We start from the raw sequence: 57,061 nt of genomic DNA, 5'->3' as shown, positions 1-57,061 counted from the left end.
AAGGCGCGCGAGCAGACCCGGCGCAAGGGCCTGCTCGAGGGCGGCGGCATGCCCGGAAAGCTGTCGGACTGCTCGAGCAAGGATCCATCGCGGTCCGAGATCTTCCTCGTGGAGGGAGACTCCGCGGGCGGGTCGGCGAAGACCGGCCGCAACCCCGAGACTCAGGCGATCCTGCCCCTCCGCGGCAAGATCCTGAACGTCGAGAAGGCGCGGCTCGACCGCGCGCTCGCCAACGCCGAGATCCAGGCGATGATCACTGCTTTCGGCACCGGTGTCGGCGAGGACTTCGACGGCGAGAAGGCCAGGTATCACAAGATCGTGCTCATGGCCGATGCCGATGTCGACGGCCAGCACATCACGACGCTGCTGCTCACCCTCCTCTTCCGGTACATGCGACCGCTCATCGAGATGGGATACGTCTACCTCGCGCAGCCGCCGCTCTACCGGATCAAGTGGACCAACGCGGATCACGAGTACGTCTACTCCGATCGCGAGCGCGACGCGATGCTCGAGGCGGGCCTCGCCGCGGGCCGCCGCCTGCAGAAGGAGAACGGCGTCCAGCGCTACAAGGGTCTCGGCGAGATGAACCACCAGGAGCTCTGGGACACCACCATGAACCCCGAGACCCGCACCCTTCGCCAGGTCACCCTCGACGACGCGGCCATCGCCGACGGCATCTTCGCCACGCTCATGGGCGACGACGTCGAAGCACGTCGCCACTTCATCCAGACGAACGCCAAAGACGTTCGCTTCCTGGACATCTAAGGACACCCGATGACGGACACCACGAACACGGACGTGCCCCCCGCCGGCGACCGCATCGAGCAGGTTGACCTGCAGCTGGAGATGCAGCGCAGCTACCTCGACTACGCGATGAGCGTCATCGTCGGGCGCGCGCTGCCCGACGTGCGCGACGGCCTGAAGCCCGTGCACCGCCGCGTGATCTACACGATGTACGACGGCGGATACCGACCCGACCGGGCATTCTCGAAGTGCACCCGCGTGATCGGCGACGTGATGGGGCAGTTCCACCCCCACGGCGACAGCTCGGTGTACGACGCGCTCGTGCGACTCGTCCAGCCGTGGTCGCTGCGCTACCCGCTCGCCCTCGGGCAGGGCAACTTCGGCTCCCCCGGCAACGACGGCGCCGCCGCCCACCGGTACACCGAGACCAAGATGGCGCCGCTCGCCATGGAGATGGTCCGCGACATCGACGAGAACACCGTCGACATGCAGGACAACTACGACGGGCGCACCGAGGAGCCGGTCGTGCTGCCGGCACGGTTCCCCAACCTGCTGGTCAACGGATCCGTCGGTATCGCGGTCGGCATGGCCACCAACATCCCGCCGCACAACCTGCGCGAGGTCGCGGATGCTGCGCTCTGGGCGCTCGAGCACCCCGACGCCACGCGCGAGGAGCTGCTCGACGCGATTCTCGCTCGCGTGAAGGGCCCCGACTTCCCCACGGGCGCGCAGATCCTCGGAGTGAAGGGCATCCAGGACGCCTACCGCACGGGTCGCGGTGCGATCACGATGCGCGCCGTCGTCAATGTCGAGGAGCTGCAGGGCCGCACCTGCCTCGTCGTGACCGAGCTGCCCTACCAGGTCAACCCCGACAACCTCGCCGAGAAGATCGCGCTCCTCATCAAGGAGGGCAAGCTCCAGGGCATTGCGGACATCCGCGACGAGACCTCGGGTCGTACCGGACAACGACTCGTGATCATCCTCAAGCGTGACGCGGTCGCGCGCGTGGTGCTCAACAATCTGTACAAGCACACGCAATTGCAGGAGAACTTCGGAGCGAACATGCTGGCGATCGTCGACGGAGTGCCGCGCACGCTGTCGATCGACGCGTTCATCACCTACTGGATCCTGCACCAGATCGAGGTGATCGTCCGGCGCACGCAGTTCCGCCTCGACAAGGCGGAGGCCGACGCCCACATCCAGCGCGGATACGTGAAGGCGCTCGACGCGCTCGACGAGGTCATCGCCCTCATCCGTCGCTCTCCCGATGTCGACGAGGCGCGGCAGGGACTCATCAAGCTCCTCTCGATCGACGAGCTCCAGGCCGACGCGATCCTCGCCCTCCAGCTCCGCCGACTCGCGGCACTCGAACGGAAGAAGATCCAGGATCGTCTCGCCGAGCTCGAGCGTGAGATCGCGGAGTACAAGGAGATCCTCGCGAGCGAGGTGCTGCAGCGCGGCATCGTGACCGAAGAGCTCACCGAGATCTCCGCGAAGTACGGAGACGACCGGCGCACCGAGATCCTGTACGGATTCGACGGCGACATGTCGGTCGAAGACCTCATCCCCGAGGAGGAGATGGTGGTCACGGTCACGCGCGGCGGGTACATCAAGCGCACCCGCAGCGACAACTACCGCAGTCAGCACCGCGGCGGCCGCGGGGTGCGCGGAGCCCAGCTGCGTGCGGATGACGTGGTCGAGCACTTCTTCGTGACCACCACACACCACTGGCTGCTGTTCTTCACCAACGCGGGCCGGGTGTATCGCGCGAAGGCGTACGAGCTGCAGGAGGCCGGCCGCGACGCGAAGGGTCAGCACATCGCGAACCTGCTCGCCCTCCAGCCGGACGAGCAGGTGGCGCAGATCCTCGACATCCGCGACTACGGGGTGGCCCCGTATCTGGCGCTCGCCACCCGCGGCGGATACATCAAGAAGACGGCGCTCACCGAGTACGACACCAACCGCACGGGTGGCATCATCGCCATCAACCTCAACGAGGGCGACGAGGTGGTCTCTGCCCTGCTCGTCGACGAGTCGAGCGACGTGCTGCTCGTCTCGCGCCACGGGCAGTCGCTTCGCTTCACCGCTGACGACAGCTCGCTTCGTCCGATGGGGCGCTCGACGGCCGGTGTGCACGGTATGAAGTTCCGCGACGCGGACACGCTCCTCTCGGCGTCGGTCGTCGCCCGCGGATCCGAGACGGAGCCGGACGACGTCGACCCCGACGCCGAAGTGAACGACGGACCCTTCGTGTTCGTCGTCACGGAAGGCGGATACGCGAAGCGCACGGCGGTGTCGCAGTACCGGGTTCAGGGGCGCAACGGATTCGGCATCCTCGTCGCCAAGATCACCGAATCGCGAGGCGACCTGGCGGGCGCGATGATCGTCGATCGGGACGACGAAGTGCTCGCAGTTCTTGCCAGCGGCAAGGTGATAAGGTCTGCCGTGGCCGAGGTCCCGCCGAAGGGCCGGAACACGATGGGGGTCAAGTTCGTCAATCTCGACGGCGACGACCGGATCATCGCGATCGCTCGCAACAGCGAGCGGAACCTGGCTGTACAGGACTCCGACGCGTCCGACGAGACCGCGGACACCACCCCGGCATCTGACACCGAGAAGGACGAGAACGCATGAGCAGTGTCGCCGAGAAGCTCCAGCGCAAAGAGAGCCGCAGCACCACCGCCAAGCAGGTTCGGCTGAAGCTCGTCTACATCGACTTCTGGTCGGTCGTGAAGTTCAGCTTCCTGGTGTGGCTGTGCCTCGGTGTCGTGCTCGTCGTCGCCTCGACGCTCGTGTGGATCGTGCTGAACTCCACCGGAATCTTCGGGAACATCGACGAGCTGCTGCGCGACATGCTGGGCGACGATCAGTTCACCATCACCGACTCGTTCGGACTCAGCCAGGTGCTGCTGTTCTCGTTCGTGGTGGCGGTGCTCAACACGGTGATCGGCACCATCCTCGGCGCGATCGCAGCACTGCTGTACAACCTCAGCGTTCGGTTCACGGGCGGCATCCTCGTCGGATTCCAGAACAACTGAGCGCTTTTGCCCCACGCTGACGCGTGAGGTACTGTAAGCGAGGCCGTTCTGAGGAACGGCATCTCTCGGGGCTATAGCTCAGGCGGTTAGAGCGCTTCGCTGATAACGAAGAGGTCCCAGGTTCAAGTCCTGGTAGCCCCACGGTGTTTGTCTTGCGCCGCGGCCGTCCGCGGCGCTCGCTCTGCTGGCCACGCGCGAGCGCCCGGCTTCGCGGCGATTGTGGACCGGTCGGCGTAGTCGCAATGCGCTGTCAGGGGAGCAGGATGATCTTGCCGCGGATGGAGTTCGACTCGATCAGTCGGTGAGCCTCGGCCGCCTGATCCATCGGCAGGGTGCGCGCGATCTCGACATCGAAGCGGCCCTCGGCCGCGCGTTCCGCGGCGAGCCGGATCCCCTCCGCGCGCAACTCCCTGAGCTCGGGCGAGAACGGCACGGGGCTGCCCCCGCCCCACGCGAGGATCCCCCACCGCGGCGCGTCGGCTCCCCGTACGATCGTGCCGACGTGCTGCGGGTCGCCTGTCAGCTCGAGCGACGCCTCGATCGCCTCGTCGGTGCCGGCGCCGTCGAAGGCGCGGTCGACGCCCTCGGGGGCGATGTCGCGCACCCGCTCGACGAGACCGGTCCCGTAGACGACGGGGATCGCGCCGAGCTGCCGGAGACGGTCGTGGTTGGCTTCGGACGCCGTGCCGATCACGCGGGCTCCGAGCTCGCGCGCGAACTGCACCGCCGCCTGGCCCACGGAACCGGATGCCGCGTGGATGAGTACCGTCATGCCTGGCTCGACGCCGAGCGAACGAAGGCCCTGGTAGGCGGTTCCTGCTGGAACGCCCAGCCCGGCGGCCTGCGCCCAGCTGAGCGCGGCGGGTTTGCGTGTGAGTCCGGATGCGGGAACGAGGGTGTGGCTCGCGTAGCTGCCGCGTGCTCCGGTGACGATCACCTCGTCGCCGACCGCCCAGCCCTCGACGCCGGTGCCGATCGCCGCGATGACTCCCGCCGCATCCGACCCGACGCCTCGGGGTTCCGTGATGGGCGCGCTCGCCCGCGCACCGGCCCGCAGCTTCGCGTCGATCGGATTGACCCCGGCCGCCTTCACCTCGACGAGAACTTCCCCGTCGCCGGCCTCCGGCACCGGACCATCGACAACCCGAAGCACCTCCGGCCCGCCCAGCTCCTCATAAAGAACCCGCACCACCACCTCCGAATCTCGGCCATAGACATGTCTGTGGCGCGGAAGACACCCGCGCGGCGGTGTCCAACGGCCCCGAGACATGTCTATCGCGAGAGACGGTAGGCTGTCACACCGGAAGGGGCCTTAGCTCAATTGGTAGAGCGCCTGCTTTGCAAGCAGGAGGTCAGGGGTTCGATTCCCCTAGGCTCCACCAGACCAGTTGCCTCACTCGAGCGGACGGAAGAGGTCCGCGCGGAAGCGGTAGGCGTCGCCGCGGTAGGTGTTCACACCGAGCAGCACCGGCTGCCCCTCGAGGGTGTACGCCACCTCGGTGCCGACGAGCACGGGAGCGCCCGCGGCGATCCGCAGAAGCCCGGCGGTGTCGTCATCCGCCGCGACGGCCTGAACGCTGTACGCGGAACGGTGGATGCGGATCCCGCACAGCGTCTCGAGACGCTCGTAAATCGACTGGTCGGTGAGGTCGGTCTCCGCGATCTCGGGTGCCTTGTCGTACGCCACCACCGAGAGGTCGACACAGACCGGGTGGCCATCCATCGCGCGCACCCGCTGGACCTCGATGACAGCCGAGGCGGGTGCGATTCTCAGCCTCTCGGCCTCATCGAGCGTCGCGGTGCGCACCACCTGCATGAGGATCTGCGCGGTCGGCTCGACCCCCCGCGCGCGGGCCATCTCGGTGAACGACAAGAGCGTGCTCGGCGCCTCGCCCAGCACACCGGGAAGCACGAACCATCCGCGCTGCGGCGAGCGTTCCAACACCCCCGTCTCCTCGAGCGCCGTGAGGGCTCGACGGACGGTCACCCGGCTGACCCCGTAGCGGGTCGCCAGCTCGCGTTCGCCCGGCAAGCGGGCGCCCGGAGAGAACACTCCCTGCGCGATCTCGGCTTCGAGCGCGCGGTGAGTGCGGGTGGTGATGGACGTCACGCTCGGATGATACCAGTTGCCCAAAGGACGGGTTCTGGTTCTTTCTTGCCCACAACTGGACTGTCTGGTACTTTTTCGATCAGCCTTAGTCGTCACCCTCGACGACACCGGGAGGCTCCCCTCGATGAAGACCCAAGGAGCAACATGACACAGCAGTCGACCGCACCGCGCACCACCCGGAGGATGATCACCGTCCTGGCGGGCTCTCTCGTCGCCGCATCCGCGCTCGCCGCGTGCGCCCCGGGATCCAGCTCCACCACGAACACCCACACGGGCGAGATCTCCACCGATGTCGCCGCCGCCGGCGACGTGACCATCAAGGTCTCGGACTTCTGGGGCGGCACCGAAGGCGAGTGGATGGATGACCTGATCGCCCGCTTCGAAGACACCTACCCCAACGTCACGATCGAGCGCACCCAGGAGGACTGGGGGCAGCTGACCTCGACGCTGAACCTGCAGCTCGCCGAGAACGACGGCCCCGACATCGCGACGGCCAACAACGGCTGGAGCTCGCTCGGCACGCTCGCCAAGGGCGGTCTCGTCCTGAACCTCGACCCGTACGCTGACGCCTACGGCTGGGACGACGTCATCCCCAGCACCATCGCGCGGCAGAACGAGTTCACGACCGACTTCAGCACCATCGGATCCGGCTCGCTCTTCTCGACCCCGGTCTCGCGGGTGTCGCTGATCGGCATCTACTACAACACCGCGAAGCTCGACGAGCTCGGAATCGACCCGCCCACGACGCTCGACGAGCTGGAGGCCGCGGCCGCGAAGGCCAAGTCGGCTGGCGAGATCCCCTTCGCCTACGGGAGCCAGGACTCGCCGACGGCGCTGCTGCTCGCGCTGCAGGCCCTCTACGGAACGGCCGACGAGATCAACGACTTCACCTACGGCGACACCTCGGTCTCGGCGGATGACATCGGTCTGCTCGAGGCGGCGGAGAAGGCCGAGGAGTGGAACGAGAAGGGCTGGCTGACCCCGGACCACGAGGGCATCGACTACCAGACCGCCGTGGCGAACTTCCTCGACGGCAAGGGCCTCTTCCGCTTCGAGTACACCGGATCGCTCGGCCTCACCGACGAGCAGCAGGGTGACTTCGGTTACATCCAGCTGCCGCAGGTGAGCGGCGACGGGACCGTCGGTGTCGGCGCGGCGCCCGCGGCAATGGTGATCTCCTCGAAGTCGGAGAACCCTGACGTCGCTGCCGCGTTCCTCGACTTCCTGATGTCCGAGGATGCGGCACAGGCCTCCGCCGACCACGGCCTCATCCCGCTGCTCGCCGACGCCGACATCCCGGCCGACGCGGCGACCCTCCAGAGCGAGGCTGCGGGTGCTGCCGCGCTTGGCGAGTCCGACGGGTTCGTGCCGTACTTCGACTGGACGAGCGCCACGATGCTCGACACCCTGACCCAGCAGCTGCAGATGCTGTACGCGGGCCAGACCTCGCCGCAGGATCTCGTCGACGCAGTGCAGGCCGATCGGGACGCGTTCCTCGCGGACCTCGCGCAGTGACGACGGGACGTCGATGACCATGGGAATCCGTCCCGGCGCGGGGGTGACCGGTACTCCGGCCCCCCGCGCCGGGCGGCGACCCGCGACCCGCCGCCGACGCGTGCGGTGGATCGGGCTCGCCTTCGTGGCTCTGCCGCTCGCCGTCTATGCGGTGGTCGTGCTCCTTCCGCTCGCGCAGTCGCTGCAGTACTCGTTCTATGACTGGGACGGCGTCTCGGCCGCGACCTGGGTGGGCCTCGACAATTACATCGAGTTCTTCACCGACCCGGTGCTGCGCTCGACGCTCGGCCATGTGGCCGTGCTCATCTTCTTCTTCGCGCTGCTCCCGATCGTGCTCGGGCTGGTCAGCGCGGCGCTCATCACGCGCGGACGGCAGCGCGGCATGGCGGTCTACCGCTTCATCTTCTTCCTCCCGCAGGTGCTGACGAGCGTCGTGGTCGCGCTCGTGTTCAAGCGCATCTACGGACCGGAGGGCACGCTCAACACCCTGCTGCGCGCCGTCGGACTGGGGGACTTCACACGCAGTTGGCTGGGCGACTTCGACTGGGCACTGCCCTCGCTCGGCCTCATCGGCACCTGGACCACCTTCGGCTTCTGCATGGTGCTGTTCATCGCCGGGGCGTCGTCGATTCCGACCGAGCTGTACGAGGCGGCGCGGATGGACGGCGCCGGCCCGCTCCGGGAGTTCCTCTCGGTGACGCTGCCGGGTCTCCGCGGCCAGGTCGCCATCGCGCTCACCCTCACGGTGACGAGTGCGCTGCGCACCTTCGATCTCGTCTGGGTGACCACGCGCGGCGGTCCAGGAACCGCCACCCTCACCCCGGCGGTGGCCCTCTATCGCGCGGCCTTCCAGAATCCGGACGTCGGGCGAGCGGCCGCGATCGGCATCACGATGGCCGTGATGTGTCTCGTGATCGCCCTGGTGATCTCGCGCGTCTCGGAGCGTGACTCGTGATCGGACGCGCGGAGCGGATCGTTAACTACGCGGTGCTCACGATCCTCGCGATCATCGTGCTCACGCCGGTCGCCACGTTCGTGGCCGCGGCGCTCAGCCCCGACCGGTCGGGCCAGCCGCAGGGCGAACTCGCCTGGGAGAACTTCGTCACCGCATGGACGCAGGCCGGGTTCGGTCAGGCGATGAGCGTCACCCTCACCATCGCGGTGCTCGCGGTCGCGGGCCAGGTGGTGCTCGGGGTGCTCGCGGGCTTCGGCTTCGGAGTGCTTGGGGTCCCCGGCAACCGGTTCCTGTTCCCGCTCGTGCTGCTCGGACTGATGATTTCGACTGAGGCGATCATCGTCCCGCTGTACTACCAGCTGCGGGACTGGGGCCTGACGAACAACATCTTCGGCGTGGTGCTGATCCACATCGGGATGGGGGTTCCGTTCGCCGCGTTCTGGATGCGCGCGGCCTTCCGCACCCAGCCGAAGTCGCTCTTCGAGGCGATGGAACTCGACGGGGCGGGCGCGCTGCGCACGCTGTGGTACCTCGGCATCCCGTTGGCGCGACCCGCGATCGTGACGCTGATGCTGCTCGGCTTCATGTGGACGTGGAACGACTACTTCATCTCGCTGGTGTTCCTGCACGGCGAGAACGTCACGGCGACCGTTGCCCTGGGCGTGTTCCAGGGGAGGTTCGTCACCCAGTTCAACCTGATGGCGGCCGGAGGCCTCATCGTGGCGGCGCCGGTGCTGATCCTCTACGTCATCTTCCAACGCCGATTCATCGCGGGCATGCTCGCCGGCGCCGTGCGCGACTGAACGTCACGCGCGCGACCGCCACCGCCACACAGAAACGAGGTATCTCCATGGCATCAACTCCGCCGATCGTGCTCCCCGACCGCGAGGCGGTCGGCCGTGCCGTCGCCGAGCGCATCGCCGACGGCATCGAGCACGCGATCACGGAGGGGCGTCGCTATCTCTTGGGGTGCCCGACCGGCCGCACGCCGGATCCGGTCTACACCGAGCTGGAGCGCCTGGTGCGGGAGCGGGGCCTCGACCTGAGCGGCGTCGCGATCGTGCTGATGGACGAGTACGTCGTGCCCGATGGTGACGGCCTGGCGCTCGTGGATGCCGACCTCCCGCACAGCTGCGTCGGCTACGCCGAGCGCCGCATCCTCGGACCCCTGACGGCAGCGGCCGAGGCAGGGGGACACCGAGGCCCGCAGCTCTGGCACGCCGACCCCGCCGATCCGGCCGCCTACGACGAGCGCATCCGCGAGGCAGGCGGCGTGGATCTGTTCATCCTCGCCGCCGGCTCCGGCGACGGCCACCTCGCCTTCAACCCGCCGGGCTCGGCGCGCGATTCGATCACGCGGATCGTCGACCTCGCCGAGCAGACGCGGCGCGACAACCTGCTCACCTTCCCGAGCTTCGACTCGCTCGACGACGTGCCGCACCAGGGGATCAGCGTGGGCATCGCCACCATCATCGAACTGTCGAGCGAGGTGGTCATGATCCTCACCGGGGACGAGAAGCGACGTTCGTTCGCGCGCATCCTCGCCGCGGACGCCTACGAACCCGACTGGCCCGCGACCGCGTACGCGGAGGCCGCGCACGGCACACTCATTGCGGATACCGCCGCCGCGGCCGGCTGACCCGAGGCTCGTCCGCACCCCCAGACACCCAGACCACACGAACGGAGACATGACACATGGCTGGCATCAAGATGGTGTACATCGGCGGAGGATCCTCGCGCGGCGCGGGGACCGTCGCCTCATTCCTCGAGCGCGGCGCCGAGTTCGACGGCTCGGAGATCGTGCTCGTCGACCTCGACCCCGATCACCTCGAGATCGTCCGCAGCATCGGGCAGCGCATCGCCGATGCGAAGGGACTCGACGTCACCATCTCGGCGACGACCGACCGGCGGGCGGCGCTGACGGATGCCGACGCCGTGCTGACGAGCTTCCGCCCGGGCGGGTTCGCGGCGCGGGCGCTCGACGAGCGCATCCCGCTCAAGCACGGGGTGATCGGTCAGGAGACCCAGGGGCCGGGCGGCTTCTTCATGGCGCTGCGCTCACTCAACACGATCGCCGACATCACCCAGGAGATCTCCGAGGTGGCGCCCCGCGCGATCATCTTCAACTACACGAACCCGGTCAACATCGTCTCGCAGGCGGTCACCCGATTCACCGACGTCCCGATCTACTCCATGTGCGAGGGACCGATCGTGTTCCCGGCGACCACGCTGCGTGCCGCGGGACTCGACCCCGAGCGCGCGCAGATCACGATGGCCGGCGTGAACCACAACTGCTGGTCGTTCGAGCACCTCTACGACGGCGAGGACGTCATGCCCCTGCTCGAGCGGGCGTGGGAAGAGCGCAAGGACGACCCGACGCTGAGCGTCTTCGAGAAGCGCATGCTGCGCCTCGCGGTGACGATGCAGTCGATCCCGGCCGACTACTTCCAGTACTACTACTACACGGAGGAGATCTTCCGGGAGTTGCAGGGCGCCCCGCGTACGCGGTCCGAGCACATCATGTCGGAGCTGCCGATGTACTGGCAGCACTACACCGAGCAGTCGACGGCACAGGTGCCCGAGCTCGACCCGGCGCGCTCGCGCGGCGGCATCCACGAGCTGGAGCTCGCGATCGACGTGATGAGCGCCTACTACAACGACGCCCCCGCGCGGCTTCCTGTCAACCTGCCGAACACGGGCGGCGCGCTGCCCGGCTTCGATGAGGATGTCGTCGTGGAGATGTGGTGCACGGTGGACGGCACCGGCGTGCACCCGGAGCCGCAGAAGGCGCTCCCGCACTCGGTGCGCGGACTCACCCAGGCGCTCGCGGAGTACCAGTACCTCGCGGCCGAGGCGGCGTGGACCGGCGGTCGCCGCGAGGCGATCGTGGCGCTCGCGGCGAACCCGCTCGTGCCGACGCTCAGCGTCGCGGAGGAGCTCTTCGACGAGATGTCCGCCGCGCACGCCGCGTACCTTCCGGAGCGCCTGGTGCGATGACCGACCTGTTTCTCGCCCTCGACGCCGGCAACAGCAAGACCGTCGCCGTCGTCACCGACGAGCGGGGAGCGGTGCGCGGCCTCGGCCGGGGAGGCCGCGGCGACATCTACAACGCGGCTTCCCCGGATGACGCCGTTGCAGCGGTCTTCGGCGCGGCCGATGCCGCACTCGCGGAGGCGGACGCATCCGGCGCCCGCGTGGTGTGGGCCGCATTCCGGGTCGCGGGCGTGGACTGGCCGGAGGACGAGCGATGGTGGGCGGAACGGATCGCCCAGCGCTACCCGGGGCTCGGCGGATTCAGCGTCAAGAACGACGGCTTCGCGTCGCTGCGCCTCGGATCCCCGGACGGCACGGGCGTCGGGATCACGGTCGGAACCGGACCGGCGATCGCCGCGCGCGCCGCCGACGGCGCGGAGGCCTGCACCGGATGGTGGGTTTTCGACGATCTCGGCGGATTCGGGATCGCCAACCGGGCCTTCGAAGCGGTGTCGCGCGCGTGGATGGGGCTCGGGCCGCAGACCGCCCTCACCGCCGAGCTGCTCGGGCTGTTCGAGGAGGGTGAGGTCTACGACCTCCACCACTCCTTCACCCGGCGGTTCGGGGCGCGCGAGTGGGCGGAGCGCCTGCGCGCGACGCGGAGCGTGCTGCGGCTCGCGGCGGACGGCGATTCGGTCGCGCTTCGGATCGTCGTGGATCAGGCCGACGCGCTCGTCGGATACGCCGAGTGGGTGGCCCGACAGGTGTCGGCCGAGCCGGGAGAGGCCGTGCCGATCGTGCTCAACGGTTCGATCGTCACCTCCGAGACGCCCGTGCTCCGCCTCGCCCTGACCGAGCGCCTCGAGCAACGCTTTCCCGGCTGCCCGATCCGGGTCGCCGCGGCTTCGCCCCTCACCGGGTGCGTGCTCGACGCGCTCGCGGAGGGCGGAGTGCTTCTCTCGGAGGCCGAACGGGATGCGGTCATCGCGACCCGCTATCCGGACGGCTTCCTGGCGACCTGAGCACCTCCGTCGCCCCATCTCGCCCGACTGCTGCCGTCGGGCTCCGATTCACGATTCCCCCGAAAGGCCCCCGCATGACCCCGGACCCCTACATCGATCGCGCCGCCCTGCGCACGCTGCCCCTCGAGGAGAAGGCGGCGCTCGTGTCGGGGGTCGGGCCGTACCACACACACGCGATCCCGGCGATCGGCCTGCCCGCCGCAGAGGTGGGTGACGGCCCGCACGGACTCCGCACCGAGACCGGGGTCGAAATGGTGTGGATCCCGTCGACCGGCTTCCCGACCGGATCGGCGCTCGGCGCCACCTGGGATCGCGGCCTCGTGGGCGAGGTCGCGGCCGCGATCGGCGAGGAGGCCCGCGCGATCGGCGTACAGGTGCTGCTCGGCCCGGGCGTGAACATGAAGCGCACCCCGCTCTGCGGCCGCAACTTCGAGTACTTCTCCGAGGACCCTCTGCTCGCGGGCGAGCTCGCGGGCTCCTACATCTCGGGTGTCCAGTCGACCGGGGTGGGGGCCTGCCTCAAGCACTTCGCCGCCAACAACCAAGAGACCTGGCGCACCGAGGTCTCCGTCGAGGCCGACGAGCGCACGCTCCGCGAGATCTACCTGGAGGCGTTCCGCCGGGCCATCGAGGCGGCGGACCCGTGGAGCGTCATGTGCTCCTACAACCGGATCGGCGGGGTCCACGCGTCGCAGAACTCGTGGCTTCTCACGGAGGTGCTGCGCGAGGACTGGGGCTACCTCGGCGCCGTCGTCTCGGACTGGGACGCGGTGCACGATCCGGTTGCCGCGGTGCGTGCGGGTCTGGACCTCGAGATGCCCGGCACCGACGGACGCAGCGCGGGACTGATCGCCGACGCGGTCCGTGCGGGTGAGCTCGACGAGACCGTATTGGACCGGGCGGCCGAGCGCGTCGTGCGCCTAGTGGAGCGCACGCTCCCGGGCGGGCGGAGCGTGGAGGGCCCCGTGCGCGCCGAGGGCATCGTGCCGGGCGCCGAGCTGACCGACTCGCAGGCGGCGGCGCTCGGGGCGAGTCGGCACCACGAGCTCGCCCGCCGCGCGAGCGTCGCGGCGCACACCCTGCTGAGGAACGAGGGCGGCGCGCTCCCCCTCGATCCCGCATCCGGTCGGCGGCTCGCCGTGATCGGCGGGTTCGCCGAGACGCCGCGGATCCAGGGCGGTGGCTCCTCCGGCGTGCAGCCGATCCAGGTGGACACCCCGCTCAGCGCGATCCGCCGGATCGCCGGAGACGACGTCGCGTTCGCACCCGGATACGCCGTGCCGTCGACCACCTTCTACACCGAAGAGGCGTGGCCGACCGATCTCGACGAGCGGCGGCGGTTGATCGCCGAAGCCGTCGAGGTGGCGCGGGCGGCCGAGACGATGATCGTGTTCGTCGGCCTGCCGCTGTCGGACGAGGTCGAGGCGCTCGATCGCACGACGCTCGCCCTCCCCGAGGTGCAGCTCGAACTGCTCGCGGCGCTCGCCGAGGTCGGAACGCCGATGATCGTGGTCCTCGCCGCCGGCTCGGCGGTCACCATGGATCCGTGGCACGACGCGGCGGATGCGATCCTGCTGACCTGGCTCGGCGGCGAGGCGATGGGCGCAGCAACAGCGGAGGTGCTGTTCGGGATCGCCGAACCGGAGGGGCGTCTCGGCGAGACCTTCCCTCTACGGCTCGCGGACACGCCCGCGTACGGGCGTTTCCCCGGCAAGGACCGGCTGGTGCACTACTCCGAGGGCGTGCTGATCGGCTACCGCTGGTACGACGCGAAGAGGATCGACGTGCGCTATCCGTTCGGGCATGGTCTCTCGTACACGAGCTTCGAGTACTCCGACCCGAGGGTGCGGGCTGCTGCCGACCCGCAGGGCGGGTTCGAGGTCGAGCTGACCATGCGGAACAGCGGATCCCGCCCCGGCTCCGAGGTCGTGCAGCTGTACGTCGGCGAGCTGGAGCCGACAGTCGTCCGGGCACCCCGCGAGCTGCGCGGATTCGAGAAGGTGCGTCTCGCACCGGGAGCGGAGACGCGGGTGGCGATGCGGGTCACGGCGCGCGATCTCGCCTACTTTGACGAGGCGCGGAGCCGATGGACGACCCCGGCGGGCGCGTACCGGATCGACGTCGGGGCGTCGTCGCGCGACCTCCGTGTCTCGGTGTCGGTGTCGCTCGGTGACGAGGGCATCCCGGAGGCGCTCCGCCGTCCGTAGAAGACCCGCCCGCTCACCCCTTCCGCTGCGCGCGGTACTCGGACGGGCTCATCCCGTGGATGCGGCGGAACACCCGCGAGAAGTAGAGCGGATCGTCGTAGCCGAGTCGCCGCGCGACTTCCGCGATCGGGAAGGGACCCGCGTCGAGCAGTTGTCGGGCTCGCGCCATGCGGAGGGCCGTGTGGTGGGCGAGCACTCCCCCGCCCGTCGCTTCGCGCACGAGGGTCGCGAGGCGCGACTCCGACATCCCGACCAACCGCGCGAGGTCGGCCACCTTCACCGAGCTGTCGACGCGCTCGGCGAGGTAGTCGAGCGCCCGCTGCAGCGGGTCGTCGCGCGCGGCGCTCAGGCGATCGGAGGCGATCTGCGTCATGAGCTTGAAGGCGGCGCCGGTCGCGGCGACGAGCCGCACGGGCGACTGGTCGCGGGTGAGTCCCGACAGGATCTCGTCGATGAGCGCCACGCAGCGCTCCGGGCTCCACAGCGAGATGACCGGACGCTCGGCCGTGGCGCCGGTGGCGCCGAAGAGCTCGGGCACATCGTTCCCGCGCAGGTGACACCACCAGATCGTCCATGGCGTGCGGTGGGAAGATCCATAGGCGTGCGGATGCGGGCTCGGGATGAGCGCCACCGATCCCGCGCCGATCCCGTGGCGCACGCCGTCGACCTCGACCCACCCCGATCCATCCACGCACAGGATCACGATGCTCTCCTTGGCACCGTTCGGCCTGCTGAGCGCGTGATGCCCCGCGCGTTCGAACCATCCGACGTCGGTGACGAGCAAACGCCGGGTCACGGGGGCGTTGAGGGCCTCCGCCACCGCGGGTCGCGGGAGGACGCTCACCCGCGGATGGTCGATATCCTCGAACGGTTCCACGAGCCGCGGGAAGAACGGGTAGCCGACTTCTTCTGCCACGAGGGGTGCTCCTTCCGCGGTGGAATCGTCCATATGCCCGCGCGCATATGGTATGCCTCGCCGCGATCGTCAGACCTAACGTCGAAGAGTTCGCGCACCGCGCTCACATTCCATGCAAAGGAGCATCCATGTCTACACGACACTCGATCCTGGGCCGCGTCGCGGTCGTCGGGGTCGCATCCGTCGGTCTGGCGGTGGCCCTCGCAGGCTGCTCGACCGGCGACACCGGGTCGGAGGGGCCCGTCGAGATCACCTTCCAGTCCTGGGTCCCGAACATCGACCAGGCGGTCGACGCGTTCAACGAGTCGCAGGACGACATCCACGTGACCCTCGAGACCATCACGGCCGGACCCGACGGCGGGTACGCCAAGATGCTGTCGGCGGTGGAGGCCGGCAACCCCGCCGACGTCGCGCAGGTCGGCTACACCGATCTCCCCGACTTCCTCGTGGCGGGCGCCCTCGAGGACATCACCTCCTACGTCTCCGACTCGGAGGACCTCTTCACCCCCTGGCAGTGGCAGTCGGGTGTCTTCGACGGCAAGGTCTACGCCGTACCGCAGGCGAGCGGTCCGCTCGTGCAGTTCTACCGCTCGGACATCTTCGAGGAGGCGGGTGTCGCCTACCCCACGACGTGGGACGAGTACTACGAGGCGGCCAAGGCGATCCGGGCCACCGGCTCCGACCGCTACATCACGGCCTTCGCCTTCAACCAGGCGCCGTGGATGGTCGGCCTCGCCCAGCAGGGCGGCGCCAAGTGGTTCGACACCGCGGGTGACTCGTGGCAGGTCGACATCGACGGCCAGGACACGCTCAACGTGTTCGCGTTCTGGCAGAAGCTCATCGACGAGGACCTCGTGAAGGTGGAGGCCGACTTCTCGAGCGAGTGGAACGCCGACCTGCAGAACGGCAACATCGCCACCTGGATCTCCGGATCCTGGGCCGACGCGATCCTGCGCGGCACCGCCCCCGACACCGCGGGCAAGTGGTCCGTCGGGGCCGTTCCCCAGTGGACCGCCGGCGAGAACGCCTCCGCCACCTGGGGCGGTGGCTCGGCGAGCGCCGTGCTGAAGGGATCGAAGCACCCGAAGGAGGCCGCCGAGTTCGCGCTGTACCTGAACTCGAACCCCGACAGCGTCTCGATCCTCACGAGCATCGGCGCCGGTTGGCCGGCGATCTCCGATATCAGCGAGATCGCATCGCTGCAGGACGACCCGACCGTGTTCGACTTCTACGGAGGCCAGAACATCTGGGAGGTCGCAGCCGCATCGGATGCCGCGGTCGACAACTCGTGGCGCTTCCCGCCGCTGTGGTCGACGCTCACCTCGTCGCTGACGGACAACGTCAAGAGCGCGATCGACTCGGGCACCTCGCTGACCGACGCCGTCGCCCAGACCCAGTCCGACATGGTCGACGCGATGACCCAGAAGGGGATCTCGGTCGAGTGACCCTGGCGCGGCGGGGGGCCGAGCCCTCCGCCGCGTCCTCCTCCCGAGGAACAACATGAGCAGCACCACCAGAACCCAGAGCCGCGGCGCGATCGTCCTGTTCGTCGCCCCATTCCTCGTGATGTTCGCCCTCTTCTTCGTCGCGCCGATCGGCTACGCGATCGTCGAGAGTCTCTTCGCGGTCAAGTCGTCGGGACTCGGATTCGGCCCGCCCGAAGAGGTCTTCGTCTTCTTCTCGAACTACGTGACGGCGCTCACGTCGTCGTCGTTCCTCGAGAGCCTCGGACGCCTCGTGCTGTTCTCGCTCATCGAGGTGCCGCTCATGGTGGTCACCGCGGTGGGTCTCGCCCTCCTCGTCGACTCCGCGCACGCCCGGTTCGGGAAGGCATTCCGGGTGATCGCCTTCGCCCCGTACGCCGTGCCGGGCGTGATCGCCGCGATCCTGTGGGGCTTCCTCTACGTGCCCTCGACGAGCCCGATCCTGCAGGTGCTCGGCGGTGTCGGCATCGACATCTCGCCGCTCTCGTCTGACACAGTGCTGTTCGCCATCGCGAACATCGCCCTCTGGACCTTCGCGGGCTACAACATGTACATCCTGCTCGCGTCGCTTTCGTCGATCCCCCGCGAGCTCTTCGAGGCGGCGAAGCTCGACGGCGCCGGCGAGTGGCAGATCACCTGGCAGATCAAGGTGCCACTGCTGCGTCCGTCGATCATCCTCGTCACCGTCTTCACGATCATCGGCACGCTGCAACTGTTCGCCGAACCGCTCGTGCTGCGTCCGCTGACGACGGCGATCAGCTCCGACTTCACGCCCAACCTCGCCGCCTACAACCAGACCTTCGCGCAGGGCAACCCGAACCTCGCCGCAGCGATGGCCGTCATCGTGGCGCTCATCGGGTTCGCGTTCTCGTTCGGCTTCCTCCGCTTCGTGAACCGGAAGGAGAACCGCGCATGGTGAGGCAGCCCGCCGCGGGGCTCGGCGCCCGGATCGTCGTCAACGGCGCCCTCGTGATCAGCGCCCTCTACTTCCTGCTCCCGATCGTCTGGGTGGTGATCGCCGGCACGAAGTCGCCGAGCGACCTCTACAGCTCGTTCGGTCTCTGGTTCTCGGACACCCCGCAGGCCATCGAGAACCTCGGCCGCGTGTTCACCCAGGACGGCGGCATCTTCAGCGTGTGGCTGCTGAACAGCCTCCTCTATGCGGGTGTCGGCGCCCTCGGCGCCACAGTCCTCGCGATCGCGTGCGGATACGGCTTCGCGAAGTACGTCTTCCGCGGGCGCGAGTTCCTGTTCTCGGCCGTGCTCGGCGGCGTGCTCGTCCCGGCGACGATCGTCGCCCTGCCCCTCTACTTCCTCCTCAACCCCCTGGGGATCACCGGGACCGCCTGGTCGGTGCTGCTGCCGAGCCTCGTCAGCCCGTTCGGGGTCTACCTCGCCCGCATCCACGCGAACGCCTCGGTTCCGGACGAGGTCATCGAGGCCGCGCGGATCGACGGCGCCGGCGACGTGCGGATCTTCGGCTCGATCTCGGTGCGGATGATGATGCCCGCGGCGATCACCGTGTTCCTCTTCCAGTTCGTGGCGATCTGGAACAACTTCCTCCTGCCCCTCGTGATGCTCGACAACCAGAAGACCTTCCCGGTCACGCTGGGCCTCACCCTGTGGAACAGCCAGACCCAACGCGATCCGCTGTTCACGCAGCTCGTGATCACGGGATCCGCCGTCTCGGTCGTCGTGCTCGTCGCGCTCATGATCGCGGTGCAGCGGTTCTGGCGGGCCGACCTCTCTGCGGGGGCGACGAAGGGATGACGCACCACGTGAACCGCTCCCTGACGGGGCCCGCGCCGGAGCACCTTCCCGGGCACCTGTCGATCTCGCTGTGGGACTTCTCCTGGTACACCCGCGCGGGCGACGGCGAACCGTACGCCGATCTCGCGGGGGTCACCGCCGAGGCCGCATCACGCGGGTTCACCACGGTGCGCATCTGCGCGGCCCCCCTGCTGCTCTATGGGGAGCTGGGTCTCGACGACCTCGCCGCCGACCTCGAGATCGAGGGGATGGGCGCGCCGAGCCCCGGCGGATTCGTCGGCAGCCGCACCCGCTGGTACGACGTGCCGGGTGGATATCGCGTGAACCTCCGCGAGCGTCTGTTCGAGCTCCTCGCCGCGGTGCGCGCCGCCGGCATGTCGGTGATCCTCTCCAGCTGGGAGTACCAGCAGTCGCCGGCGTTCGCCGCCTCGCCGCGATGGTTCGAGGCGATCGACCAGGTGCCGAACGATCGTCGGTACGCGCTGCTCGCCGACTCGTGGCTGCGGCTCCTCGACGACGTCACGGCCGCCGGCTATCGGGACCTCATCGCGATGGTCGAGATGCACAACGAGGTCGACTTCTCGCTGCTGCCGCCGCTCGCGGAGGGCATGCCCGAGGTGACGCGGCTGGCCGCCGCCCATCCGGACCTGCTCGTGACCGCCAGCTACGGCAAGCCGCCGCACCTGTCGATGTACGAGGTGCCCGAGAGCCTGGGCGCGGGGCAGTTCCACGTCTACTGCTACGGGGTGCTCGACGCGCTGCAGGATGAGCTCGACATCCGCGCCGCGGGCGAGGAGGGATTTCCCAACCCCGCGTTGGCGGAGATGCTGCGCCGCGACGCCCCGCCGCTGTCCGAATACGGACGCGCGGCGGAATGGAAGTATCGCGCGACGGTCGTCTCGGATCGCATGCTCTATGGCTACGACTGGATCGACGTCGAGGCGTGGGACCGCTGGCTTCACGAGCGCGTCGGCGACTACCGCCTCATGATGCGTCGCGAGGTGGAGTCCCGCGTGATCGCCGTCGCGCGTTGGGCGCGCTTCCACCAGGTGCCCGTGGTCATCGGCGAGGGGTGGGTGGGCTACACGCCCCTGCACGGCGACTTCGAGGAGAGCGAGGAGGGGCGCGCGCTCACTGAGCACGGCATCCGCACCGCACTCGCGGAGGGTGTCTGGGGCGTCGTCCTCGGCTCGAACATCGCGCCCCACCATCCGTCCTGGTCGCTCGTCGACTGGCAGCGCGCGATGAATCGCCTCATCGCCGAAGCCTGATCCGTCTCTCGAATCGAAGGTCCTGCGTCATGTCGACCGAGTCAACTCAGCCCGGCTCGAATCCGAGCCTCATCGTGCTGCCCGCACCCGGTGGCGAGCTCGCCGATCGTCTCGCTGCGGGCGGTGCGGTCGCGTGGCGCGAGCCGCTGCGCATCAGCACCTACGAGGCGGGGGAGCCGAGCAGGTACCCGATGTTCCTCGACCACCGGGTGTATCAGGGCTCGAGCGGAAGGGTGTATCCGCTGCCGTTCATCGAGAGCGTCGCCGACGAGCCGCACGCGCGCGACTGGGATGCCGTTCACCTCGAGAACGCCTACGTGCGCGTGGTGGTGCTGCCGGAGCTCGGCGGGCGGATCCACATCGGCTACGACAAGACCACCGGTTACGACTTCTTCTACCGCAACAACGTGATCAAGCCGGCCCTCGTGGGGCTGGCGGGCCCGTGGATCTCGGGCGGCGTGGAATTCAACTGGCCGCAGCACCACCGCCCGGCGACCTACCTGCCGGTGGAGACGGTCATCGAGGAGGACGCCGACGGATCGGTCACCGTCTGGTGCGGCGACCACGACCCGTTCGCGCGCATGTCTGCGCAGCACGGGGTGCGGCTGCGCCCGGAAAGCTCGGTCATCGAGCTCGTCGTTCGCCTGCACAACCGCACGAGCGAGCGGCAGACGTTCCTCTGGTGGGCGAACGTCGCCGCGCGGGTACACGACGACTACCAGTCGTTCTTCCCCGAGGACGTCCGCTACGTCGCCGACCACGCCCGCCGCGCGCTGACGGCATTCCCGACCGCGGATCGCCCGTACTACAACGTGCCCTACCCGGAGCTCGCTGCCGAGCATCCGGGAGCGGACCGCCTCGACTTCTACCGCAACATCCCCGTGCCGACCTCGTACATGATCGTCGACACCCACGACGACTTCTTCGGCGGATACGACCACGCAGCCGGCGCGGGCTTCGTGCACTGGGCCGAGCGGCGGCTGTCGCCCGGCAAGAAGCAGTGGACCTGGGGCGACGCCCCGTTCGGCCACGCCTGGGATGCGCAGCTGACCGACGGCGACGGACCGTACGTCGAGCTCATGGCGGGTGTCTACACCGACAACCAGCCCGACTTCAGCTGGCTGCTGCCCGGCGAGACGAAGGTCTTCTCGCAGTACTGGTATCCGATCCCCGCGATCGGTCCGGCTCACCAGGCGACCCCGGATGCCGCGGTGCACGTGGATCGCAGCGCCGGGGTCCGCGCGCGCGTCGCCGCGACCTCGGTGCAGGCCGGCGCGGTCGTGCGCATCCTCGACGGCGCGAAGGTGCTGGAGTCGCGGACGCTCGATCTCGCGCCCGGCGAAGTCGCCGAGGTGGCGGCGGAGGAAGCGCCCGCGTCACCGAGCCTCGCGGTAGAGGTACGGGATGCACACGGCACCCTTCTCGTGCGGTGGGCGCCCGTCGATGCGAACGACGACGAGCCGTGGATGGCGACCGAACCCGCCGCGCCCTCCGAGATCGCGACCGTCGAGGAGCTCTATCTCACGGGACTGCACCTCACCCAGTACCGCCACCCCACCCGCTCGCCGATGAGCTACTGGTCGGCGGCTCTTGAACGCGACCCGGGCGACGTGCGCACCAACCTCGCGGTCGCCGATCGGGCGTACCGCGCCGGGCGCTACGAGGTGGCGCTCGCCCACGTCGAGCGCGCGATGGAACGCCTCACGCGACGCAATGCGAACCCCGTCGACGCCGAGGGCTTCTATCTCGCCGGTCTGGCGCTCTGCCGCCTGGGGCGGATTGCCGAGGCGGAGGCGGCCTTCGGCAAGGCCGGATGGGACGGCACCTGGGCGCCGGCCGCGGGCCTCGAGCTCGCCCGTTCGCTCGCGCGGCGGCATCGCAACCGTGCCGCGCTCCGTGTGCTCGACACCCTCGACGGCGTGGTCGGATCGGACCCTCGCCGCGCCGCCCTCCGCGCGGTACTGCTCCGTCGGCACGGCGAGCATGATGCAGCCCAGCGGGTGCTTCGGGCGGCGCTCGCGGCCGACCCGCTCGACGCGACCCTCCGGATGCTGGCCGGTCAGGAGGTCGTGGGCTCGGGGCTCCTGCTCGACATCGCGCTCGATCTGCGCGACATGGGCGAGACGGCGGACGCCGTGCGGATGCTCGACGCGGTCGTGGAGGCGGGCGCAGACGGGTCGGGGAACCCTGTGCCGCTCGCGCACTACCTGGTCGCCGAGCTGCTCGACCGGAACGGCGACGCGGATGCGGCGACCGCTCGGCGCGCGGCCGCTCGTGAGGCGGATCGGATGCTCGCCTTCCCCGCCGGCCTCGACGCGCATGACGCTCTCGTCGCGGCGATCGACGCGGAACCGGACGACGCCGTCGCGCACCTGCTGCTCGGTTCCCTGCTCTACGCACACGGACGCCGCGGCGAGGCCCGCGACCTGTGGGAGCGCGCGGTCGCGCTCGGCCTCGAGGACCCGGTGCTCCTGCGCAACGCCGGATTCGCGGCGTACACGGTGACCCACGACGACGACCTCGCCTGGCGCCACTACGAGCAGGCCATCTCGCTCGCCCCGCACGACGCGCGGCTGCTCTTCGAGCTCGACCAGCTCGCGGCGCGAACGGGGCGAAGTGCCGCCGACCGGCTTGAGCGTCTGGATGCGGCTCGCGAGCTGGTGCTCACGCGCGACGACTTCACGATCGAGTACCTCGACCTCCTGATCGCCGAGGGCCGGGCGGCCGAGGCGTTCGAAGTGCTGGCGCGCCGTCCGTTCCATCCGTGGGAGGGGGGCGAGGGCCGCGCGCTCGCCGCGTGGGATGCCGCGCGCGCCGCGCTCGGATTGCCGCAGGTGGACCCGCCGCCCACTCTCGGTGAGACCCGGCCCCGCTTCGCGGCCCCGGCGGCCGTGCGCGACGACGGTACCACCGATTACTTCGCGACGAGCCTTCCCGATCTGCTGCTCTTCACCCGCGAGACGGAGGGTGAGTGACGCCCGCCCGGGGCGTCCTCAGCCGAGCGCTGCGGCGACCGCGTCGCGCAGATCGGTGATCTTCTGCAGCTCGAGCTTCTCGCCCTCGAGGAAGAAGGTCGGCGTGGACGAGACCCCTGCCGCGTCACCGGCTGCGGCGTCGGCCTCCACCCGCGCCCGGGTGTCGGGGTCGGCCACATCGGCGTCGTAGCGATCGAGGTCGAGACCCAGCTGCTCGGCGATCGCCCGGAACGCGGGGGCGGCGTCGTCGAGCTCGGACCACTCGGCCTGCGACGCGTACAGCGCCTCGTGCATCTCGACGAACCGTCCCTGCGCGGCGGCGGCCTCCGCAGCGAGTGCGGCGTCGATCGCGTGCGCGTGCTGCGGGAGCGGGAAATGCCGGTACACGACGGTCACCTGATCGGGGAACTCGGTCTCGAGGGAGGCGACGGCGGGCGCCAGTGCTTGGCACGAGGGGCACTGGTAGTCGCCGAACTCGACGAGTACGAGCGACTCCCCCTCCGCGAGAAAGAGGGGTGCGTCGCCGATGAGCGAGGTGTCGTCGACCGGCGCGGATGCCGGAGAAGAAGCGGGCGTTCGGGTCGCGACGAGCGCGATGATCACGGCGGCGATCGCCACGAGAAGGACGGCCGTGACGATGACGACGGCACGGGTGGAGCGCGAGGTGCGCACAGCGGACATGGGTGACTCCTGTCAGTCGATGGGATGTGTGTTCGGCGAGTCGGGTCGCGAGGCGACCCGGCCGATCAGATCCGGATGACCGACAGGGTGAGCAGGAGGGGCCGCGAGGGAGCCCGCGCGGTCAGGAGCTCTCCGCTGGCCGAGGGCGCCGGCGGATGCGGAAGCCCCGCGACCCGCAGCAGCCACGCCGTCGGACGCAGCAGCGCGAGCATCAGCACGACGAACAGGAGCCCCGCGATCGTCGCGGCGATCCCGCCCGCGGCGTGCTCGGCGTCGACGGCGCCCGCGGATGCCGTCTGCTCCCCGAGCACGCTGAGACAGATCACATCGAAGCTCGTCGTGTCTGTCGGCGGGTCGCAGGTCGCCGTGGTCGCGAGACCTAGCGCGAGCCCGATCGAGGTCACGAGCAGCAGCGCTGCCCGCAGACCACGACCCAGCCCGCGGCGCATGACCTAGAAGTCGTCGTCGGAATCGTCGTCGGACACGTCGACCGCGCCCACATCCGCGAGGTCTTCGATCCACAGATCCTCGTCGGCGCGGAGCGTCTGCCACGCGGCGTAGGCCACGCCCGCGGCAGCGACGACGCCGAGTCCGATGAGGATGAACGTGCCCGGTCCGGGGCCGGTCTTCTTCGCGGGTGCGGGCGAGAACTTCGCCACCGTCTTGCTCCCGGAGCGCGCGGCCGAGCGGACGACGTCGCGGACGCGAGGATCGCGCACCGCCTCGATGACCGCCATCGCGGATCCCACCGCGCCCGACAGGGCCGGGATCACGTCGTTCGCGACCTTGTCCTTGACGGCGGAGCTCGCCGACCTGGCGCCGGCGATGCCGGTGGCGACGACCGGCTGCACGTGCTCGGTGTAGGCCCCCGTCACCCTCGGGGCGACCTCCTCGCGGGCGAGGGCATTCGCCTGGCGGGTGGCCTCACGCAGCACCTGGGTGGCGTGCTCCAGCGCCTCGCGCTGCTCCCCCCAAAGCTCGTCGGCCGAACGCTTGAGCTTCTTGAGCTCCTTCTTGCGCGTGCGGGACAGTGTCATCGCGACCTCCGTGTGCGGCTCGGCGTCCTCCCATCCTGCCACGGTCCCCTTGTGAAACAATGGCCCAATGCCTCTTCCCACCGCTGTCGCCACCATCCACACGAACCACGGCGACATCAAGGTCAATCTGTTCGGCAACCACGCGCCCGTCACGGTCGACAACTTCGTCGGCCTCGCGACCGGCGCGCGCGAGTGGAAGCACCCCGCTTCGGGCGAGGTCTCGACCGCCCCGCTCTACGACGGCGTGATCTTCCACCGCATCATCAAGGACTTCATGCTGCAGGGCGGCGACCCGCTCGGGCAGGGAATCGGCGGCCCCGGCTACCAGTTCGACGACGAGATCCACCCGGAGCTCGCGTTCTCGACCCCGTACCTGCTCGCCATGGCCAACGCCGGCAAGCAGATGGGCCGCGGCACCAACGGCTCGCAGTTCTTCATCACGACCGTGCCGACCCCGTGGTTGACCGGCAAGCACACCATCTTCGGCGAGGTTGCAGACGACGACTCCAAGCGGGTCGTCGACGCGATCGAGCAGGTGCCCACCGACGGCCGTGACAAGCCGCTGGAGGATGTCGTGATCACCGGCGTCGACGTCGAGGTCCTGTGAGCTCACCCCGTTTCGGCGAGCAGGTCGACGAAGATCCTTCGGTCTGCTACCGCCATCCCGACCGTCAGAGCTGGGTGCTGTGCCAGCGCTGCGGACGGACCATCTGCGCGGAGTGCCAGATCCTCGCTCCCGTGGGCGTGCAGTGCCCGGAGTGCGTGCGCGAAGCGGGCGGTTCGGTTCAGTGGAATCCCACGGGCGGCAAGCCCGCGCGCAAGCGCACCTCGAGCCGTCGGCCCCGCCCGGCGGCCCAACCGACCTCGGGTGTCACCGGCCGGATCTCGGAGCTTCTCCGCCCCGGCGGTGAGGCCCCGCCGCTGAGCTGGGTGTTCGCGGGTGTCGCCGTTGTGCTCTGGGTCGTCGGGCTCTTCACCGGCAACTTGCCGGTGGCATATCTGGCGGCGTTCCCCGAAACCGCCTGGCAGATCTGGCGGTTCGCGACCTTCTCGTTCACCTACTTCGCGGCGGCGAGCTTCTCGGGCATCCTGCTGTTCGCGATCAGCCTGTTCTTCTGGATGCTGTTCGCGCCGTCGGTCGAGCGCACGCTGGGTCGCACACGCTTCCTCACGGTCTTCGCGGCTGCAGCGGTGGTGGGAGCATCCGCGCAACTCCTCTTCAACGGATCCGCCGTCGGGCTCGGTGCGGGACTCTTCGGCCTGTTCGGCTCCTACGCGGTGCTGATGTGGTCGTATCCGCCGGCACGCACGCAGGTGCTTGTGATCCTGGCGCTCAACCTGGCAATCAACATCGCGCTCGGGGGAGGCAGCCTGCCGCTCATCCTCGGCGGGCTCCTCGCCGGAGCCGGGGCGACCTATCTGCTCAACTTCTACGAGGACCGCCCGCGCTCGCGGCCGTCGACGCCGTACCTCATCATCGCGGCGGGTGCGGGTTCTCTTGCGGCGATCACGGTGCTCGCCAGCGTGGGCTCGTTCTGACGGTTCTCCACAGCCTCATCCACAGTGTGAAAAGAATCACACGCGTGTAATTCGAGTGAAGCTCAGCGCCACCGGGTGGTCATGAGGAAGCCGATGAACATGATCCCGAATCCGACCAGGATGTTGCCCGCACCGAGCTGCGGAATGGGCAGCGAGTTCTGGCTCACGTAGAAAACGATGATCCAGGCGAGTCCGAGGAGCATGAAGCCGAACATGATCGGCTTGAACCACACGGGGTTCGGTGCCTCCTCGCCCCGCGGGTTCTCCGGAGCGGCCGGCTTCGTACGCGTCTTGGGTCGGGCCATGCGGAGAATCATAGCCTGTGGGCCCGGGAGCTCTGGAGGCGAGGTCCCATCCGCGCCCGTAGAATCGGGGTTATGAGCGCCGGATCCCTGCAGGCGCCGCCGCCGCTGAGACGCCCTCGGCGTCGCCGACGGCGTGTGTCGGTCGTCGGCGTGATCGGCGAGCTGCTGATCACCGCGGGCGTGCTCGTGCTCTTCTTCCTGGCGTGGCAGCTCTGGATCAGCGAGTTCCTGATGGGCGGCGAGCTGACGGCCGAGGCGAGTCAGCAGAGCGAGGAGTGGAACGCGTCGGCCGCACCGACGGATCCGCCGAGTGACGACCCGACCGACGAGCCGAGCGACGACCCGAGCGACGAGCCCGAGCCCGACCCCGACTCCGTCGCCTTCAATCCGCCGGTCACCGCCGCGCCCTCCGACCAGGAGCGCTTCGCGGCGCTCATCGTGCCGCGCTGGGGTACGGACTACTACCGCCAGATCGCCGAGGGAATCAGCACGACGGGCGTGCTCGACCGCGGTCTTCTCGGCCACTATCCGACCACCCAGCTCCCCGGCCAAGAAGGCAACTTCGCGATCGCCGCACACCGCATGGGCCACGGCGGTCTCTTGCATCACATCCACGAGTTGCAGCTGGGCGACCACATCTACGTCGAGACCGCCGAAGGCTGGTACGAGTACAGCTTCCGCAACCTCGAATATGTGCACCCTTCCGGTGTCGGTGTGATCGATCCGGTACCTCAGGACCCGGCAGCCGCGCCCTCCGACCGGTACATCACCCTCACGAGCTGCAACCCGATGTACACCTCCAACGAGCGCATCATCGCCTACGGGATCTTCGACCGCTTCTATCCGCGCGACACGTCGGCCCCCGCGAACGGTGCGCCCGACGAGATCGCCGCGACCGTCAACGGGGAGGCCTGATGTACGGGGCGCTGTGGCGGGCACTGCCCGGACCCTGGTGGGTACGCGTGCTGATCCTCGTGATCCTGTTGGCCGCCGTGGCCGCGGCACTCGTATTCTGGGTGTTTCCGTGGGTCGACCAGTTCGTGACTATTCAGGAGGTGACGGTCGAATGACGCGCATCCTGGTTGTCGACAACTACGACAGCTTCGTCTACACCCTCGGCGGGTACCTTCTGCAGCTGGGCGCCGAGATCGAGGTCGTGCGCAACGACTCCTTCCCGGAGGCTGAGGCGGCGGCGCGGATCGGCGAGTACGACGCCGTGCTGCTCTCGCCCGGTCCCGGCACCCCGGCGGATGCGGGAGTCTCGATCCCCGTGGTGCATGCCGCGCTCGAGGCCGGTTCTCCGCTGCTCGGGGTCTGCCTCGGCCACCAGGCGATCGCCGAGGCGCTCGGCGGGGTGGTGACGCACGCCGAAGAACTCATGCACGGCAAGACCTCGCTCATCCGTCACGACGGGTCCCCGCTCTTCGCCGGCGTGCCGCAGCCCTTCCGCGCGACCCGCTACCACTCGCTGGCGGTGGTGGACGGCACCGTCCCCGACGAGCTCGAAGTGACCGCGCGCACGGAGGGCGGGGTGATCATGGGGCTTCGCCACCGTGAGGCGCCCGTCTTCGGGGTGCAGTTCCACCCGGAGTCGGTGTTGACCGAAGGCGGCTATCAGCTGCTCGGCAACTGGCTCGCGGCTGCGGGGATGCCGGAGGCGCCGGAGCGCGCGGCATCGCTCAGCCCGCTCGTGCGCATCGGCTGACCGCCGCCGCGTCCGATCAGTTGCTGCAGTAGGTCAGGGTGATCGACGAGCGCTGCTCGACGTCGCCCTTGACCGACTGCGACTTGACCGTCTGGCCTGCGCAGCTCGAGTCGGGCGACAGCTTCACCACGAGCTGAAGCGACTGCATCTCGGACTGCGCGCTCGCGATCGGATCGCCCACGACATCCGGCACGGTGACGAGACCGGTCGAGACGATGAGGTTGATCGTCGCGTTCGCCGGCACCGACATCTGACGGGTGTGTGTCGTGTCGTCGTCGCCGACCGTCACGGCGATGACCTGCCCCTTCGGCACGTTCGGGGACCCCTGATTGCGGGTCTCGCCGTAGGAGAGGCCCAGGTCTTCGATGCGTTTGATGGCGTCGGCTTCGCTCTGGTACGTGAGCGCCGGGAGCGTGACGCTCGGGGCTCCGCTCGAGATCACCAGCTCGATCGACTCGCCCGGGCTCACGCGGGCACCGGCGTCGATGCTCATCGAGACGATGACGCCCTCCTCGACGTCGGCGTTCGGTCGCTCCACCTGCGAAACCCGCAGCCCCGCATCCGTGAGCGTCGTCACACCGACCTCGGCCTCCTGGCCGACGACATCGGGAACCACGATCGCCGCGTCGGGGCTCAGGTAGTTACCGGGGGTCAGGCTGAACACCCACACGAGGGCCGCGACGATCACCACGATCATGAGGGCGACGCCGCCCCAGATCCAGGCGACCGGGGGACGGCTCTGCGTGCGTACCGGGCGGTCCTCGTCGTTCGCGAGGCGGCGCAGCGTCGCCTCCGACGCCGCAGTCGAATTCGGGTTCACCCCGAAGAGGGTCGCGTTGAAGTCGTCGGAACCGGGTACCCGGTCGGGCACCTTGCCTCCCGCGGCGATCTCGAGATCCGCCTTGAACTCGGCGGCGCTCTGGAACCGTTCGAAGCGATCCTTCGCGAGTGCGTGCAGAACGACCGCGCTCATCGCGGGAGAGACCGCAGGGGTGATCGCATTGGGCGGGGTCGGAAGCTCGCTCACGTGCTGGTACGCGATTGCCACAGGCGTGTCGGCCCGGAACGGCGCGCGACCGGTGAGCATCTCGTAGAGCACGACGCCGGTCGAGTAGAGGTCGGTGCGGGCGTCGACCGCTTCGCCGCGGGCCTGCTCGGGCGAGAAGTAGCTCGCCGTTCCGAGCACGGCGCTCGTCTGCGCGACGTTCGCGGACGACTCCGACACCGCCCGGGCGATGCCGAAGTCCATGACCTTCACCTGGCCGTTGGGCGTGATCATGACGTTGCCCGGCTTGATGTCGCGGTGCACGACACCCGCACGGTGGGAGTACTCGAGCGCCGTAAGGATGCCGGTCGCGATGCGAGCCGCCTCGTCCGACGGGACCGGACCCTCCGCGATGAGGTCCGAGAGCAGCGTGCCCTCGATGCGCTCCATGACGATGAAGGGCAGCTGCACCTCGTGGCCGTCCGCCGTGCGGATGGTCTCTTCGCCGGCATCGAACACCCGCACGATCGTCGGGTGAGCCATGCGGGCCGCCGCCTGAGCTTCTTGGCGGAAGCGCGTGCGGAACGACGGGTCGGTTGCGAGCGACGGGCGCAGGAGCTTGATCGCCACACGGCGGTTCAGCCGAGTGTCGAGCCCCTCGTGCACCTCCGCCATGCCGCCACGACCGAGGAGTGCACCGATCTCGTATCGGCCGGCCAGCATCTGGACGCCCTCGATCACCCCATCAGTCACGCGGTCAGTCTAACCGCGGGATCATCGGGAGTAATCCGTCTAGGGGTTGATGGGAACCTCGAGCGTCTGGGACTGCGGAGACTCCAGATCGCCCTTGCAGGTGGCGACGTAGCTCACCGCCGCGGTCTGGCCCGGGTCGCCCAGCACGATGTCGATCGACTTGGCTCCCGCGTTGAGATCCGTGGACGAGGCGGTCGCGTTGGTGAGCGTGAAGCGGTATCCGGTGCGTGCGTAGCCCTTGGGGCACCCCTCGTACGACGGGAACTCGATCGAGATGGTGTCGCCCGAGTTGCCGTTCGACGGGTCGGCCGTCGGTGTCGTCGGCTGCGGAAGCGGCGCCATCTCATCCCACACCGTGAGCGTGATCGAGGAGCCCTTGGTGACGTTGCCGACGGGCGTGATGTCCTGAACGGTGCCCACCTGATCCGGCGTCTGAGCAGCGGGACCCGTCACGCGATTGATGGAGAACTCGCCGCCGCTGTCCTCCAGCTTCTGGAGGGCGTCCTCGTAGCTGAGGCCGAGGTAGTCCTCGCGGACGATGCGGACGGTGGTCGCCTCGGTCGGCGTCGCCGACGGGGTGTCGGATGGCGTCTGGCTCGGGGTCGACGGCGGAGGGCTGCTCGGCTCGCCGTCGCCGCCCTGCGGCTGCACCGCGATGACGATGATGATCGCGATGAGCGCGACAGCGAGCAGCGACACGATAGCGATGAGCGGCCACATCCAGGGGCTGCGACGCTTGGTCTCCTCCGTCGCCTCGCCCTCCTCGCCTTCGGCGGTCGGCAGGACGCGCGTCGCCATCATGGTGGCCGAGGTGAGAGCGGCGGCGCCGCCGGCGATCCCGGGAACGGCCGCTGCAGCCCCCGCGATATCGCCGCGGCGGAGTGCCTGCGCGGCACGCGCAAGGTGAGCCGCGGTCGCCGGGCGATCCTCGGGGCGCTTCGCGATGCAGGAGTAGACGAGGTTGCGGACCGGCTCGGAGACCGTGACCGGAAGGTCGGGCGGCGTCTCGTTGATCTGCGCCATGGCGATCGCGACCTGCGACTCGCCCGTGAAGGGGCGGCGCCCGGCGAGAGCCTCGTACGCGACGATGCCGAGCGAGTAGATGTCGGTGGACGGCGACGCCGGATGCCCGCTCGCCTGCTCGGGCGAGAGGTACTGCACCGTGCCCATCACCTGGCCGGTGGCCGTGAGCGGCACCTGGTCGGCGATCCGGGCGATACCGAAGTCGGTGATCTTCACCCGGCCGTCGGGGGTGATCAGGAGGTTGCCGGGCTTGATGTCGCGGTGGACGAGACCCGCGGAGTGGGCAGCCTGCAACGCGGACGCGGTCTGAGCCACGATGTCGAGCACGCGGTCGGTCGAGAGCACGCGCTCGCGCTCGAGAACGGTCGAGAGGGCCTCGCCGGGAACGAGCTCCATCACGAGATACGCCGAGCCGTCTTCCTCGCCGTAGTCGAAGACGTTCGCGATGCCCTCATGGTTGACGAGGGCGGCGTGCCGTGCCTCGGCGCGGAAGCGCTCGAGGAAGCCCGGGTCTCCCAGGTATTCGTCCTTGAGGATCTTGATGGCGACCGTGCGTCCGATGACGAGGTCTGTGGCCTGCCACACCTCGCCCATACCGCCGATCGCGATCCGGCTCGACAGCTGGTATCGCCCCCCGAAGGTGAGGCCGCTCGTGGGTCTCATCTGTTCAGCACCGCCTCCATGACCTTCTTCGCGATCGGAGCCGCGATCCCGTTGCCGGAGCCCGATTGCCCGCGCCCCGCGCCGTCCTCCAGCACCACTGCGACCGCGACCTGCGGGTCGGTGGCAGGGGCGAACCCGGTGAACCAGAGGGTGAACGGATCGTCGTCGCCGTTCTCCGCCGTGCCCGTCTTCCCCGCCACGTCGACCCCCTCGATTCTGGCACCACTCGCCGCCCCCGCGGCCACATTCGAGACCATCAGCTGTGTCATCGTCTCGGCCACATCCGACGTGATCGGCTGGCTGTAGACGGTCGGCTCGAAGTCCTGCAGCACGCTCAGATCGGGTGCCGTGATGCGCTCGACGAGGTTCGGTCGCATCAGTTCGCCGTCGTTCGCGATCGCCGCGGAGACCATCGCCATCTGGAGAGGCTGCGCACGGTTGTCGCCCTGACCGAACGACTGCAGCATGAGCTGGGCTTCGCTCTCGGGCTCCGGGAACACACTCGGCTGGACCTTCATCGGCACGCCGAGCTCCGGATCCTCGAAGCCGAAGGCGCGCGCCTGATCGTGGATCACGTCATAGCCGAGCTCAGCGCCGAGCTCTGCGAAGGGGATGTTGCACGACAGCCGAAGCGCCGTCGCGATCGTGACCTCCGAGCCGCTGCCGCAGGTGCCGCGACTCTGGTTGCTGATCGTGGTCTCGGTGCCGGGGAGCTGGAGGCTCGAGGGGTTCGGCACGGTCGAGTCGGGCGTGTACTCGCCGGTCATGAGCGCGGCGGAGGTCATCACGAGCTTGAACGTGGATCCGGGCGGGTTGAGGTCGCCGCGGATGCTGCGGTTGATGAGCGGTGCGTCGGCATCCGACAGCAGGGCGTCGTAGTTGGCGAGCACCTCGGACTGGCTGTGGCCGGCGAGCAGGTTGGGGTCGTACGACGGCTTCGACACCATCGCGAGGATGCGACCGGAGCTCGGCTCGATCGCCACGATCGCGCCCTTCAGGTCGCCGAGCGCATCCCAGGCTGCCTGCTGCACGACGGGGTCGACGGTCACCTCGACCGCGGCTCCCTTCGGGTGCTGACCGGTGAGGATGGCGTTCAGCTGGTCGAGGAACTGCTCATTGGCCCGACCGCTCAGGTAGTCGTTGAGGCTGCCCTCGATACCTGTGTTCTCGCCGTTGAGCGTGAAGTACCCGGTGACGGGCGCGTACAGCTCGCCTTCGGGGTAGACGCGGAGGTACTTGTACTCGTCTCCGCTCGCCTCGGACATGGCGATCGTCGTGTCGCCCGCGATGATCGGCCCGCGCTCCGCGGAGAAGCTCGCGTACAGGGTGCGGACGTTGCGGCTGTCCGCCTGGAGGCTCTGCTGCTGGACGACCTGGATGACGGTCGTCGACGAGAAGAGGGCGAGGAACATCGCCAGCACGAGGACGCTGACCCGACGCAGCTCCTTGTTCATGCGGGGCTCCCTTCGACGACGACGTGACGCTGGCGGCGGACGGAGTCCGAGAGGCGCAGCAGCAGCCCGACGATGATCCAGTTCGCGACGAGCGATGACCCGCCCGCTGCGAGGAACGGAGTGGTGAGCCCCGTGAGCGGGATCAGGCGGGTCACTCCGCCGATCACGATGAACACCTGCAGGCCCACGACGAACGAGAGACCCACAGCGAGCAGGCGGCCGAAGTCATCCTGCCCGGCGACACCGATGCGGAACCCGCGAGCGACGAAGACGAGGTAGAGCGCGAGGATCGCGAAGAGGCCGATGAGACCGAGCTCCTCGCCGAGGCTCGCGATGATGTAGTCGCTCTCGGCGAGCGGCACGATGTCCGGCCGCCCGCGTCCGAGGCCCGTGCCGACGAGTCCGCCGTCGGCGAGGCCGAAGATGCCCTGCACGAGCTGGTAGCTGCCGCCCAGCCGGTTGTAGACCTCCGGGTTGAAGGCGTCGAGCCAGTTGTGGAAGCGGTCGGCTACGTAGGGCAGCAGGCTGCTGGCCAGCCACGCACCCGCGGCGAACAGCGACAGCCCGATGAGGATCCAGCTGGCGCGGCCGGTGGCGACGTAGAGCATCACGAGGAAGAGCCCGAAGTAGAGCAGCGCCGTGCCGAGGTCGCGCTGCAGCACGATGACGCCCATCGAGAGCACCCAGACCACGAGGATCGGGCCGAGGTCGCGCGCTCGCGGGAAGCGCATCCCGAGGATCGTGCGCCCCACGAGCGAGAGCGAGTCGCGCGCCGTGACAAGGTATCCGGCGAAGAAGATCGCCAGGGCGATCTTCGCGAGCTCACCCGGCTGGAACGAGAAGATGCCGACCCGGATCCAGACGTCCGCGTTCGCGTCCGTCTCACCGATCCCGGGGAGCACGGGCAGCAGGAGCAGGACGATGCCGACGAACATCGCGATGTAGCGGTACCGCTGCAGGACGCGGTGGTTGCGCACGATGAGCAGGCCGGCGATCGCCAACACGATGGCGATGACCGTCCAGACGATCTGACGCACGGCGAACGCATCCCAGCCCGTGTAACCCTCGGCGATGTCGAGGCGGTGGATCATGGCGATGCCGAGGCCGTTGAGGAAGGTCGCGATCGGCACGACGATCGGGTCGGCCTCCTTCGCGACGACGCGCTCGATGACGTGCAGGAGAAGGACGAGGAACGCCGGCACGGCGGAGAGCACGAAGATGCTGCCATCGAGTTCGCCTACCGCCCCGAGCTGCACGAGTGCGACCGCCGCGGCGCCGAGGCCGAGCGCGACGAGGAGCAGCCCCAGTTCGAGGTTGCGCATCCGCGCGGGCTCACGCAGGCGGATGCGGATCGTGCTCGTGAGGGTGGTGGGAGCGCTCGGGCGCGGGGATGCCTCCGGGGTTCCGATCGCCTCGGTCGGGGAGTTGCTCACGTCATCCCCCCGTCACAGCGGCCAGGCGGTCGACGATGTCGTGCGCGTCGCGCAGGCTCTCGGCGCTGATCGTCGCCTCCACCGCCTCGCGCTGATACGACGGCAGCTCGTCGAGGTCGATCGCCGTGGTCTGGTAGACGCTCGAGAGCGAGATCGGCCCGATCGACTGCTGCACGCCCTTGAAGATGGCGACGTTGCCGTCGCTCACACCGACGTAGTAGTGCATCTGGGTCCAGCGGTAGCCGAGGTACCCGGCCAGAACGATCGCGATCGCGGCGAGCGTCACCCCGACGCCCCACATGATGCGGCGGCGGATGGAGCGGCGGCGATCCTCTTCGATCAGCTCGTCGAGGTAGGACTCGCTCTCGGGCTCGAAGTGCGAGTCTTCGGGAGGGGTCGGCTTCAGCGGATGCAGCAGCAGCGTGGGCAGGCGGATCGGCTTGCGCGCCACCTCTTCCTGCGCGAACGAGAGCGGCTGTGCCGCCGAGCCGACGAACACGGGCGCGGACCCGGAGGCGCCGTCGGAGTCATCGACGTCGATGAGCAGCACGGTGACGTTGTCGGGCGCGCCGTGGTCGAGGCTCTCTTTCACGAGGCGGTCGGCGGCACCCTGCGCGGTGCGGATGGTGCGCAGGATCTGCACGACCTTCTCTTCGGAGACGTAGCCCGAGAGTCCGTCGGAGCAGAGCAGCCAGCGGTCGCCCGGCTGGGTGTCGAGGATGCCCGTGTCGATCTCGGGCGAGGCGTCCACATCGCCGAGCACGCGCATCAGCACGGCGCGCCGCGGGTGCACCGCCGCCTCCTCGGGCGTGATGCGCCCGGACTCCACGAGTCGCTGGACGAAGGTGTGGTCGGTGGTGATCTGGGTGAGCTCACCATCACGGAAGAGGTACACGCGCGAGTCGCCGATGTGGGCGAGCGCGAGCTGGTCGCGCACCCGCACGAGGGCCGACACGGTGGTGCCCATGCCGGTGAGTTCGTTGTGCTCGAAGACGGTCTCGGCGAGGAGCCCGTTCGCGGCGATGAGCGCCGACTGGAGCGACATGACGGCGTCTTCGGCGGTGGCGTATTCGCGGTCGGCCTCCGCGATCCGCTGCGCCGCGATGGCGCTCGCGATGTCTCCCCCCGCGTGGCCACCCATGCCGTCCGCCACGACGTAGAGGTGGCGGCCCAGGTATCCGGAGTCCTGGTTGCTCGCCCGGATCTTCCCGACGTGGGAGACGGCCGCGGTCGTGGGGGTGGTCGCCACGCGCTACCGCCGCAACTCGAAGCTCGTCGTGCCGATGGTGACCGTGGAACCCGGTCGCACGGGGGTGGGCAGGGTGACGCGGGTGCCGTCGAGGAACGTGCCGTTGGTGGAGTCGAGGTCTTGGATAACCCACTCCTCGTTCCAGAGCATGAGTCGGGCGTGGTGGGTGGAGGTGTAGTCGTCGCGGATCACGAGGCCGGATTCGCTCGAGCGCCCGATGGTGAGCTGTTCGAGCGGCAGCTCGACCTCCAGGCCCTCCTTGGGCCCCGAGGTGATGACGAGGCGGCGCGGGGTGCCGGCACCTGCGTGGGGAGCTGCGCGGTGCGGCTCGGGGAGCACGGCCACGGGCGGTGCGGGCGGCGGAGGCACGGGCGAGGACGGGTAGGCCTCGGCGGTCGCCGGCTCCGGCATCTTCTTACGCGCCCGGTTACCGAACAGGTCGGAACGGAGGGCGTAGACGATCATGAAGACGAACGCCCACATGAGGATGAGGAACCCGAGCCGCAGCACGAGAAGGGTCAGCTCGCTCACCGCGACCTCCCGTCGGCGACCTGGTTCTGATCCGCGGACTGCGCCAGCACTCGGAACACGATACGGGTCCGGCCGATCTCGATCACCGAGTCGGGCTGCAACACGGCCTTCGTGACCTTCTGACCGTTGAGCTTCGAGCCGTTCGTGGAGCCCAGGTCGGTCACCTGGCCGCGCGTACCGTCCCACAGGATCTCGACGTGCTTGCGGGAGGTGCCGGAGTCGTCGAGGGTGATGTCGGCATCCGACCCGCGACCGATGACGGTGCGGCCCTTCGTGAGCGGATGGCGGGTGCCGCCGATGTCGAGCACGGGCGTCCACACGACAGCGCCCTTGACGTTCTCGGAGTCGATGCGCACGATGCCCTGCGTGAGCGACGGGTCGCGCTCGAGGCGGATCTCGATGCCCCCCGCGAACGAGTAGTGCTGGGCGGTTGCGTGCTGCTGCACGAGCTGCGTGAACTCGTCGATGAGCGCGGGGCCGAGACCGGTCATGCGCTCGTGGTCGCTCGGCGACAGCCGCACCGTGAACCGGTTGGGCACGAGGATGCGCTCGCGCGACACGACCGCCGCCCGGGTGTCGAGCTCGCGGCGCAGGGCCGCGGTGACCTCGAGCGGTTGCAGCCCGCTCTTGAAGGTCTTGGCGAACGCGCCGTTGACGACGCGTTCCAAGCCCTTCTCGAACTCGTCGAGAATCCCCAAGGGTCTCCTCTCGGCAGGCGCCACGGCTTCTCCGGGTGCGTTCGGACTATCCGATGGTAGTCGGCTCACCCGCGTGGAGCCTCAGCCGAGCGGCGATGTCGGCTCCGGCTGTGGATGGATTCGCGGAGCGGAACGGTCGGTGCACCGCCTCGGATTCGGCCCGTTTCGCGCGGGCGCGGCCATGCAGTCGCTCCGTGGTAGTCTCGCTTGGCTGACCCGCTGTGTCGGGTCTGCGCGCGAGTGGCGGAATTGGCAGACGCGCTGGCTTCAGGTGCCAGTGCCCGCAAGGGCGTGGGGGTTCAAGTCCCCCCTCGCGCACCATTGAGTGGTGCTTTTCTGTCTCGTCGAGATTGTTCCGACATCTTGGGGAGTCTCGGACACTTCATCGCCCTTTCGCGGTCGTTCTCCCCTCCCTTCTCTCCCCAGCTGGTTCGAGCGCGTTGAGCCGGATGGATGGGTCAGCAGCCTTCGGGGCGTTGCGCTCCGCGGACCCGCGTGCGATGGTGGATGAAACGAGGGGGGCTCGAATCTATGATCCGCGATTGCCTGACCACGGGGGTGCACAGACCAGTCCGTGACCACCCTCCGGCTGCCACGCGAAATGGAAGGGACGTCAGCGCCCTCAAGAGGATCCGTTGAGCGAGAAAGCCCGCCGATTGCGCTCGCCTGCCGCGCTCGGAGTGGCAATTGCCGCCGGCTTTCTCGCCATCATGGGCGCGGTAGTCGTCGCTGGCGATGCGTACGTCAACCGAGAGGCTGGACACATCTGCGCGCAGGTCTCAGCGGACGAAATCGAGAACGTCGGGGCAGTTCCCGGCAGCCTCGACATCGAAGGCGGCTGGCAGCTCTGGCCCACCGGTATGAAGTGCACGTACCCCGGACTCGGGGGCGGCCGCGTCGCGATCGGACCGCCGCCAGGCTTTTCTGTGATCTTGGTCGCGGCTCTGGCCCTTGGCGGTGTTTCTATCGGTGGTTTCGCCTTGTCCTTCCCTCGCGATCGAACGTCGAAAGGAGACAACGCATGACTCGACTACGAGTAATCGGATCGGCGGCCGCTGCTGCTATCGCGGTGGCTCTCATCTTGCCTTCACCAGTCGCTGCAGACGAGGAAGATCCGGGATTGTCCATGGCACCGGGCCCAGGCGATCCGACGACTGCTCTCATCGCGTTCTCGACTCCCATCACCTTCACCGCGGCGGTCGCCCAAGCCGCGGGGTATAGCGGTGAGGTTCTTGGCATCCGGTACGAGAATCCGGAACTGGTTGGCGAGTACTACTTCGGATCGGGCGTCTCCGCAGCCGCGTTCAACTCCGAGTTCACGGCCGACTACGGAACAGCGCCGGCGGCGGTCGGCCTGATCGTCGCGACGACCGTCCCTGACGACAGTGAATTCGCTGCACGAAGTGCGACCTACCCGACCGCCGACGTGATTGAGGTTGGGGACGACCCCTTCGTTCCTGCGCCGGCAGTATTCAGTAGTGCGATTGAGTCGTTGCGCACTCCCCCGCTCGGCCAGGAGGCGAGTTCGTCAGGGCGAGTCGCGGCAACCAATTACTCGGCGAATCGCGCTCCCTGGATGCCGTCGCAGGCAGAGGTACAGGTGCTCAACTACACCGCGAACAAGGTGACGTTCGTCTCGTCCTACTGGTGGCTTGGTACGCAGACGCCGGCGAACGTGCCGTCGCTCTACGGAGTCGAGTTCGAGGTGAACCTTCGAGATGTCTCGAGCGGCGCACTTGTAGGTAACCGAGGGAGCTGCAAGACGTCAACCGGCATCACCAAGGACGACTACAAGAAGCACCTTGCCGCGGCCAACGAGAACTGGAACTGGAAGGCGATCCGACCCGACGGAGTGACAGTTCCATCGAGCCTCGGCGCGTACGCCGACTACAACGATCTGTTCGACCGCTGCGACACCTCCTCGTTCGCCATCGGACTCCGTTATCCGCACAACATCCAGTACGTCAACGGTGCGTACGGCGTGATCTTCGTCATCGATGCCCCTAAGGGTTACGACGCCACGTCTGAAGTAAGCGCCACCAACCAAGCTGTGAGTAGCTACTACTGCACTACTTTCGGGGCATGGATGGCTCTCACGGACTGCATGGGTGTCGCACTTGGAGACTGGCCGAACACAGCTGGCAACACCTACCAGACCGTGCTGAGTCGCGACCGGCACTGGACCGTTCCCAAGAAGTGCTGGATAACGATGTGGACCGACGCTAACCCCGGCGGTCAGGTGTACGACACCACGGGTGGGTGCTGACAATGAGGGGCGAGGCGCTGGCGGATGGCGGACACGAGCATCGCGCTCGTCGTCACCACCGGCACGCGCGGCTGACGCGCGAGCGGATCTCGGACCCAGCGGTCGCCGCGCGCGCGGCGTAGCGTCGAGGCGCGTGCCGAGAGGCGCGGAGGGGGCGGACGACGTGAGCGGTTGGGATGAGGCGGAGCTGGCATCCGTCGATGCGGGCGACGAGATCGAGGTCAGCTCGGTACGGCCGGACGGCAGTCTTCGCCCGTTCGTGACGATCTGGGGAGTCGCCGCGGGCGGCCACTTCTATGTGCGCTCCGCGTACGGGCCGCGCAACGGCTGGTACCGGCGCGCGCTCGCGAGGGGGAACGGCCGCATCCGCTTCGCCGGCGGTGAGCGCGACGTGACGTTCGCGCAGATCGCCCCCGATGCCCCTGAGCAGGCCGCCATCGATGCGGCGTACCTGAAGAAGTACGCGCGCTACGAGAAGCGGATCCTCGACACGGTGATCGGGCCCGCGATGCACGCGGTGACGCTGCGGGTCGAGCCGCGGGACTGAAGATCACCGGTTCGTGAATGCCTCACATCGGAGGCATTTCGCGGTATGATTGCCCATGCCTCGCATACGAGGCATTTGCCGCCTACATGCCGATGCATCAGATGAGAGGCGCGTGATGGAGAACCCACCGAAGCCGCGTTGGTACCGAGCTCGCGCTCCGAAAGATCTCGGCCGCGCGATCAAGTCGATACGTCGAGCCGCCACCGTCACCCAATTTCAACTCGCCGACGAGACCACGATCTCGCGATCGACCATCCAGCGGCTCGAGCAGGGGGCAGACGTCTCGCTCGCCACGGCGATCACCGTTCTCGGCGAGCTCGGCTACGAGCTGATCGTCGTTCCGCGGGGCGCGGAGCTGGGCGTCGGATGAACGACATCCTCCACCTGTGGCTACGGGGAGAGCACCAGGGCGAACTCGAGCAGCTGAGAAATGGGGCCGTCCGCCTCCGCTACGACGCCGACATATTCGATCGCTACGGGGAAGGCGCTCGGCCGTTGAGCCTGTCGTTGCCGCTCGAGAGGGCCCGCGTCGAAGGCCCAGCGCTCGACGCCTTCCTTGAGGGGCTGCTCCCCGAGGGTCAAGTGCGGGCCGACTTGGACCGCGAGTACCAAGCGCGATCGGCCTTCGACCTCCTCGCACACATCGGTGTCGAATGCGCCGGTGCCGTTCAGTTCACCCGCGACCCGGAACCACCGGGTACGGGTCACCTGATCCCCCTCACCGGCGCCGAAGTCGATGCCCTCGTCGTCGCACTTCCGACTCTCACCCCGCCTGACAATGAACCGCTCACCGCTTCACTTGGGGGCATCCAGGCCAAGGTGCTCCTTACCCGGGACGACGGGCGCTGGGCCTGGCCAACTGACGGCGCGATGTCAACTCACATCGTCAAGCCTCAACCTCTCTCGACCGGCGGCCCGCAGCATCTGGTGCATGCCGAGCACTGGGCGATGACCGTCGCCGCGCGAGCGGGTCTTCCGGCAGCGCGTACAGAGCTCCACGATTTCGACGGGCGAGCCGCGATCGTCGTCGAACGATTCGACCGAAGCGCTGATGGCCGAACCCATCAGGAAGACTTCGCTCAGGCGCTCGGGCTCGCTCCGTCGTCGAAGTACGAGAGCACGCTCCGCGACCAGTCGCGACTGCGTTCGATCGCCGAACTCGGTTCCCAGAATGCCCTCCGTCCCCGTGACTTTCTCGTCGAGCTTCTCGAACAGGTGACCTTCAACGCCACCATCGGAAACGGCGATGCCCACTCGAAGAACTACTCCCTCGCGATCGGCGCCGACGCCAACTACAGCCTCACCCCGCTGTACGACGTCGCCCCCGTCTTCTTCCTCGGCCAGTACCGTCACGCCGGCCACGCCATCGCCGGACAGGTCGACCTTCGGTACATCACCCGCGAGCACCTCGTCCTCGAAGGCCAGAGTTGGGGCATGTCGCCCGCTCGTGCCGCCTCCGTGGTCGACGACGTCATCGACCGAACGGCTGCGGCCATCAGCGAGGTGGGCGCGACAGAGGAGATCGAGGCGCTTCCGGAGCAGGTCCTCGGACGTGTTCGAACCTTCGCGGGCACCCGACCGCGACCGCGCGCTGTGGGATGCGCACAGTAATCGCGCACGGGATGTGGCGGTGCGCCCTGGTCGCGTCGGCGGGGCGTTCCTAGCGTGGGAGGCATCTGTCTGCCGATCCATGCCCGGCGGGCGGAGAGGAGATCGCACGTGACCTCATTCACCGCCGACGCCGCGCTCGCGGCGGAACTCGTGGAGCTCCGCCGTCGGCTGCACGGCCACCCCGAGGTCGGGCTGCACCTGCCGCGCACGCAGGCCGCACTGCTGGAGGCGATCGACGGGCTCGGGCTCGAGATCACCACCGGGCGCGAGCTCACCTCGATCACGGCGGTGCTGCGCGGAGGGCGTCCGGGTCCGGTCGTGCTGCTGCGCTCCGACATGGACGGACTCCCCGTGACTGAGGCGACCGGGCTGCCCTTCGCCTCCGTCGAGGGCACCATGCACGCGTGCGGGCACGACCTCCACATGGCGGGGCTCGTGGGTGCTGCGCGGATGCTCGCCGCCCGCCGCGACGAGCTCCCCGGGACGGTCGTGTTCATGTTCCAGCCGGGTGAGGAAGGGTTCGCCGGTGCGCGGTACATGATCGACGAGGGTGTCCTGGAGGCCGCGGGCGAGGCGCCCGTCGCCGCCTACGCGATCCACGTCGACTGCGTGACTCCGTACGGCACCGCCGTCACCCGGCCCGGTCCGATCATGGCGAGCGCGAGCGCCATGCGCGTGCGCGTCGAGGGCACCGGCGGGCACGCCGCCTACCCGCAGAACGCGATCGACCCCGTGCCGGTCGCCGCGGAGATCGTGCTCGCGGTGCAGGCGTTCGCCGCCCGCCGCATCCCGGCGATCGACCCCGCCGTCATCTCCGTCACCCGACTCGCCTCCGACTCCGCAGCCAGCAACGTGCTCGCCGCGTCCGTCGAGCTGGAGGCGAACATCCGCACGCTCTCGCCCGCCGCGCTCGACCTCATCCGCAGCGAACTGCCTCGACTCGTCACGGCGATCGGCGAAGCGCACGGCTGCACCATGACGGTCGAGTTCATCGACTCCTACCCCGTCACCGTCAACGACCCGACCGAGACCGGGCGCGTGTTCGAGGTGCTCGACGCCCGCTACGGCGACCGCGCCGTGCGGTTGCCGGAGCCGGGGATGGCATCGGAGGACTTCGCCTACGTGCTCGAACGGGTGCCCGGTGCGCTCGTGTTCCTCGGGGTTCAGGCCGACGGCGCGACCGCCCCGATGCACTCACCCGGGGCCATGTTCGACGACAGCCTGCTCGGCGACCACGCCGCCCTGCTCGCCGAGCTCGCGTGGACGCGGCTCGCGGAATCCGCCGCCGAGTAGCCCGGCAACCCGAGCAGCGGATCCCGCGCCGCGCGACGCGTCAGGCGGTCTCGACGAGCGGCAGCGCCTCGACGAGCACGCTCGGCGTGCCGAAGCGGTGCGCCGTGATCGACACGGCCTGCTCGCGCAGGAACGGCAGCAGCTCGACGCGACCCGACTCGGTGACCGGGCCGTCGTAGACCGCGATGTCGGGGCGACCGCCGAGCGAGGTCAGCAGCTCATCCGCGCGTCCACCGATCAGGCGGATGCGGGTATCGCGAAGCCGCGCGGCCTCGCGTACGAACGCCGTCGCGTCCTCCGAGCGCACGTCGACCCCGGCGGCTCGCAGCGCCTCCAGCTCGGACGGCGACAGCACGGCGGCGGTCGAGAGGGTCACCTGCGAGCCGCTCAGCAGGCCCGCGAGTGCGACCCGTGCGACCTCGACGGCATCCGCTCCGGCCTCGGCACGCACCGTCACCGGCAGGGCGCGGTAGCGGAACGCATTGCGCTCGGCGGTGAGGCCGGTCACGTCGCGCACGGTGCCGAACTCCGACGACCACGCACGCCGGTCGCTCGCGGCGGCGCGCTGCAGCATCGCCTGGGCCGCGGAGCCCCGTGCGCCGAACACCTCGACGATCCGATCCGCGGCCGGGTCGAGCGCGGGGACCGCCTCGAGCGCGGCCGTGGGGCGCACCGTGCCGAGCCCGAGCAGGTAGTTCGGTCCGCCCGCCTTCGCGCCGGGTCCGACCACCGAGCGCTTCCAGCCGCCGAACGGCTGGCGCTGCACGATCGCTCCCGTGGTGCCGCGGTTGACGTAGAGGTTGCCCGCCTCGACGCGGTCGATCCATCGCGCGATCTCGCCCGCGTCGAGCGAGTGCAGACCCGCGGTCAGGCCGTAGTCGACGGCGTTCTGCAGCTCGAGCGCCTCGTCGAGGGTGCGGGCGTGCATGATGCCGAGCACCGGTCCGAAGTACTCGGTGAGGTGGAACTCCGACCCCGGCAGCACGCCGGACTTGATGCCGGGGCTCCAGATGCGGCCCTCGTCGTCGAGCCGGCGCGGCTCGAGCAGCCAGCTCTCGCCGGGCGCGAGGCGGGTGAGGGCGTCGAGCAGCTTGCCCTCGGCGGGCGCGATGATCGGACCCATCCGATTCGTCGGGTCCGCGGCGTCGCCGACGGGCATCGATCGGACGGCGTCGAGCAGCTGCTCGCGGAACCGTCGCGACTCGGCGACCGACCCGACGAGGATCGCGAGTGACGCCGCCGAGCACTTCTGACCGGCGTGTCCGAACGCGGAGTACGCGACGTCGCGCACGGCGAGGTCGAGATCCGCGGAGGGGGTGACGATGATCGAATTCTTGCCGCTCGTCTCGGCGAGCAGCTTGACGCCGGGGCGGAAGGTGCGGAAGAGCTCGGCGGTCTCGTAGCCGCCGGTGAGGATCACCTGATCCACGCGCTCGTCGGCGATGAGCTCCTCGCCCAGCGCGCCGCTCGAGACCTCGCCGCCGCCCAGCACCACGAACTGCAGCACCTCGCGCGGCACGCCGGCATCCCAGAGCGCCTCGGCGAGCACGGCAGCGGTACGGGCGGTGCGGCGGGCCGGCTTGAAGACGACCGCGGAACCTGAGGCGAGAGCCGCGAGCGTCGATCCCGCCGGGATCGCGAGCGGGAAGTTCCACGGCGGCACGACGAGCGTGACCTGCGCGGGCACGAACTCCGCGCCGTCCAGATCGTCGAGCTCCCGGCCGCGCTCCGCGTAGTAGTGGGCGAAGTCGATCGCCTCCGACACCTCGGGGTCCGACTGGTCGACGGTCTTGCCGCCCTCGGCCGCCATGATCTCGATGAAGGCGTCGCGGCGCTCTTCGAGCAGCTGACCCGCACGGTGCAGGATCGCGGCGCGCGCATCCGCTCCCCGCGACGCCCACCCGGTCGACGCGGCGACCGCGGTCGTCAGCACCCGATCGACGGCGGCGGCATCCGGGACGGCCGAGACGTTCACGGTTCCTGCGCCGAGCGTGGTGCTGCGTGAGCGGTCGAGCGCGGCACGCGCCCAGCCGCGGTTCGCGGCGACCGCGGGGTCGGTGTCGGGGGCGTTGTGGAACCCGGCCTCGACGGCCGCGGGCACCCGCGTGCGGTCCTGCACGCGGTGCGGCGGGGGCACGACGTCGTCGACATCCGCGAGGGAGGCGAGGAACCGGTCGCGCTCGCGGGCGAACAGCTGCTCGGAGCTCGCGAGCTCGAAGACCGCCGACATGAAGTTGTCGGAGCTTGCACCCTCCTCGAGGCGTCGGATGAGGTACGCGATCGCGGAGTCGAAGTCGGAGGCCGCCACGACCGGCGTGTACAGCAGCAGCCCGCCGACGTCGCGGCGCACCGCCTCCGCCTGCGCGGGCGCCATGCCCAGCAGCATCTCGATCTCGATGCCGTCGTCGACACCACGCGTGGTCGCGAGGTGACGCGCGTAGGCGAGGTCGAAGAGGTTGTGGCCGGCGACGCCGAGGCGCACGTCGGCGATGTTCTCCGGTCGGAGGGCGACATCCAGGATGCGCTTGTAGTTGGTGTCGCTGGCCTGCTTGCTGTGCCAGGTGGCGAGGGGCCAGTCGTGGAGCGACGCGTCGACGCGCTCCATCGGCAGGTTGGCGCCCTTCACGAGCCGCACCTTGATGCCGGCTCCGCCCGCCGCGCGCCGGGCGTGCGCCCACTCGCGCAGGCGCAGGTAGGCGCCGAGCGCGTCGGGCAGGTACGCCTGCAGCACGATGCCCGCCTCGAGCCCCCGGAGAGCTTCCTGGTCGAGGATGCGCTGGAATACGGCGATCGTGAGGTCGAGGTCCTTGTACTCCTCCATGTCGAGGTTCACGAACTTCGCCGGGGTCGCCGCGGCGGCCTGCTCGAAGAGCGGTGTGAGCGCCTCGACGATGTCGTCGACGGCCTCGTCGAACGCCCACGGGGAGTGCGGCGCGACGGTCGCCGAGACCTTGATGGAGACGTAGTCCACGTCGTCGCGCGCGAGCAGGCGGCGGGTGCCGTCGAGTCGGCGGCCCGCCTCATGGGCACCGAGCACGGCCTCGCCGAGGAGGTTCACGTTGGGGCGTGCGCCGCGGGCGCGGATGCGGCGGAGCGCACGCCCGAGGCCCGGGTCGTTCGCGTCGATCACGAGGTGGGCGACCATCCCGCGGAGCACCGATCGTGCGATCGGCACGACGATCCCGGGCAGCACGGGCGCGAGCATCCCGCCGATCCGGAGCGCGGTGCGCAGGGGCCAGGCGAGGAAGCGCGGCGGCCGCTTCGCGAGACGCGCGAGGGTGCGCGCCGCGACCCGCGAGTCCTCGGGGCGGATGACGCCGTCGACGAACCCGACTGCGAAGTCGAGGCCCTCGGGGTCGCGCAGCAGGCCCGCGAGGCGCTTCGCGGACGGGTCGACGGGGAGCGTCTCGGCGGTTTCGAGCCACTTGCGCACGCGGGCGACGACGGCGTCGGCGACCGCCTCGTCGTCGGGCGCGGAGGGCGATGCGGACGCGGGGGATGCGGGAGTCATCGAGGTCACGGCGTCAGTATGGAGTCGCAGATCCCGTAAGGTATAGCAACGAATTCTTCGCTATACACGTCAATTCTTCTTAAGGTTTCTCGCGATGCTCGACGTGCGCCGTCTCGCTCTGCTGCGTGAGCTCGCCCTCCGCGGAACGATCGCCGCCGTCGCCGCAGCGATGCATCAGACGCCCTCCGCGGTGTCGCAGCAGCTCGCGCAGCTCGAACGCGAGGCGGGTGTGCCCCTGCTGCGGAAGACCGGCCGGCGGCTGCAGCTGACCCCGCAGGCGGAGATCCTCGTCGGGCGCACGGAGGAGATCCTCACAGCGCTCGAACGCGCCGACACCGAGCTCGCGGCGTCGCTCGAGCAGGCGACCGGCGTGATCCGGGTCGCGATCTTCCAGTCGGTGGCCCTCGCCCTGCTGCCCGCCGCGCTCGACGTGCTCGAGCAGGAGCACCCCGCGCTCACCGCGATCGTGACCCAGCGCGAGCCCGAGACCGCGCTGCACCAGACCTTCGCCCGCGACTTCGACCTCGTCATCGCGGAGGAGTACCCGGGGCACGCCGCCCCGCAGCTCGCCGGACTCGACCGCCGTCCGCTCACGACCGACGCGATCCGGCTGGCGGTTCCCCCGGGCGGCTCGGGCCGGTTCGCGATCCGCGACATCCGCGACGCGTACGCCGCACCCTGGGTGATGGAGCCCCGCGGCGCAGCCTCGCGGCACTGGGCCGAACAGGCCTGCCGCCGCGCGGGGTTCGAGCCCCAGGTGCGCTTCGAGACGGCGGACCTGCAGGCTCACGTGCGACTCATCCAGACCGGTCACGCGGTGGCGCTCCTGCCCGACCTGATCTGGCAGGGCGCCGAGCCGACGGTCGACCTGGTCGGGCTCGAGGGCGAGCCGCGGCGCACGGTGTTCACCTCCACGCGCATCGCCTCCGCCGGCCACCCGGCCGTGGTGGCGTTCCGCGAGGCGCTCGAACGGGCGGCACAGCTGAACCGACGCTGAGCGGCCGGGAGGCTCAGCGTCCGCGCGGCGCGAGCAGGCGCATCCGGCAGGCGAGCTCGGCGGCGAAGCGCTCGTCCGGATCCTCGAGGTCGAGGCCGAGTGTCTGCTCGAGGCGGCGCACCCGGTAGTTGACCGCGTTGGGGTGGAGGTTGAGGTCGGCGGCGGCCCGCACGAGCGAGTTGCGATGCCCGAGGTACGCGGCGAGCGTGCGCACGGCGATGTCGGACTTCTCGGGCCCCAGAGCATCGAGCGGAGCGAGCACGTCGTCGAGCAGTCGGCGGCTGAGGGGGGAGGCGTAGAACTCGAGCAGCACGCGGCGCAGACCCGTGACGTCGGTCGCACGAGCCTCACCGAGTCGCCCGCCCGCGATCGCCGCTTCAGCCGAGATCCGGGCCTCGGCCGCAGATTGCCGCAGGCCCGAGGCGCCAACCTGCGGGGTGCCGAGCCCCAGCGTGTAGACCCATTCGCCCCCCGCGGTCGCCGTCGCGTAGTCGCGGATGCGCTCGCCGACCTCCCGCAGGCGCCGCTGGTGGTCTCCGGCACCGTGCTGCTCGCTCGAGACGAGGATCACGTCGTCGTGGAGGTGCGCCACGTGCCACGCCTCCGAACGTTCGTGCAGCAGCTGCAGAGCGAAGAGTTCGACCGCCGGACCCACCGAGCGCGGTGCGCGCAGTTCCGGATCGCGGCGGTGCGTCGGGCGCAGCCAGCCGACTACGTGCGAGAGCGAGAGCGGGAAGCCGAGGCGCGCGGCCTCGACGCCGAACCCGTCGAGGCGACTCGATTCGGCGTAGATGAGCTCGATGAGCAGGTCGGCGCGCGACTGCGTGGGGGCGAAGCGCTCGCCCAGCTCGTGCTGGAGAGCGCGCGAGACGGCCGCGGCGATCACCGGGAGGGCGACGAGCACGGCGGCATCGGTGTGCTCGGCGACGAGGCGGCCGACGGCGAGCTCACCCACGCAGACCGCATCCGGGTCCATCCAGTTCGCGGTCGGATCCTCGACGATCGACAGCTCCACCCCGAGCGCGCCGGACGCCGCCTCGAGGATCTCGCGCGACCCCGCGCCGCCGCTCGCCGCCGCGGACGCGCGCTCGATCGCGTGCTCGGCCCGGGCGAGCGAGTCCGCCGCCCCGCCCCGGAGGATCCGGTCGATGACGACGGCGAGCTCGGATGCCGTGCCGGTTTCGGACATCAGCACGGGCACCGCCCCGCGCGCCGCCAGCTGCCGTGCCGTCTCGGCGAGCGGGAATTCCCCCGCGAACACGATCCCGGCGAACCGCCGGGCCACCGCCTGCCGAAGAGCGATATCGACCTGGTAGGCCGACGGGCGTCGCCCCTCCGGGGCGGCCACGATGACGAGCGCGCCGACGGTCGCCTCGTCGAGTTCACCGATCGGAGCGATCTCGACGTGCGCGATCAGCGGGCTGTGGTCCGGCCCGGCCACATGGCGGATGCCGATGCGGTCCGCCTGCGCGATCAGCTGTTCGATTCCGCCTTGTTCCACCAGCACAGTATGCGCCGATACCTGGTGCCCTCAGCACATTGAGGTGATCCGACCCCGTCCTTACTGTCGGACTATGCCCCACCGACCCGACGGCACGGATTCCGACATCCGCCTCATCACCCGCGACGACGTCGCCCCGCTCGCGGCGGGTGCAGCGATCTACGGCACCGGCGGAGGCGGCGCGGTGCACACCGTCCAGCTCGCCGTCGAGATCGCGATCGACGAGCACGGGCCGGTGCCGATCATCGGCATCGACGAGCTCGGTCCCGGCGACGCCGCCATCGTCCTCTCGGCCATCGGCGCCCCGTCGGTCGGCATCGAGATGCTCGGCGCCGCCGGCCAGGCCGAACGGATCGTGCGGGAGGTCGAGCGCATGACCGGCACCCGCGTGACCGCGGTCATGGCGGCCGAGATCGGCGGAAGCAACGGTGTGGCCCCGGTGGGCTGGGCCGCGCAGCTGGGCATCGCGGTGCTCGACGCCGACGGCATGGGCCGCGCGTTCCCCGAGGCGACCATGATCTCGATGAACGTCGCCGGCATGCCGAGCGAATGGGCCGTCATGAGCGACGTCGTCGGCAACCTCTCGACCCTTCGCGTCATCAGCATGGCGTGGCTCGAGCGCCACGCCCGCGCCATCACCGTCGCGAGCGGAGGCATCGCACTCGGCGGGCACTACCTCCTCACCCGCGAGACCGCACCCGGCGCCGTCATCGAGGGCACCGTGCGACGCGCGATCGAGGTGGGGCGCGCGCTGCTCGCCTCCCCCGAGCCCGTGACGGCGCTCGCCGAGACCCTCGACGCCGACATCGTCATGCACGGGAAGCTCGTCGATGTCGAACGGCGCACCGAGTCCGGATTCACCCGCGGCTCGGTCACGATCGAGGGCACCGGAAACGACCGCGGCCGGCTCATTCGCGTCGAGGTGCAGAACGAGAACCTCATCGTGCTCGAAGACGGCGAGGTCGTCGCGAGCGTGCCCGACCTCGTCACCATCGTCGACGCCGAGACCGGCGAGGCGATCTCGACCGAACTGCTGCGCTTCGGACAGCGCGTCGCCGTGCTCGCCTGGGCATGCGATCCGCTCTGGCGCACCCCTCGAGGGCTCGAACTCGCCGGCCCCGCCGCGTTCGGCTACGACATCCCCTACGTCCCCTTCGAGCGCACCACGGAGGTCGCACGATGAGCCCGCGCGATCTCTCCATCGGCATCGACGTCGGCGGCACGAACACGGACGCCGTCGCCCTCGACGCCGACGGCCGTGTGCTGGCCTGGACCAAGGAGGCCACGACCTCGGACGTGACGAGCGGCATCCGCGCCGCGCTCGTCGCGGTCCTCTCGCAGCTCGGCGAGCGCCGGGCGAGCGTCTCGCGGGTCATGCTCGGGACGACCCACGCGACCAACGCGATCGTGCGTCGTCGCGACCTCGACCGGGTCGCCGTGATCCGCCTCGGGGCTCCCGCCTCCACCGAGTTCCCGCCGCTGTCCGGCTGGCCGGCAGATCTCCGCGACGCGGTGCTCGCCGGCACGGTGCTCGCGGGCGGCGGGCACCTGGTCGACGGCTTCCCGATCTCCCCGCTCGACACCGACGCGATCCGCCGGTTCCTCGACGGGATCGAGGGGCGCTTCGACGCCGTCGCCGTGTGCGGGATCTTCGCGCCGTCGTTCCCCGAGCAGGAGATCGAAGTGGCGGAGCTCGTGCAGGAGCACGTGGGCGACGTCCCGCTGTCGCTGAGCCACGAGGTCGGCGCCCTCGGCCTTCTCGAGCGTGAGAACGCGACCGTGCTGAACGCCGCTCTCGGTCGGGTCGCGGGCGAGGTGACCCGTGCCCTGCTAACGGTCGTCGCCGAGGAGGGACTCGACGCCGACACCTTCTTCGCCCAGAACGACGGCACGCTCATGGCCGTCGACTACGCGGCGCGCTACCCGGTGCTCACGATCGGCTCGGGACCCGCGAACTCGATCCGTGGCGCCGCGTTCCTCTCCGGCGCGAGCGAGGCGATCATCGTCGACGTCGGCGGAACGACGAGCGACCTCGGCGTGCTCGCGAGCGGGTTCCCGCGCGAGTCCACGCTGCCCCGCGAGATCGGCGGGGTGCGGACCAACTTCCGCATGCCCGACATCCTGAGCCTCGGACTCGGCGGCGGCACGATCGTCGACCCGGCCGCGGGTTCCTTCGGTCACGACTCGGTCGGATACCGCATCGCCGAGGAGGCGCTGCTCTTCGGCGGCAGCGTGCCGACCCTCACGGACGCGCACGCCTCGGTGGCGGGCTCACCCGTCGACGGGCGCGAGCTGCCCTCCCTCACGGCGGCGCACCGCGCCGGCCTCGCGAACGCCCTCGCCATGGCGCACGACCGGATCGAGTCGGCGGTGGAACGGATGTCGCTCGGCCGCGCGAGTCTGCCGCTCGTCGTCGTCGGCGGAGGCGGCTTCCTCGTGCCCGACCGCGTGCTCGGCGCGACGGACGTGCTCCGACCCGCCCAGGGAAACGTCGCCAACGCCGTCGGAGCCGCGATCGCGCTCGCCGGCGGGCGCGCGGACCAGCTCTGCGAGCTTCCGGATCGGGCGGCCGCGATCGAGTCCGCCTCGCGCGCGGCGATCGAGAAGGCCGTGCAGGCGGGCGCCGACCCGCTTCGGGTCGAGGTCGTCGACATCCTCGAGACCCCTATCTCCTACGCCACGCGGCCCACGCTGCGGGTGTCGGTCAAGGCCGCCGGGCCCCTCGCCCGGATCGGCGATGAGACGCAGCACCAGAACCCCCACACCACGAGTCAGAAGGAAGCATCATGATCCGAAAGAAGCTCGCGGCGGTCTCTGCCGTCGCGGCGGCCGCACTCGCGCTGAGCGCGTGTGCCAGCAGTCCTGACAGCGAACCGACCGAGGACTACGTCTCGGGCGGCACCTTCGTGAAGGCGCTCACCGGCGACCCCGGCAGCATCATCCCCTTCAACGCCATCTCGTTCGACACCTGGGAGGTCGTGAGCACGGCCTACGAGGCGCTCGTGTACGTGACCCCGGACGGCGAGTTCACGCCGTGGCTCGCGGAGAGCTGGGAGGAGAGCCCCAACCAGGTCGTCTACACGCTGAAGGACGGCATCACCTGCGCCGACGGCACCGACTTCACCGCCGAGACCGCGGCCAACAACATCAACTACAACGCGAACCCCGACAACGCCACCTTCTACTACGGGGCGACGGTCACCGAGGCGGTCTCCGCGTCGGCGGAGGGCAATGTGCTCACCGTCACGACGTCTGCGAACGACCCGTTCCTGCTCGCCAACACCGGCACGATCCTGCAGGTGTGCCAGGCGGGAATCGACGACCCCGACAGCCTCGCCGACTCCGCCAACGGAACCGGCCTGTTCGAGCTGACCGACATCCAGGCGCAGTCCTCCTACACCTTCGAGAAGCGCGAGGGCTACACCTGGGGTCCCGACGGCGTCACGAGCGAGACGGTCGGCCTGCCCGACGAGATCGAGCTGCGCATCGTGGACGACGAGTCCACGCGTGCGAACCTCCTGCTCGCGGGTGACATCAACGCCGCCTCGATCGTGGGAGCCGACTCTGCACGCGTCGAGTCCGCGGGCCTCGAGTCGACGGGCGTGCGCAACTCCGTCGGCGAGATGCTCTTCAACGAGCACGACGGTCGCGTATTCTCCGACCCGCTCGTGCGGCAGGCGCTCACGCTGGCCCTGGACCGGGCCGAGGTCGGCGCCGTGATCGCGGACGGCAAGGCGCTCGACGCTGTCTCGCTCGTCACGAAGACCCCGCTGCTGTGCGTGGTGGAGCCGGCCGAGTGGCAGCTGCCCGAGACCGACCTCGAGAAGGCGGGCGAGCTGCTCGACGAGGCCGGATGGGAGCTCGGCTCCGACGGTCTGCGTACGAAGGACGGCGAGCCGCTCACGGTGAAGTTCATCTACGACGCGCCGACCGCGACCCACGCTCCCGCCGCGGAGCTCGTGAAGCAGATCTGGGACGAGCTCGGTGTCACGACGGAGCTGAGCGCGAACGACGCCGCGGCGTGGTCCGACCAGCTGTGGAGCACGTTCGACTGGGACACCGGCTGGATCCAGCTCGCCCCGAACAGCCCCGTGCAGCTGTCGACCTTCTTCGGGGCAACCCCTGAAGAGGGCGGGCTGAACTTCATGTTCGTCGACAACCCCGACTACACCGCGAACGCCGACAAGGCGCGGGCGGCGTCGAGCGCAGACGAGGCGTGCGGCTACTGGCGGGCGGCCGAGACGGCGCTCATCGACCGGGTGGACGTGTTCCCGCTCGCCGACAACATCATCCCGACGTACATGAACGGTGCTGTGTTCGAGGCGCCCGCGTACGTGATGCCGACCAGCATCCGGATGCTGGGCTGAGACGATGACGGCCTCCTCGTTCGACACGGCACCGGTCGCCCCGGCGGGGCGCCCGCCCGTACGGCGAGGAGGCCGTCCGTTCACCCTGTCGCCGCGCACATCGTTCCTGCTGCGCAGGCTCGGGCGGATGGCGGTGTCGCTCGGCATCGTCGTGGTCGCGACGTTCGCGATCATCCACCTGGTGCCGGGCGACCCCGTGCGGGCCGTGCTCGGCCCGAGTGCGCCGGCGGAGCTCGTCGCGCGCACCCGGTCTGAACTCGGCCTCGACCAGCCGCTGCTCGTGCAGTTCTGGAACTACGTCGTCGCCCTCGTGCAGGGCGATCTCGGCACCTCGCTGCAGACGCATCGCCCGGTCGCCGACACCCTCGCGCAGCGCGCCCCCGCCACGCTCGTGCTCGCGGGAGTGTCGTTCGTGATCGCGGCTGTCGGCGCTCTGCCGATCGGCCTCGCGACGGCGATCTCGGTCCGCAGCGGACGCCGCCGCTGGCTCGACCTCGCGGCATCCGCCCTCGTGGGCCTGCTCATCGTGGTGCCGAACTTCCTGCTTGCCGTCGGGCTCGTGTGGCTCTTCGCCGTGCAGTGGCACGTTCTGCCGGTGGCGGGGTGGGGCGATCCCGCGCAGCTCGTGCTGCCGGTGCTCGCCCTCGCGATCGGCCCCATGGCGTACCTCGCGCGGATCGTGCACGTCGAGCTGCTCGCCGTTCTCGACGCGACCTACATGACCACGGCCCGGAGCAAGCGCCTGCCCTCGCGCCTCATCTACCTGCGGCACGCGCTGCCCAACATGCTCACCTCGGCCCTCACGATCGGTGGCCTCATGCTCACCGGAATGGTCGCCGGGACCGTGCTGATCGAGACGATCTTCGCCATCCCGGGTCTCGGGACGACGATCGTGTCGTCGATCACAGCGAAGGACTACCCGATGATCCAGGGGGTCGTGCTCGTGTACGCCGCGATGGTGCTCGCGCTCAACCTCATCGTCGATCTCGTGCTCATGTCGATCGACCCCCGATCCTCGCTGGCGGAGGGCTGATGGCCGCCCAGATCTCACCCATGCGGGCTCGACTGGCGAGCCCGGTCGGCGTCACGACCGTGACGGGTCTCGGCGTCGTCCTGCTGCTCGCCGTGTTCGGGCCGATCCTCTGGGGTACCCAGGCCGAGGCGACCTCCGTCGCCGACCGGCTGCTCGGCGCCAGCTGGCAGCATCCCTTCGGAACCGACGAGCTCGGCCGGGACGTCCTCGCGCGCGTGCTCGCCGGCACCCGCACCTCGGTGCTGCTCGCGCTCGGCGCGACAGGGATCGCGGTCGCTCTCGGCATCGTGCTGGGGCTGCTGCCCACGGTGCTGCCGCGCGTGCTGCGGCGGATGCTGACCGGCCTCATCGACATCCTGCTCGCCTTCCCGTGGCTGCTGCTCGCCCTCTTCTTCTCGGCGATCTGGGGAGCGAGCGCCACGGGCGCGATGCTCGCGGTCGGCTTCGCCGGCATCCCCGCGTTCGCCCGTCTCAACTACACGCTCGCCTCCTCGATCATGGGCCGCGACTACGTGCGCGCGGCACGCATCGTCGGCGTCGGGCCGCTCGGCGTGCTCGTGCGGCACGTGCTGCCCAACGCGGCGGGCCCCCTGCTCGTCAACGCGGCGGTGCACGCGAGCGGAGCGCTGCTGTCGTTCGCCGGGCTCTCGTTCCTCGGGCTCGGCGTGCAGAGCCCCGAGTACGACTGGGGGCGTTTGCTGCGCGAAGGCATCGCCCGCATCTACGTCAACCCGATGGCCGCCATCGGCCCCGGGATCGCGATCGTCGTCACGGGTCTTCTGCTGACCCTCGTGAGCGACGTGTTCGCCACCACGCCCCGACGCGGCGCGCTCATCCGGAACGGACTGCGGGGGCTGCGACCCGCTCGCCGCGCCGGATCGATGCGCGCCGCGTCGGCCTCACCCCTCGAGCTCGCGGACGAGGCCGCCGTCGTCTCCTCCGCCAGGGAACTGCGGATCGCGTTCCCCGGCGCCGATGGCGGTGCGGTGGAGCGGGTGCACGGGGTCGACCTCGAGATCGCCCCCGGAGAAGTCGTCGGCATCGTCGGGGAGTCGGGTTCGGGCAAGTCGATCACCGCGATGGCGCTCGCCGGACTCATCGAGCAGCCGGGCGCTGTGACCGCCGACGAGCTGCGCTTCCGCGGCGTCGATCTGCTGGCACCCTCCTCCCCCGTCTCCAAGCGCCAGCTCGGGCTCGAGCTCGCGATGGTCTTCCAGGACCCGCTGACGTCGCTGAACCCGGCCCTCACGATCGGGCGCCAACTCACCGAGGCGGTCGAGGTGCACGAGGGGGTCTCGCGCGCGGAGGCCCGGGAGCGCGCGCGGCAGGCGCTCGCATCCGTCGGCATCCCCGATCCGGAGCGGCGCCTCGGCCAATACCCGCACGAGTTCTCGGGCGGCATGCGTCAGCGGGCGATGATCGCCATGGGGCTCATGGGCAGCCCGCGGCTCATCGTCGCCGACGAGCCGACCACGGCGCTCGACGTGACCGTGCAGCGGCAGGTGCTGCAGAACCTCCGTCGAGCGCAAGCGCTCACGCGCACGGCGGTCCTCTTCATCTCCCACGACATCGCGCTCGTGGCCGGATTCTGCGATCGCGTCCTCGTGATGAAGGACGGCGTCGTGGTCGAGCAGCTCGCCGCCGATCGGCTGCTGGTCGACGCGCAGCATCCCTACACGAAGGCGCTCATCGCGTGCGTGCCCGACATGACCTCGGACCGCACGCGCCCGCTTCCCGTGATCGGCGAGACCGGGGCCGTCAGGAGGGCGTCGTGACCGACTTCCAGATCGAGAACCTCCAGGTGAGGTACGGCAGCGGATCGCACGCCCACCTCGCCGTCGACGACGTGAGTCTGCGCGTCCCCGAGGGGCGCACCCTCGGGCTCGTCGGCGAATCGGGATCGGGCAAGTCGTCGATCGCGGCGGCAGCCGTCGGGCTCGTGCGGCCGTCGAGCGGTGCGATCCGCCTCGACGGCGTCGACGTGAGCGGACGCGGCAGTGCGGCGAGGGCGATGCGCCGACGCATCCAGCTCGTCTTCCAGGATCCGTTCTCGGCGCTTGATCCGCGGATGCCCATCGGGGCGTCGATCGCGGAGGCGACCCGCGCCACCGGACGCCGCTGGTCGCGTGCCGAGAAGGCCGACCGGGTCTCCGAGCTGCTGCAGCGGGTGCACATCGATCCGTCGCGGGCGGGCGAGCTGCCGGGCGCGTTCTCGGGCGGTCAGCGTCAGCGCATCACGATCGCGCGGGCGCTCGCCGGCGAGCCGGAGGTGCTCATCGCCGACGAGATCACCTCGGCGCTCGACGTGTCGGTACAGGGGGTCATCCTCAATCTGCTGCGCGAGCTGCAGGGGGACCTCGGGCTGACCGTCCTCTTCATCTCGCACAATCTCGCGGTCGTGCGCTACGTGAGTCACGAGCTGTGCGTCATGCGGCACGGCCGGGTCGTCGAGACAGGTGAGACGGAGGCGGTGCTCGCGAGCCCCGCCGATCCCTACACCGCTGAGCTTCTGCGCGCCGTGCCGGTGCTCGGCGAGCGGCTCGATCTGGGCGCCACCGCCTGAGGGGTGCCGGCGAGGAGCCCTGAGACCGCCTCCGCGAGCTCGAGGGTCTCGTGCTCGAGCTCGCGCACCCGCGCGCGCATCGCGTCGACGGGGCCGACCATGCAGGCCGCCGCGATCACGGCACCGCTCGCGTCGCGCACCGGCGCCGAGATCGAGAACAGCCCGGCGTCGTCGATCGATGCGAACGAGATGACCCCGTCCCGCTGGACGCGACGCACGCGACCGGCGAACACCTCGATCTCGTGGGGCGTGTGGCGGCTCGGCAACAGCTCGGCGAGGCGGTCGGCGTCGACATCCATCGCGAGCGTCGGGCCACCGTCGGATCCGATGATCGGA

Annotated in this window: 50 protein-coding genes and 3 tRNA genes (2 of these 53 cut by a window edge); 36 read left to right on the top strand and 17 right to left on the bottom strand. The window is 69.6% G+C overall.

The window, feature by feature from the left end; all coding sequences use genetic code 11:
- The 4 genes from gyrB to FVQ89_RS02950 all read left to right on the top strand — a co-directional run.
- A protein-coding gene (gene gyrB, locus FVQ89_RS02965) for a DNA topoisomerase (ATP-hydrolyzing) subunit B (RefSeq protein WP_147900422.1) crosses the window boundary here: on the top strand, positions 1–765 show its end. It extends 1,227 nt beyond the left edge of the window; only the last 765 of its 1,992 coding nucleotides appear in the window; the start codon falls outside the window, past its left edge; the stop codon is at positions 763–765.
- Between the two features lie 9 nt (positions 766–774).
- Positions 775–3,378 (top strand): DNA gyrase subunit A, encoded by a 2,604-nt coding sequence (gyrA, locus tag FVQ89_RS02960; protein ID WP_147900421.1) that lies wholly within the window; start codon positions 775–777, stop codon positions 3,376–3,378.
- Positions 3,375–3,782, top strand: coding sequence for a DUF3566 domain-containing protein (locus FVQ89_RS02955; protein WP_147900420.1), 408 nt, complete (start codon positions 3,375–3,377; stop codon positions 3,780–3,782). Before gyrA ends, FVQ89_RS02955 begins: the two co-directional genes overlap by 4 nt.
- A 67-nt stretch (positions 3,783–3,849) precedes the next feature.
- Positions 3,850–3,923: transfer RNA gene (locus tag FVQ89_RS02950), tRNA-Ile, on the top strand.
- Between the two features lie 109 nt (positions 3,924–4,032).
- Here the strand turns inward: FVQ89_RS02950 and FVQ89_RS02945 are convergent.
- Positions 4,033–4,971 (bottom strand): NADP-dependent oxidoreductase, encoded by a 939-nt coding sequence (locus FVQ89_RS02945; RefSeq protein WP_255513387.1) that lies wholly within the window; start codon positions 4,969–4,971, stop codon positions 4,033–4,035.
- A 117-nt stretch (positions 4,972–5,088) separates the two neighbouring features.
- On the opposite strand from FVQ89_RS02945, the gene FVQ89_RS02940 reads away from it, so the two are divergent.
- Positions 5,089–5,164, top strand: a tRNA-Ala gene (locus FVQ89_RS02940).
- An 11-nt stretch (positions 5,165–5,175) separates the two neighbouring features.
- Here the strand turns inward: FVQ89_RS02940 and FVQ89_RS02935 are convergent.
- The gene (locus FVQ89_RS02935; RefSeq protein ID WP_147900418.1) at positions 5,176–5,892 is read right to left on the bottom strand and encodes a GntR family transcriptional regulator; all 717 of its coding nucleotides are present in this window, start codon (positions 5,890–5,892) and stop codon (positions 5,176–5,178) included.
- A gap of 144 nt (positions 5,893–6,036) precedes the next feature.
- On the opposite strand from FVQ89_RS02935, the gene FVQ89_RS02930 reads away from it, so the two are divergent.
- The 7 genes from FVQ89_RS02930 to FVQ89_RS02900 all read left to right on the top strand — a co-directional run bounded on the left by FVQ89_RS02930 (position 6,037) and on the right by FVQ89_RS02900 (position 14,564).
- Positions 6,037–7,407, top strand: a complete 1,371-nt coding sequence (locus tag FVQ89_RS02930) for an ABC transporter substrate-binding protein (protein WP_187264873.1) — start codon at positions 6,037–6,039, stop codon at positions 7,405–7,407.
- A 13-nt stretch (positions 7,408–7,420) separates the two neighbouring features.
- Positions 7,421–8,362: a carbohydrate ABC transporter permease gene (locus FVQ89_RS02925; protein WP_255513385.1), complete on the top strand. Its 942-nt coding sequence runs from the start codon at positions 7,421–7,423 to the stop codon at positions 8,360–8,362.
- Entirely contained in the window at positions 8,359–9,165 is an 807-nt protein-coding gene (locus FVQ89_RS02920; RefSeq protein WP_147900416.1) for a carbohydrate ABC transporter permease, read from the top strand. The genes FVQ89_RS02925 and FVQ89_RS02920 overlap by 4 nt, the downstream gene beginning before the upstream one ends.
- 47 nt (positions 9,166–9,212) lie before the next feature.
- Positions 9,213–10,001: a 6-phosphogluconolactonase gene (locus FVQ89_RS02915; RefSeq protein ID WP_147900415.1), complete on the top strand. Its 789-nt coding sequence runs from the start codon at positions 9,213–9,215 to the stop codon at positions 9,999–10,001.
- Positions 10,002–10,057: 56 nt separating this feature from the next.
- On the top strand, positions 10,058–11,359 hold the full coding sequence (locus tag FVQ89_RS02910) for a glycoside hydrolase (protein WP_147900414.1): 1,302 nt from the start codon (positions 10,058–10,060) through the stop codon (positions 11,357–11,359).
- Positions 11,356–12,357, top strand: coding sequence for a BadF/BadG/BcrA/BcrD ATPase family protein (locus FVQ89_RS02905; RefSeq protein ID WP_147900413.1), 1,002 nt, complete (start codon positions 11,356–11,358; stop codon positions 12,355–12,357). Before FVQ89_RS02910 ends, FVQ89_RS02905 begins: the two co-directional genes overlap by 4 nt.
- A 74-nt stretch (positions 12,358–12,431) precedes the next feature.
- Positions 12,432–14,564 (top strand): glycoside hydrolase family 3 C-terminal domain-containing protein, encoded by a 2,133-nt coding sequence (locus FVQ89_RS02900; RefSeq protein WP_147900412.1) that lies wholly within the window; start codon positions 12,432–12,434, stop codon positions 14,562–14,564.
- Positions 14,565–14,577: 13 nt separating this feature from the next.
- Here FVQ89_RS02900 and FVQ89_RS02895 read toward each other — a convergent pair whose 3' ends face one another.
- On the bottom strand, positions 14,578–15,480 hold the full coding sequence (locus FVQ89_RS02895; RefSeq protein ID WP_255513384.1) for an AraC family transcriptional regulator: 903 nt from the start codon (positions 15,478–15,480) through the stop codon (positions 14,578–14,580).
- A 128-nt stretch (positions 15,481–15,608) separates the two neighbouring features.
- On the opposite strand from FVQ89_RS02895, the gene FVQ89_RS02890 reads away from it, so the two are divergent.
- Genes FVQ89_RS02890 through FVQ89_RS02870 form a run of 5 tightly spaced genes read left to right on the top strand, consistent with a single transcriptional unit; the run spans position 15,609 to position 22,980 of the window.
- Positions 15,609–16,925, top strand: coding sequence for an ABC transporter substrate-binding protein (locus FVQ89_RS02890; RefSeq protein WP_187264872.1), 1,317 nt, complete (start codon positions 15,609–15,611; stop codon positions 16,923–16,925).
- Between the two features lie 55 nt (positions 16,926–16,980).
- Positions 16,981–17,883, top strand: coding sequence for a carbohydrate ABC transporter permease (locus FVQ89_RS02885; RefSeq protein ID WP_147900409.1), 903 nt, complete (start codon positions 16,981–16,983; stop codon positions 17,881–17,883).
- Positions 17,877–18,734, top strand: coding sequence for a carbohydrate ABC transporter permease (locus tag FVQ89_RS02880; RefSeq protein WP_147900408.1), 858 nt, complete (start codon positions 17,877–17,879; stop codon positions 18,732–18,734). Before FVQ89_RS02885 ends, FVQ89_RS02880 begins: the two co-directional genes overlap by 7 nt.
- Positions 18,735–18,742: 8 nt before the next feature.
- The gene (locus FVQ89_RS02875; protein WP_255513383.1) at positions 18,743–20,005 is read left to right on the top strand and encodes a cellulase-like family protein; all 1,263 of its coding nucleotides are present in this window, start codon (positions 18,743–18,745) and stop codon (positions 20,003–20,005) included.
- Positions 20,006–20,034: 29 nt separating this feature from the next.
- On the top strand, positions 20,035–22,980 hold the full coding sequence (locus FVQ89_RS02870; protein ID WP_147900406.1) for a DUF5107 domain-containing protein: 2,946 nt from the start codon (positions 20,035–20,037) through the stop codon (positions 22,978–22,980).
- An 18-nt stretch (positions 22,981–22,998) separates the two neighbouring features.
- Here FVQ89_RS02870 and FVQ89_RS02865 read toward each other — a convergent pair whose 3' ends face one another.
- From FVQ89_RS02865 to FVQ89_RS02855, 3 genes are all read right to left on the bottom strand, one after another.
- Positions 22,999–23,661, bottom strand: coding sequence for a thioredoxin domain-containing protein (locus FVQ89_RS02865; protein WP_147900405.1), 663 nt, complete (start codon positions 23,659–23,661; stop codon positions 22,999–23,001).
- Positions 23,662–23,726: 65 nt separating this feature from the next.
- Positions 23,727–24,110: a hypothetical protein gene (locus tag FVQ89_RS02860; protein WP_147900404.1), complete on the bottom strand. Its 384-nt coding sequence runs from the start codon at positions 24,108–24,110 to the stop codon at positions 23,727–23,729.
- Between the two features lie 3 nt (positions 24,111–24,113).
- Positions 24,114–24,698 (bottom strand): hypothetical protein, encoded by a 585-nt coding sequence (locus FVQ89_RS02855; RefSeq protein WP_147900403.1) that lies wholly within the window; start codon positions 24,696–24,698, stop codon positions 24,114–24,116.
- A gap of 67 nt (positions 24,699–24,765) precedes the next feature.
- Between FVQ89_RS02855 and FVQ89_RS02850 the strand changes: the two genes are divergently transcribed.
- On the top strand, positions 24,766–25,305 hold the full coding sequence (locus tag FVQ89_RS02850; protein ID WP_147900402.1) for a peptidylprolyl isomerase: 540 nt from the start codon (positions 24,766–24,768) through the stop codon (positions 25,303–25,305).
- Positions 25,302–26,237: a rhomboid family intramembrane serine protease gene (locus tag FVQ89_RS02845; RefSeq protein ID WP_147900401.1), complete on the top strand. Its 936-nt coding sequence runs from the start codon at positions 25,302–25,304 to the stop codon at positions 26,235–26,237. Before FVQ89_RS02850 ends, FVQ89_RS02845 begins: the two co-directional genes overlap by 4 nt.
- 62 nt (positions 26,238–26,299) lie before the next feature.
- Here the strand turns inward: FVQ89_RS02845 and FVQ89_RS02840 are convergent, their stop codons facing one another.
- The gene (locus FVQ89_RS02840; RefSeq protein WP_147900400.1) at positions 26,300–26,542 is read right to left on the bottom strand and encodes a cell division protein CrgA; all 243 of its coding nucleotides are present in this window, start codon (positions 26,540–26,542) and stop codon (positions 26,300–26,302) included.
- A 72-nt stretch (positions 26,543–26,614) separates the two neighbouring features.
- Between FVQ89_RS02840 and FVQ89_RS02835 the strand changes: the two genes are divergently transcribed.
- From FVQ89_RS02835 to FVQ89_RS02830, 3 genes are read left to right on the top strand one after another with little or no spacing between them, the layout of a single operon-like run.
- Entirely contained in the window at positions 26,615–27,457 is an 843-nt protein-coding gene (locus tag FVQ89_RS02835; RefSeq protein ID WP_147900399.1) for a class E sortase, read from the top strand.
- The gene (locus FVQ89_RS14365) at positions 27,457–27,612 is read left to right on the top strand and encodes a hypothetical protein (protein WP_187264871.1); all 156 of its coding nucleotides are present in this window, start codon (positions 27,457–27,459) and stop codon (positions 27,610–27,612) included. Before FVQ89_RS02835 ends, FVQ89_RS14365 begins: the two co-directional genes overlap by 1 nt.
- A complete protein-coding gene (locus FVQ89_RS02830; RefSeq protein ID WP_147900398.1) occupies positions 27,609–28,247 on the top strand; it encodes an aminodeoxychorismate/anthranilate synthase component II in 639 nt (212 codons plus the stop codon). The genes FVQ89_RS14365 and FVQ89_RS02830 overlap by 4 nt, the downstream gene beginning before the upstream one ends.
- A 16-nt stretch (positions 28,248–28,263) precedes the next feature.
- Here FVQ89_RS02830 and pknB read toward each other — a convergent pair whose 3' ends face one another.
- The 7 genes from pknB to FVQ89_RS02795 all read right to left on the bottom strand — a co-directional run bounded on the left by pknB (position 28,264) and on the right by FVQ89_RS02795 (position 37,036).
- A complete protein-coding gene (gene pknB, locus FVQ89_RS02825; RefSeq protein ID WP_147901462.1) occupies positions 28,264–29,955 on the bottom strand; it encodes a Stk1 family PASTA domain-containing Ser/Thr kinase in 1,692 nt (563 codons plus the stop codon).
- 69 nt (positions 29,956–30,024) lie between these two features.
- Complete coding sequence (locus FVQ89_RS02820; RefSeq protein ID WP_147900397.1) at positions 30,025–31,671, bottom strand: serine/threonine-protein kinase; 1,647 nt, start codon at positions 31,669–31,671, stop codon at positions 30,025–30,027.
- The gene (locus FVQ89_RS02815; protein WP_147900396.1) at positions 31,668–33,125 is read right to left on the bottom strand and encodes a penicillin-binding protein 2; all 1,458 of its coding nucleotides are present in this window, start codon (positions 33,123–33,125) and stop codon (positions 31,668–31,670) included. The genes FVQ89_RS02820 and FVQ89_RS02815 overlap by 4 nt, the downstream gene beginning before the upstream one ends.
- Positions 33,122–34,447 (bottom strand): FtsW/RodA/SpoVE family cell cycle protein, encoded by a 1,326-nt coding sequence (locus FVQ89_RS02810; protein ID WP_147901461.1) that lies wholly within the window; start codon positions 34,445–34,447, stop codon positions 33,122–33,124. The genes FVQ89_RS02815 and FVQ89_RS02810 overlap by 4 nt, the downstream gene beginning before the upstream one ends.
- A 112-nt stretch (positions 34,448–34,559) precedes the next feature.
- Positions 34,560–35,807: a PP2C family serine/threonine-protein phosphatase gene (locus FVQ89_RS02805; RefSeq protein WP_147900395.1), complete on the bottom strand. Its 1,248-nt coding sequence runs from the start codon at positions 35,805–35,807 to the stop codon at positions 34,560–34,562.
- A 3-nt stretch (positions 35,808–35,810) separates the two neighbouring features.
- The gene (locus FVQ89_RS02800; RefSeq protein WP_147900394.1) at positions 35,811–36,338 is read right to left on the bottom strand and encodes an FHA domain-containing protein; all 528 of its coding nucleotides are present in this window, start codon (positions 36,336–36,338) and stop codon (positions 35,811–35,813) included.
- Positions 36,335–37,036 (bottom strand): DUF3662 and FHA domain-containing protein, encoded by a 702-nt coding sequence (locus FVQ89_RS02795; RefSeq protein ID WP_147900393.1) that lies wholly within the window; start codon positions 37,034–37,036, stop codon positions 36,335–36,337. The genes FVQ89_RS02800 and FVQ89_RS02795 overlap by 4 nt, the downstream gene beginning before the upstream one ends.
- Positions 37,037–37,270: 234 nt before the next feature.
- On the opposite strand from FVQ89_RS02795, the gene FVQ89_RS02790 reads away from it, so the two are divergent.
- The 7 genes from FVQ89_RS02790 to FVQ89_RS02760 all read left to right on the top strand — a co-directional run bounded on the left by FVQ89_RS02790 (position 37,271) and on the right by FVQ89_RS02760 (position 42,753).
- Positions 37,271–37,357: transfer RNA gene (locus tag FVQ89_RS02790), tRNA-Leu, on the top strand.
- Between the two features lie 314 nt (positions 37,358–37,671).
- On the top strand, positions 37,672–38,061 hold the full coding sequence (locus FVQ89_RS02785) for a hypothetical protein (RefSeq protein ID WP_147900392.1): 390 nt from the start codon (positions 37,672–37,674) through the stop codon (positions 38,059–38,061).
- On the top strand, positions 38,058–39,302 hold the full coding sequence (locus FVQ89_RS02780; RefSeq protein WP_147900391.1) for a hypothetical protein: 1,245 nt from the start codon (positions 38,058–38,060) through the stop codon (positions 39,300–39,302). Before FVQ89_RS02785 ends, FVQ89_RS02780 begins: the two co-directional genes overlap by 4 nt.
- A 133-nt stretch (positions 39,303–39,435) precedes the next feature.
- Positions 39,436–39,849: a DUF2255 family protein gene (locus tag FVQ89_RS02775; RefSeq protein WP_255513380.1), complete on the top strand. Its 414-nt coding sequence runs from the start codon at positions 39,436–39,438 to the stop codon at positions 39,847–39,849.
- A gap of 115 nt (positions 39,850–39,964) precedes the next feature.
- Positions 39,965–40,219, top strand: coding sequence for a helix-turn-helix domain-containing protein (locus FVQ89_RS02770; RefSeq protein WP_187264870.1), 255 nt, complete (start codon positions 39,965–39,967; stop codon positions 40,217–40,219).
- Positions 40,216–41,460 (top strand): HipA domain-containing protein, encoded by a 1,245-nt coding sequence (locus FVQ89_RS02765; RefSeq protein WP_147900389.1) that lies wholly within the window; start codon positions 40,216–40,218, stop codon positions 41,458–41,460. Before FVQ89_RS02770 ends, FVQ89_RS02765 begins: the two co-directional genes overlap by 4 nt.
- Before the next feature lie 108 nt (positions 41,461–41,568).
- Positions 41,569–42,753 (top strand): M20 family metallopeptidase, encoded by a 1,185-nt coding sequence (locus FVQ89_RS02760; RefSeq protein ID WP_147900388.1) that lies wholly within the window; start codon positions 41,569–41,571, stop codon positions 42,751–42,753.
- Positions 42,754–42,793: 40 nt separating this feature from the next.
- Here FVQ89_RS02760 and FVQ89_RS02755 read toward each other — a convergent pair whose 3' ends face one another.
- The gene (locus FVQ89_RS02755; protein ID WP_147901459.1) at positions 42,794–46,264 is read right to left on the bottom strand and encodes a proline dehydrogenase family protein; all 3,471 of its coding nucleotides are present in this window, start codon (positions 46,262–46,264) and stop codon (positions 42,794–42,796) included.
- A gap of 94 nt (positions 46,265–46,358) precedes the next feature.
- Between FVQ89_RS02755 and FVQ89_RS02750 the strand changes: the two genes are divergently transcribed.
- Positions 46,359–47,261, top strand: a complete 903-nt coding sequence (locus tag FVQ89_RS02750; protein WP_147900387.1) for a LysR family transcriptional regulator — start codon at positions 46,359–46,361, stop codon at positions 47,259–47,261.
- A 13-nt stretch (positions 47,262–47,274) separates the two neighbouring features.
- Here the strand turns inward: FVQ89_RS02750 and FVQ89_RS02745 are convergent, their stop codons facing one another.
- Positions 47,275–48,762: a CdaR family transcriptional regulator gene (locus tag FVQ89_RS02745; protein ID WP_222706031.1), complete on the bottom strand. Its 1,488-nt coding sequence runs from the start codon at positions 48,760–48,762 to the stop codon at positions 47,275–47,277.
- Between the two features lie 73 nt (positions 48,763–48,835).
- On the opposite strand from FVQ89_RS02745, the gene FVQ89_RS02740 reads away from it, so the two are divergent.
- The 6 genes from FVQ89_RS02740 to FVQ89_RS02715 are packed head-to-tail and all read left to right on the top strand — an operon-like array spanning position 48,836 to position 56,725.
- Complete coding sequence (locus tag FVQ89_RS02740) at positions 48,836–49,945, top strand: DUF917 domain-containing protein (protein WP_147900386.1); 1,110 nt, start codon at positions 48,836–48,838, stop codon at positions 49,943–49,945.
- Positions 49,942–51,552 (top strand): hydantoinase/oxoprolinase N-terminal domain-containing protein, encoded by a 1,611-nt coding sequence (locus FVQ89_RS02735; RefSeq protein ID WP_147900385.1) that lies wholly within the window; start codon positions 49,942–49,944, stop codon positions 51,550–51,552. The genes FVQ89_RS02740 and FVQ89_RS02735 overlap by 4 nt, the downstream gene beginning before the upstream one ends.
- Positions 51,549–53,129 (top strand): ABC transporter substrate-binding protein, encoded by a 1,581-nt coding sequence (locus FVQ89_RS02730; RefSeq protein WP_147900384.1) that lies wholly within the window; start codon positions 51,549–51,551, stop codon positions 53,127–53,129. The genes FVQ89_RS02735 and FVQ89_RS02730 overlap by 4 nt, the downstream gene beginning before the upstream one ends.
- Positions 53,130–53,133: 4 nt before the next feature.
- Positions 53,134–54,162 carry an ABC transporter permease gene (locus FVQ89_RS02725; RefSeq protein WP_187264869.1) on the top strand — a complete coding sequence of 343 codons (1,029 nt, stop codon included), beginning with the start codon at positions 53,134–53,136 and terminating at the stop codon, positions 54,160–54,162.
- Positions 54,162–55,937, top strand: a complete 1,776-nt coding sequence (locus tag FVQ89_RS02720) for a dipeptide/oligopeptide/nickel ABC transporter permease/ATP-binding protein (protein WP_147900383.1) — start codon at positions 54,162–54,164, stop codon at positions 55,935–55,937. Before FVQ89_RS02725 ends, FVQ89_RS02720 begins: the two co-directional genes overlap by 1 nt.
- Positions 55,934–56,725: an ABC transporter ATP-binding protein gene (locus tag FVQ89_RS02715; protein WP_147900382.1), complete on the top strand. Its 792-nt coding sequence runs from the start codon at positions 55,934–55,936 to the stop codon at positions 56,723–56,725. The genes FVQ89_RS02720 and FVQ89_RS02715 overlap by 4 nt, the downstream gene beginning before the upstream one ends.
- On the opposite strand, the gene FVQ89_RS02710 is transcribed toward FVQ89_RS02715, so the two are convergent.
- Positions 56,656–57,061: the 3' portion of a helix-turn-helix domain-containing protein gene (locus FVQ89_RS02710; RefSeq protein ID WP_147900381.1), read on the bottom strand. Its footprint extends 1,055 nt past the window's final position; 406 of the gene's 1,461 nt are visible here — the last part of the coding sequence; its start codon lies off the right edge, out of view; the stop codon is at positions 56,656–56,658. The genes FVQ89_RS02715 and FVQ89_RS02710 overlap by 70 nt on opposite strands.

Source organism: Homoserinibacter sp. GY 40078, assembly GCF_008017545.1.
In the GTDB taxonomy this organism is placed as follows: domain Bacteria; phylum Actinomycetota; class Actinomycetes; order Actinomycetales; family Microbacteriaceae; genus Homoserinibacter.
Note: the sequence above shows the minus strand (reverse complement) of the source record. Positions and strands in the feature narration are given on the sequence as shown.

What these genes read in the sequence shown, in the direction of transcription:
- FVQ89_RS02930 (WP_187264873.1), top strand. Translation starts at nt 6,037, where the DNA reads ATGACACAGCAGTCGACCGCACCGCGCACCACCCGGAGGATGATCACC.
- FVQ89_RS02740 (WP_147900386.1), top strand. Translation starts at nt 48,836, where the DNA reads ATGCCCCACCGACCCGACGGCACGGATTCCGACATCCGCCTCATCACC.
- FVQ89_RS02835 (WP_147900399.1), top strand. Translation starts at nt 26,615, where the DNA reads ATGAGCGCCGGATCCCTGCAGGCGCCGCCGCCGCTGAGACGCCCTCGG.
- FVQ89_RS02820 (WP_147900397.1), bottom strand. Translation starts at nt 31,671, where the DNA reads ATGAGACCCACGAGCGGCCTCACCTTCGGGGGGCGATACCAGCTGTCG.
- FVQ89_RS02890 (WP_187264872.1), top strand. Translation starts at nt 15,609, where the DNA reads ATGTCTACACGACACTCGATCCTGGGCCGCGTCGCGGTCGTCGGGGTC.
- FVQ89_RS02910 (WP_147900414.1), top strand. Translation starts at nt 10,058, where the DNA reads ATGGCTGGCATCAAGATGGTGTACATCGGCGGAGGATCCTCGCGCGGC.
- FVQ89_RS02840 (WP_147900400.1), bottom strand. Translation starts at nt 26,542, where the DNA reads ATGGCCCGACCCAAGACGCGTACGAAGCCGGCCGCTCCGGAGAACCCG.
- FVQ89_RS02855 (WP_147900403.1), bottom strand. Translation starts at nt 24,698, where the DNA reads ATGACACTGTCCCGCACGCGCAAGAAGGAGCTCAAGAAGCTCAAGCGT.
- FVQ89_RS02885 (WP_147900409.1), top strand. Translation starts at nt 16,981, where the DNA reads ATGAGCAGCACCACCAGAACCCAGAGCCGCGGCGCGATCGTCCTGTTC.
- FVQ89_RS02815 (WP_147900396.1), bottom strand. Translation starts at nt 33,125, where the DNA reads ATGAACAAGGAGCTGCGTCGGGTCAGCGTCCTCGTGCTGGCGATGTTC.
- FVQ89_RS14365 (WP_187264871.1), top strand. Translation starts at nt 27,457, where the DNA reads ATGTACGGGGCGCTGTGGCGGGCACTGCCCGGACCCTGGTGGGTACGC.
- pknB (WP_147901462.1), bottom strand. Translation starts at nt 29,955, where the DNA reads ATGCTGGCCGGCCGATACGAGATCGGTGCACTCCTCGGTCGTGGCGGC.
- FVQ89_RS02725 (WP_187264869.1), top strand. Translation starts at nt 53,134, where the DNA reads ATGACGGCCTCCTCGTTCGACACGGCACCGGTCGCCCCGGCGGGGCGC.
- FVQ89_RS02925 (WP_255513385.1), top strand. Translation starts at nt 7,421, where the DNA reads ATGACCATGGGAATCCGTCCCGGCGCGGGGGTGACCGGTACTCCGGCC.
- FVQ89_RS02770 (WP_187264870.1), top strand. Translation starts at nt 39,965, where the DNA reads ATGGAGAACCCACCGAAGCCGCGTTGGTACCGAGCTCGCGCTCCGAAA.
- FVQ89_RS02720 (WP_147900383.1), top strand. Translation starts at nt 54,162, where the DNA reads ATGGCCGCCCAGATCTCACCCATGCGGGCTCGACTGGCGAGCCCGGTC.
- FVQ89_RS02900 (WP_147900412.1), top strand. Translation starts at nt 12,432, where the DNA reads ATGACCCCGGACCCCTACATCGATCGCGCCGCCCTGCGCACGCTGCCC.
- FVQ89_RS02905 (WP_147900413.1), top strand. Translation starts at nt 11,356, where the DNA reads ATGACCGACCTGTTTCTCGCCCTCGACGCCGGCAACAGCAAGACCGTC.
- FVQ89_RS02730 (WP_147900384.1), top strand. Translation starts at nt 51,549, where the DNA reads ATGATCCGAAAGAAGCTCGCGGCGGTCTCTGCCGTCGCGGCGGCCGCA.
- FVQ89_RS02860 (WP_147900404.1), bottom strand. Translation starts at nt 24,110, where the DNA reads ATGCGCCGCGGGCTGGGTCGTGGTCTGCGGGCAGCGCTGCTGCTCGTG.
- FVQ89_RS02870 (WP_147900406.1), top strand. Translation starts at nt 20,035, where the DNA reads ATGTCGACCGAGTCAACTCAGCCCGGCTCGAATCCGAGCCTCATCGTG.
- FVQ89_RS02810 (WP_147901461.1), bottom strand. Translation starts at nt 34,447, where the DNA reads ATGCGCAACCTCGAACTGGGGCTGCTCCTCGTCGCGCTCGGCCTCGGC.
- FVQ89_RS02735 (WP_147900385.1), top strand. Translation starts at nt 49,942, where the DNA reads ATGAGCCCGCGCGATCTCTCCATCGGCATCGACGTCGGCGGCACGAAC.
- FVQ89_RS02850 (WP_147900402.1), top strand. Translation starts at nt 24,766, where the DNA reads ATGCCTCTTCCCACCGCTGTCGCCACCATCCACACGAACCACGGCGAC.
- gyrA (WP_147900421.1), top strand. Translation starts at nt 775, where the DNA reads ATGACGGACACCACGAACACGGACGTGCCCCCCGCCGGCGACCGCATC.
- FVQ89_RS02750 (WP_147900387.1), top strand. Translation starts at nt 46,359, where the DNA reads ATGCTCGACGTGCGCCGTCTCGCTCTGCTGCGTGAGCTCGCCCTCCGC.
- FVQ89_RS02865 (WP_147900405.1), bottom strand. Translation starts at nt 23,661, where the DNA reads ATGTCCGCTGTGCGCACCTCGCGCTCCACCCGTGCCGTCGTCATCGTC.
- FVQ89_RS02880 (WP_147900408.1), top strand. Translation starts at nt 17,877, where the DNA reads ATGGTGAGGCAGCCCGCCGCGGGGCTCGGCGCCCGGATCGTCGTCAAC.
- FVQ89_RS02955 (WP_147900420.1), top strand. Translation starts at nt 3,375, where the DNA reads ATGAGCAGTGTCGCCGAGAAGCTCCAGCGCAAAGAGAGCCGCAGCACC.
- FVQ89_RS02780 (WP_147900391.1), top strand. Translation starts at nt 38,058, where the DNA reads ATGACTCGACTACGAGTAATCGGATCGGCGGCCGCTGCTGCTATCGCG.
- FVQ89_RS02915 (WP_147900415.1), top strand. Translation starts at nt 9,213, where the DNA reads ATGGCATCAACTCCGCCGATCGTGCTCCCCGACCGCGAGGCGGTCGGC.
- FVQ89_RS02830 (WP_147900398.1), top strand. Translation starts at nt 27,609, where the DNA reads ATGACGCGCATCCTGGTTGTCGACAACTACGACAGCTTCGTCTACACC.
- FVQ89_RS02755 (WP_147901459.1), bottom strand. Translation starts at nt 46,264, where the DNA reads ATGACTCCCGCATCCCCCGCGTCCGCATCGCCCTCCGCGCCCGACGAC.
- FVQ89_RS02765 (WP_147900389.1), top strand. Translation starts at nt 40,216, where the DNA reads ATGAACGACATCCTCCACCTGTGGCTACGGGGAGAGCACCAGGGCGAA.